Annotated in this window: 58 protein-coding genes and 2 pseudogenes; 24 read left to right on the plus strand and 36 right to left on the minus strand. The window is 60.8% G+C overall.

What is annotated here, in order from left to right; all coding sequences use genetic code 11:
- Positions 1-212: hypothetical protein (locus tag QMA15_RS26585; RefSeq protein WP_290287188.1), on the plus strand; the 212-nt coding region annotated here is incomplete at its 5' end.
- Between the two features lie 246 nt (positions 213-458).
- Positions 459-698, plus strand: a pseudogene (locus QMA15_RS32850) (isochorismatase family protein); the annotation flags it as partial.
- Positions 699-728: 30 nt separating this feature from the next.
- On the opposite strand, the gene QMA15_RS26590 reads toward QMA15_RS32850, so the two are convergent.
- Both QMA15_RS26590 and QMA15_RS26595 read right to left on the minus strand, forming a co-directional pair.
- Complete coding sequence (locus QMA15_RS26590; protein ID WP_290287190.1) at positions 729-1304, minus strand: AAA family ATPase; 576 nt, start codon at positions 1302-1304, stop codon at positions 729-731.
- Positions 1301-1678, minus strand: a complete 378-nt coding sequence (locus QMA15_RS26595) for a hypothetical protein (RefSeq protein ID WP_290287191.1) — start codon at positions 1676-1678, stop codon at positions 1301-1303. Before QMA15_RS26595 ends, QMA15_RS26590 begins: the two co-directional genes overlap by 4 nt.
- Positions 1679-2375: 697 nt before the next feature.
- On the opposite strand from QMA15_RS26595, the gene QMA15_RS26600 reads away from it, so the two are divergent.
- Both QMA15_RS26600 and QMA15_RS26605 read left to right on the plus strand, forming a co-directional pair.
- The gene (locus tag QMA15_RS26600; protein WP_356702439.1) at positions 2376-2792 is read left to right on the plus strand and encodes an SDR family oxidoreductase; all 417 of its coding nucleotides are present in this window, start codon (positions 2376-2378) and stop codon (positions 2790-2792) included.
- Between the two features lie 144 nt (positions 2793-2936).
- On the plus strand, positions 2937-3284 hold the full coding sequence (locus QMA15_RS26605; RefSeq protein ID WP_290287193.1) for a hypothetical protein: 348 nt from the start codon (positions 2937-2939) through the stop codon (positions 3282-3284).
- A 471-nt stretch (positions 3285-3755) separates the two neighbouring features.
- Here QMA15_RS26605 and QMA15_RS26610 read toward each other — a convergent pair whose 3' ends face one another.
- The gene (locus QMA15_RS26610) at positions 3756-5744 is read right to left on the minus strand and encodes a cutinase family protein (protein ID WP_290287195.1); all 1989 of its coding nucleotides are present in this window, start codon (positions 5742-5744) and stop codon (positions 3756-3758) included.
- A 263-nt stretch (positions 5745-6007) separates the two neighbouring features.
- On the opposite strand from QMA15_RS26610, the gene QMA15_RS26615 reads away from it, so the two are divergent.
- On the plus strand, positions 6008-7078 hold the full coding sequence (locus QMA15_RS26615) for a PDDEXK nuclease domain-containing protein (RefSeq protein WP_290287197.1): 1071 nt from the start codon (positions 6008-6010) through the stop codon (positions 7076-7078).
- Between the two features lie 127 nt (positions 7079-7205).
- On the opposite strand, the gene QMA15_RS26620 is transcribed toward QMA15_RS26615, so the two are convergent.
- From QMA15_RS26620 to QMA15_RS26680, 12 genes are all read right to left on the minus strand, one after another.
- Positions 7206-8003 carry a hypothetical protein gene (locus QMA15_RS26620; protein WP_007733683.1) on the minus strand — a complete coding sequence of 266 codons (798 nt, stop codon included), beginning with the start codon at positions 8001-8003 and terminating at the stop codon, positions 7206-7208.
- Positions 8003-9853, minus strand: a complete 1851-nt coding sequence (locus QMA15_RS26625; protein WP_290287200.1) for a hypothetical protein — start codon at positions 9851-9853, stop codon at positions 8003-8005. Before QMA15_RS26625 ends, QMA15_RS26620 begins: the two co-directional genes overlap by 1 nt.
- Before the next feature lie 28 nt (positions 9854-9881).
- Positions 9882-10181 carry a type II toxin-antitoxin system PemK/MazF family toxin gene (locus QMA15_RS26630; RefSeq protein WP_290287202.1) on the minus strand — a complete coding sequence of 100 codons (300 nt, stop codon included), beginning with the start codon at positions 10179-10181 and terminating at the stop codon, positions 9882-9884.
- Positions 10181-10417 (minus strand): YlcI/YnfO family protein, encoded by a 237-nt coding sequence (locus QMA15_RS26635; RefSeq protein ID WP_133729175.1) that lies wholly within the window; start codon positions 10415-10417, stop codon positions 10181-10183. The genes QMA15_RS26630 and QMA15_RS26635 overlap by 1 nt, the downstream gene beginning before the upstream one ends.
- 432 nt (positions 10418-10849) lie before the next feature.
- Positions 10850-11383 (minus strand): TetR/AcrR family transcriptional regulator, encoded by a 534-nt coding sequence (locus QMA15_RS26640; protein ID WP_290287339.1) that lies wholly within the window; start codon positions 11381-11383, stop codon positions 10850-10852.
- A gap of 202 nt (positions 11384-11585) precedes the next feature.
- The gene (locus QMA15_RS26645) at positions 11586-12560 is read right to left on the minus strand and encodes a DUF2637 domain-containing protein (protein ID WP_290287205.1); all 975 of its coding nucleotides are present in this window, start codon (positions 12558-12560) and stop codon (positions 11586-11588) included.
- Between the two features lie 631 nt (positions 12561-13191).
- Positions 13192-13344: a hypothetical protein gene (locus tag QMA15_RS26650; RefSeq protein WP_007733689.1), complete on the minus strand. Its 153-nt coding sequence runs from the start codon at positions 13342-13344 to the stop codon at positions 13192-13194.
- A 158-nt stretch (positions 13345-13502) separates the two neighbouring features.
- Positions 13503-14285 carry a ParA family protein gene (locus QMA15_RS26655; RefSeq protein ID WP_007733691.1) on the minus strand — a complete coding sequence of 261 codons (783 nt, stop codon included), beginning with the start codon at positions 14283-14285 and terminating at the stop codon, positions 13503-13505.
- Between the two features lie 4273 nt (positions 14286-18558).
- Complete coding sequence (locus QMA15_RS26660) at positions 18559-18816, minus strand: hypothetical protein (RefSeq protein ID WP_007733695.1); 258 nt, start codon at positions 18814-18816, stop codon at positions 18559-18561.
- A 773-nt stretch (positions 18817-19589) separates the two neighbouring features.
- Entirely contained in the window at positions 19590-20531 is a 942-nt protein-coding gene (locus tag QMA15_RS26665) for a phospholipase D family protein (protein ID WP_290287214.1), read from the minus strand.
- A 668-nt stretch (positions 20532-21199) separates the two neighbouring features.
- Positions 21200-21382, minus strand: a complete 183-nt coding sequence (locus QMA15_RS26675) for a hypothetical protein (RefSeq protein ID WP_290287215.1) — start codon at positions 21380-21382, stop codon at positions 21200-21202.
- 28 nt (positions 21383-21410) lie between these two features.
- On the minus strand, positions 21411-21893 hold the full coding sequence (locus QMA15_RS26680) for a polyketide cyclase (RefSeq protein ID WP_290287217.1): 483 nt from the start codon (positions 21891-21893) through the stop codon (positions 21411-21413).
- Positions 21894-22725: 832 nt separating this feature from the next.
- Here QMA15_RS26680 and QMA15_RS26685 point away from each other — a divergent pair.
- Positions 22726-22860, plus strand: a complete 135-nt coding sequence (locus QMA15_RS26685) for a hypothetical protein (protein WP_256065141.1) — start codon at positions 22726-22728, stop codon at positions 22858-22860.
- A 503-nt stretch (positions 22861-23363) separates the two neighbouring features.
- On the opposite strand, the gene QMA15_RS26690 is transcribed toward QMA15_RS26685, so the two are convergent.
- Complete coding sequence (locus tag QMA15_RS26690) at positions 23364-23630, minus strand: hypothetical protein (protein ID WP_290287220.1); 267 nt, start codon at positions 23628-23630, stop codon at positions 23364-23366.
- A 1097-nt stretch (positions 23631-24727) separates the two neighbouring features.
- Between QMA15_RS26690 and QMA15_RS26695 the strand changes: the two genes are divergently transcribed.
- Together QMA15_RS26695 and QMA15_RS26700 are read left to right on the plus strand one after the other, a co-directional pair.
- Positions 24728-24910, plus strand: a complete 183-nt coding sequence (locus QMA15_RS26695) for a hypothetical protein (protein ID WP_290287222.1) — start codon at positions 24728-24730, stop codon at positions 24908-24910.
- Between the two features lie 1345 nt (positions 24911-26255).
- Complete coding sequence (locus QMA15_RS26700) at positions 26256-27035, plus strand: hypothetical protein (RefSeq protein ID WP_113683886.1); 780 nt, start codon at positions 26256-26258, stop codon at positions 27033-27035.
- A 532-nt stretch (positions 27036-27567) separates the two neighbouring features.
- On the opposite strand, the gene QMA15_RS32855 is transcribed toward QMA15_RS26700, so the two are convergent.
- Positions 27568-28152, minus strand: a complete 585-nt coding sequence (locus QMA15_RS32855) for a histone-like nucleoid-structuring protein Lsr2 (protein WP_356702451.1) — start codon at positions 28150-28152, stop codon at positions 27568-27570.
- Here QMA15_RS32855 and QMA15_RS26705 point away from each other — a divergent pair.
- A complete protein-coding gene (locus tag QMA15_RS26705; RefSeq protein WP_290287225.1) occupies positions 28113-28343 on the plus strand; it encodes a hypothetical protein in 231 nt (76 codons plus the stop codon). The two genes, QMA15_RS32855 and QMA15_RS26705, sit on opposite strands and share 40 nt — an antisense overlap.
- Positions 28326-28558, plus strand: a pseudogene (locus QMA15_RS32860) (recombinase family protein); the annotation flags it as partial. The gene QMA15_RS26705 and the pseudogene QMA15_RS32860, both read left to right, overlap by 18 nt.
- A 14-nt stretch (positions 28559-28572) precedes the next feature.
- Here QMA15_RS32860 and QMA15_RS26710 read toward each other — a convergent pair.
- From QMA15_RS26710 to QMA15_RS26730, 5 genes are all read right to left on the minus strand, one after another.
- The gene (locus QMA15_RS26710; protein ID WP_290287227.1) at positions 28573-30357 is read right to left on the minus strand and encodes an Hsp70 family protein; all 1785 of its coding nucleotides are present in this window, start codon (positions 30355-30357) and stop codon (positions 28573-28575) included.
- Positions 30358-30424: 67 nt separating this feature from the next.
- Positions 30425-32188 (minus strand): Hsp70 family protein, encoded by a 1764-nt coding sequence (locus QMA15_RS26715; RefSeq protein ID WP_290287229.1) that lies wholly within the window; start codon positions 32186-32188, stop codon positions 30425-30427.
- Positions 32185-33630, minus strand: coding sequence for a GTPase (locus QMA15_RS26720; protein WP_070386658.1), 1446 nt, complete (start codon positions 33628-33630; stop codon positions 32185-32187). Before QMA15_RS26720 ends, QMA15_RS26715 begins: the two co-directional genes overlap by 4 nt.
- A complete protein-coding gene (locus QMA15_RS26725) occupies positions 33627-34109 on the minus strand; it encodes a hypothetical protein (protein ID WP_214923420.1) in 483 nt (160 codons plus the stop codon). The genes QMA15_RS26720 and QMA15_RS26725 overlap by 4 nt, the downstream gene beginning before the upstream one ends.
- A complete protein-coding gene (locus QMA15_RS26730) occupies positions 34106-35980 on the minus strand; it encodes a dynamin family protein (RefSeq protein WP_290287234.1) in 1875 nt (624 codons plus the stop codon). The genes QMA15_RS26725 and QMA15_RS26730 overlap by 4 nt, the downstream gene beginning before the upstream one ends.
- 355 nt (positions 35981-36335) lie before the next feature.
- Between QMA15_RS26730 and QMA15_RS26735 the strand changes: the two genes are divergently transcribed.
- Complete coding sequence (locus tag QMA15_RS26735) at positions 36336-36527, plus strand: hypothetical protein (protein ID WP_290287236.1); 192 nt, start codon at positions 36336-36338, stop codon at positions 36525-36527.
- A gap of 148 nt (positions 36528-36675) precedes the next feature.
- Positions 36676-37935 carry a hypothetical protein gene (locus QMA15_RS26740; protein ID WP_290287238.1) on the plus strand — a complete coding sequence of 420 codons (1260 nt, stop codon included), beginning with the start codon at positions 36676-36678 and terminating at the stop codon, positions 37933-37935.
- A gap of 544 nt (positions 37936-38479) precedes the next feature.
- On the opposite strand, the gene QMA15_RS26745 is transcribed toward QMA15_RS26740, so the two are convergent.
- The 4 genes from QMA15_RS26745 to QMA15_RS26760 form a co-directional block, all read right to left on the minus strand.
- Positions 38480-39004, minus strand: coding sequence for a sigma-70 family RNA polymerase sigma factor (locus QMA15_RS26745; RefSeq protein WP_211922009.1), 525 nt, complete (start codon positions 39002-39004; stop codon positions 38480-38482).
- Positions 39005-39145: 141 nt separating this feature from the next.
- Positions 39146-39490: a hypothetical protein gene (locus QMA15_RS26750; RefSeq protein ID WP_290287242.1), complete on the minus strand. Its 345-nt coding sequence runs from the start codon at positions 39488-39490 to the stop codon at positions 39146-39148.
- A gap of 38 nt (positions 39491-39528) precedes the next feature.
- A complete protein-coding gene (locus QMA15_RS26755; RefSeq protein WP_290287244.1) occupies positions 39529-40467 on the minus strand; it encodes a C39 family peptidase in 939 nt (312 codons plus the stop codon).
- A gap of 80 nt (positions 40468-40547) precedes the next feature.
- The gene (locus QMA15_RS26760; RefSeq protein ID WP_070386665.1) at positions 40548-41183 is read right to left on the minus strand and encodes a hypothetical protein; all 636 of its coding nucleotides are present in this window, start codon (positions 41181-41183) and stop codon (positions 40548-40550) included.
- Positions 41184-41983: 800 nt separating this feature from the next.
- Here QMA15_RS26760 and QMA15_RS26765 point away from each other — a divergent pair.
- Positions 41984-42133, plus strand: a complete 150-nt coding sequence (locus QMA15_RS26765; RefSeq protein ID WP_290287247.1) for a hypothetical protein — start codon at positions 41984-41986, stop codon at positions 42131-42133.
- Positions 42134-42199: 66 nt separating this feature from the next.
- On the opposite strand, the gene QMA15_RS26770 is transcribed toward QMA15_RS26765, so the two are convergent.
- The 7 genes from QMA15_RS26770 to QMA15_RS26800 all read right to left on the minus strand — a co-directional run bounded on the left by QMA15_RS26770 (position 42200) and on the right by QMA15_RS26800 (position 46380).
- Positions 42200-42391 (minus strand): hypothetical protein, encoded by a 192-nt coding sequence (locus QMA15_RS26770; protein ID WP_290287249.1) that lies wholly within the window; start codon positions 42389-42391, stop codon positions 42200-42202.
- Positions 42392-42854: 463 nt separating this feature from the next.
- The gene (locus tag QMA15_RS26775; protein ID WP_290287250.1) at positions 42855-43100 is read right to left on the minus strand and encodes a DUF2283 domain-containing protein; all 246 of its coding nucleotides are present in this window, start codon (positions 43098-43100) and stop codon (positions 42855-42857) included.
- 61 nt (positions 43101-43161) lie between these two features.
- Positions 43162-44214 carry a hypothetical protein gene (locus QMA15_RS26780; protein WP_290287252.1) on the minus strand — a complete coding sequence of 351 codons (1053 nt, stop codon included), beginning with the start codon at positions 44212-44214 and terminating at the stop codon, positions 43162-43164.
- 111 nt (positions 44215-44325) lie between these two features.
- A complete protein-coding gene (locus tag QMA15_RS26785; protein ID WP_290287253.1) occupies positions 44326-44493 on the minus strand; it encodes a hypothetical protein in 168 nt (55 codons plus the stop codon).
- A gap of 24 nt (positions 44494-44517) precedes the next feature.
- Positions 44518-44763 carry a hypothetical protein gene (locus QMA15_RS26790; protein ID WP_290287255.1) on the minus strand — a complete coding sequence of 82 codons (246 nt, stop codon included), beginning with the start codon at positions 44761-44763 and terminating at the stop codon, positions 44518-44520.
- A gap of 281 nt (positions 44764-45044) precedes the next feature.
- On the minus strand, positions 45045-45719 hold the full coding sequence (locus QMA15_RS26795; protein WP_290287257.1) for a hypothetical protein: 675 nt from the start codon (positions 45717-45719) through the stop codon (positions 45045-45047).
- Between the two features lie 67 nt (positions 45720-45786).
- Positions 45787-46380, minus strand: a complete 594-nt coding sequence (locus QMA15_RS26800; RefSeq protein WP_290287259.1) for a hypothetical protein — start codon at positions 46378-46380, stop codon at positions 45787-45789.
- Between the two features lie 232 nt (positions 46381-46612).
- Here QMA15_RS26800 and QMA15_RS26805 point away from each other — a divergent pair, with 232 nt between their 5' ends.
- A complete protein-coding gene (locus tag QMA15_RS26805; RefSeq protein ID WP_047269234.1) occupies positions 46613-46969 on the plus strand; it encodes an Lsr2 family protein in 357 nt (118 codons plus the stop codon).
- A gap of 549 nt (positions 46970-47518) precedes the next feature.
- Here the strand turns inward: QMA15_RS26805 and QMA15_RS26810 are convergent.
- Positions 47519-47833 (minus strand): hypothetical protein, encoded by a 315-nt coding sequence (locus QMA15_RS26810; protein ID WP_290287264.1) that lies wholly within the window; start codon positions 47831-47833, stop codon positions 47519-47521.
- A gap of 103 nt (positions 47834-47936) precedes the next feature.
- The gene (locus QMA15_RS26815) at positions 47937-48332 is read right to left on the minus strand and encodes a DUF6188 family protein (protein ID WP_290287342.1); all 396 of its coding nucleotides are present in this window, start codon (positions 48330-48332) and stop codon (positions 47937-47939) included.
- A gap of 78 nt (positions 48333-48410) precedes the next feature.
- Between QMA15_RS26815 and QMA15_RS26820 the strand changes: the two genes are divergently transcribed.
- The 10 genes from QMA15_RS26820 (at position 48411) to QMA15_RS26865 (ending at position 55701) form a co-directional block, all read left to right on the plus strand.
- Positions 48411-48761, plus strand: coding sequence for a hypothetical protein (locus tag QMA15_RS26820; protein ID WP_290287266.1), 351 nt, complete (start codon positions 48411-48413; stop codon positions 48759-48761).
- A gap of 495 nt (positions 48762-49256) precedes the next feature.
- Positions 49257-49457 carry a hypothetical protein gene (locus QMA15_RS26825; protein ID WP_290287268.1) on the plus strand — a complete coding sequence of 67 codons (201 nt, stop codon included), beginning with the start codon at positions 49257-49259 and terminating at the stop codon, positions 49455-49457.
- Complete coding sequence (locus QMA15_RS26830; protein ID WP_290287269.1) at positions 49454-49789, plus strand: hypothetical protein; 336 nt, start codon at positions 49454-49456, stop codon at positions 49787-49789. The genes QMA15_RS26825 and QMA15_RS26830 overlap by 4 nt, the downstream gene beginning before the upstream one ends.
- A gap of 380 nt (positions 49790-50169) precedes the next feature.
- Positions 50170-50772, plus strand: a complete 603-nt coding sequence (locus tag QMA15_RS26835; RefSeq protein ID WP_356702482.1) for an MspA family porin — start codon at positions 50170-50172, stop codon at positions 50770-50772.
- Positions 50773-50892: 120 nt separating this feature from the next.
- Positions 50893-51297, plus strand: coding sequence for a hypothetical protein (locus tag QMA15_RS26840; RefSeq protein ID WP_069147201.1), 405 nt, complete (start codon positions 50893-50895; stop codon positions 51295-51297).
- A gap of 118 nt (positions 51298-51415) precedes the next feature.
- The gene (locus QMA15_RS26845; RefSeq protein ID WP_290287272.1) at positions 51416-51811 is read left to right on the plus strand and encodes a hypothetical protein; all 396 of its coding nucleotides are present in this window, start codon (positions 51416-51418) and stop codon (positions 51809-51811) included.
- The gene (locus QMA15_RS26850) at positions 51808-54024 is read left to right on the plus strand and encodes a hypothetical protein (RefSeq protein WP_290287274.1); all 2217 of its coding nucleotides are present in this window, start codon (positions 51808-51810) and stop codon (positions 54022-54024) included. The genes QMA15_RS26845 and QMA15_RS26850 overlap by 4 nt, the downstream gene beginning before the upstream one ends.
- Complete coding sequence (locus tag QMA15_RS26855; RefSeq protein ID WP_290287347.1) at positions 54024-54566, plus strand: hypothetical protein; 543 nt, start codon at positions 54024-54026, stop codon at positions 54564-54566. The genes QMA15_RS26850 and QMA15_RS26855 overlap by 1 nt, the downstream gene beginning before the upstream one ends.
- A complete protein-coding gene (locus QMA15_RS26860; RefSeq protein WP_290287344.1) occupies positions 54563-54943 on the plus strand; it encodes a tyrosine-type recombinase/integrase in 381 nt (126 codons plus the stop codon). Before QMA15_RS26855 ends, QMA15_RS26860 begins: the two co-directional genes overlap by 4 nt.
- A gap of 485 nt (positions 54944-55428) precedes the next feature.
- A complete protein-coding gene (locus QMA15_RS26865; protein WP_290287277.1) occupies positions 55429-55701 on the plus strand; it encodes a hypothetical protein in 273 nt (90 codons plus the stop codon).
- A gap of 729 nt (positions 55702-56430) precedes the next feature.
- Here the strand turns inward: QMA15_RS26865 and QMA15_RS26870 are convergent.
- Positions 56431-56817: an excalibur calcium-binding domain-containing protein gene (locus tag QMA15_RS26870; RefSeq protein ID WP_290287278.1), complete on the minus strand. Its 387-nt coding sequence runs from the start codon at positions 56815-56817 to the stop codon at positions 56431-56433.
- Positions 56818-57671: the final 854 nt, after the last annotated feature.

The following is a 57671-nucleotide window of genomic DNA, read 5'->3' on the forward strand; positions in this document are numbered from 1 at the left end:
GCCGGTGGCCGGTGGCCGGTGGCCGGTGGCCGGTGGCCGGTGGCCGGTGGCCGGTGGCCGGTGAGAGTGTCACGTCGAGGTCCTTTGCTGTCGCCAGTGGGCATGAGAGTTCCGGGGAGCGGTTGGGTAAGTTGCCGGTTACTGCGGAGGATCTTCGCGGCCTCGCGGAGGTTGCGGGCTGTGTCCTCGACGTCGGTGACACGTACGGTTAATCCGGCCCGTCATCGGACACCGTGTCCGTAACTGCACCCAAAGAGGTATGCCATGGATACGAGCCGGCGGCAGGTTTCGAGGGACGGATAGAACTCCCACGGATCGGCGAGGGCCGGTGAACGGATCGTGTGGTCGCAGCGGTCGACTGTGGATCGAAGCGACAGACGGCGGCACGTTTGCAGCGCGAACATCACCCCACCGCACGCCAATCGCCCTCCGGAATAGTTCACTGGCACACTCGCATCGTGCCCTCGTTGACAGCTCTTATCGTCATAGACCTGCAGGTAGGAGTGTTGGCTGGATGCTTCGACGCTGCCGCGATCCTCAACCGCACCGCGAACCTCGTCGACCGCACTCAAGCGGAGGGAGTCCCGGTCAGCTGGGTTCAAGCTCACGACAACTTTCTTGACGCCGGCCGACAACGCCAAACAACGAAGCTCTTCATAGAAGGCGAGGCGGCGTGGACGCTAGCACCGCCGCTCACGCAGGAGCTCGACAAGCCCGGGATCGAAAACCTACGTCGGCGCTCTCAGGAACTCGGCCGGAGTCCATGCCGGCCACGTAGTCTCGCCGACCGGATCGCCGTCGACGAACCGGGCAACAATGCGCGTGACATCCGGGGCAGTGTTGTCGTACACGGTCGCGTGGTCGGATCGATCGATCGCGTCGACGACCAACGACCACAGCCGGCCGAATCGCTCGCGAATCTTCACCTCCGGCACCGAATGCCCACCCTCGACAACCCGCTCGGCGACACGAGCCACCGACAACTCGACCGGAACCAGGACCACGTGGAGAACAACAACGAACCCGGCCCGGCGCGCACGGTCGATCAACTCCAATTCCGATGGATGCGAAAACACCGTCTCGGCGATGAATGACTCACCCCGATCGATCAGGACATCGCGCATGGTCGCCGCAATCCGTGCGGCCTCGTAGGAATGCTCCTCGGCCGCATCAGGCCAGCGATTTTTAGCGATCACATCCGCGTTGACAAGCACGCTGCCGGGAAGCAGGGGCGCGAGACGCTGCTCGACGAACGTCGATTTGCCGGCACCGTTCGGCCCGATGACAAGATCGAGACGTCTCACAAGACGATCTGCGAACCGTCAGGCAGATACTTGACGACCCGCCCGTGCTCGTCGAGCGAAATCGTAGCGCGCCCCTGAACTGCGCGATCAGAGACATGGTTACCTGTCGCGATCGATTCTTCAAGGGTCGCCGCGATCTCCGCGTTGAACACCGCGCCCTCCTCCGCGGAGAGCACGCTCAGTGGGGTACGACCGGCGAGGGCGGCCTCGACACGCTGACGTGCGACCTGTCGCTGGTTCGACACCTCACGACCGACCCGGGCCCAGTGCTCGAGCTGCTGGCGTGCCGAGCGATGCTCGCGCTGTCCTTCCGCTGCCGCGGCATCGACGAGCTCTGATGAGAATCTGGTGACCTTGTCGACGACTTCCGTCATGGCTCCTCCTTCGCTACAACACCCAAGTTCATTGTAGCAATTTGCTACAGGAAATATCCATGCGTGACTGCACACCGGACAGTACGAGGAAGGAGATGGCTGACTCTTGGACCCGCAGGACAGTTGGAGAATCCACCTGTCACGTCGACATCGACCGCTCCCGTCCTCGTCGCACGCGCAGCCAGATACCACCACTAACGGCCAGGCGTCCGATCATCCGGCGGAGATCAACGACAGCCCCTCACCGCCCCAACAGGTGCACTAAAAGTGAGCCGCGCCGCGGTCCCTCTCCGTTTCAGCGGCTTGAATCCTTCCGGCCCGCATCCACTCCGAACCGCAACCCTGAACCCTGCCGTGGCTCGTAGAACGAGAGGCCACAGGTATGACACACGACTGAATCGGACGAGTACCGGAATCCGTTGCACCACAACGATCTCGAGAACTTCGATACTAGCAAGCACCGAGCGCAGCGGGAATGGTCCGATGCCATCGCCGCGACGCACGGACGGCGCTTAGCGAAGTCCTGCCAGCGGCATCGGTGTAGCGGCCTGCAACCTGCTCGCGCAGCGCGGAAACCGCATCGTCGTAGCCGCCCTTTGACCCATTCAGAGCCTGTGAGGTTGTCGCGCGATTACCCGAGGGCGGCGACCTCGGGATCAGTGCAGACGCTCGGTCAAACGAATCCGTAAATAACCTGGTGGCAGCGACATTGGGAAGATACGGGAGAATCGACGGAGTGGAAGCATGTGCCGGCGTCGTCGATCCTTCACCGTCTCATTCGGTGACCTACGAGTCCATCGAACGGCTACTCGATATTCACCTGATGGGCACAATCAGGATCGCACAAGCAGCATATCCACACTTGAAAGCTAGTGACAACGGTGCCATCGTGGCAATCTCGTCAATGGGAGTCCACCTAGGCATCCCCGAACGGCTCGGCTACAGCGCAGCCAAAGGCGGCATCGAGGCCGTCGTCAAAACACTTGCTTTTGCCGAACCTTCCGAGATTGCCGACGTGATCGCCTTTCTCTTTTCTCCGGCAGCCGGCTACTTCACCGGACAAGCAATCATCACCGACGGAGGGATGACGATCCAGGACCCCTGGCCGAAATAGATCAGGAAAGTTTCATTCCGGCCTACATGGTGAACGCGTTGGCGGCGTTGATCCCGTATCCGGAATAGAGTTCTGCCAGAACATAACTGAGCGCCCGAACCGTCTGACTATTCCGAATTGGAGCCAACTTAGGGTGGAAGCAATGTGATCAAGGACTTGGAGTGCGTGCGCCAGTGGGTGGGGATCGCAGGCGAAACCGTGTGGCCCGTCTTTGTCGGTACGGCGGTGTGGGGACTGGCGTTCGGAGGCGCCGCCACCCTTCTTCAAACCGCATCAGCCGAGGCTGCAGGTGCTTCGGGCGACGTCGCTCAATCTCGCGTGGTGACATTTTGGAACATCGGCATCGCCGGTGGCGCCATCCTCGGCGGGCTTCTGCTCGATTCCTCCGATGCGGGTTCATTGCCCTGGGCTGCATTCGCTTTGGTCGCCGCCGCACTCGTCGCGACATCAACTTCACGCCGCCAGGGATTCACCAGCCCTCTCCGAAAGTAAAGAAACTATGAATACCATTGCGCAGCAATCGCATATCGTGCAGAACTCCGAACGCACGCTCTGCGTGCGCGGATCGATCCGGAAGTCAGAAGCGGTCTCGACGCGAGGCTCTCCGTGCTCTCCGTCACCGGCCCCGGCGGTTTTCGCAATTTCCCCCTCGATCAGCGCCGAACAATGTATGCAGACAACAACGCGGCCGCATTGGTGGCCGACCCCCTTGACTCGTCCATTTCACACAACGACGAGCTGATTCCCGCCCACCTCTGTGAATCCATCCGTGTCCGAATGTATCGACCCGTACCGCGGACCATCATCACCCGAAAATGACCGACTGCGCTGCGGAATAAGCTCTGTGAGGGCGCGATAATTCGTTTTAGCCCGCCCGAGCATCGCTCCTGGTGAAATAGCCGCGGTGTTGGCAGTGGGCGCGCATACTCCACCGAGAAACCGGGTAGCGGGCGCGGCATCTGGTCATCTTGCACGTGCGATCTGCAGGTTGAGCCAGTCGGAGATCCACTGGATCGCGTTGCGGCCGGCGTTGTCGACGACGAGCGAGTTGTAGTTCTGGTGTGCTCCGGAGGCGAAGAAGGACGCCGCGTCGAGCCCCTCCCCTACCAGCGAGGCAATGGCGTTTGCGCCCGGTGAGTTAGCCATCGTGGTCAACGAACCAGCCAGTGCTGGAAGATCCAGATTCTGCGCCTGAGTGGTGATGGTGGCGGCCGTCGAGGACTGCTTGCCGAGCAATGTCGGATCAGTCTTCGTAGCTTTGCCGGACAGCATGTTGACCGCGACAGCGGCGAGTTCGAGTCCGACCGGGACGAGGCCGGCCATGGCAGCTCCGGCTCCGAGGGGGTCGGGGAGCTGTCCTAGCGGCGGTAACAGCTTCTCGACTGCGGCCCAAGCGATTTCCTGCACCTGCCCAACGAGGGTGGCGAGCCTGATGATGTCGACTCCTCCCAGGATCGACGCGGCGAGCGCGGCGACCTGCGAGTAACCGGACGGATCCGGGATTACCGACAGGACCTGCGAGACCCATTTCAGATCGACACCGGCGGCCATCTTCACCAGCGGGGAGAGCTGGTTGTTCAGATCTCCTGCGACCGTGTGTGCGCCTTGCGCGTCGAGCGCGGCGACCTTCTGCGGGAGAAGGTTCAGGTTCGCCAGGATCGCAGGCATATCCAGGGAGGTGAGCCCGGTGGCGACGCCCAGGACTTGGTTGATGACCGCCGTGGGTTTGAGTAAGGAGAGGATTCTGGAGGCGGAACTGAGGACGTCGCTCGGTGTTGTTGCGAGCGGGGCGATCTGGTTGTCGAGGGTGCCAGCGGCGGTCGATAGGGAGGTCAGGTCCGGAGATGAGGCAGGCAGCGTCGTGGAGCCCTTGCTGGCGAGCGTGCTCGCGGTGTCGGCGATCGCGGTCACTGTCGCGAGCGCGCTGCTGAGATCAGATTCTCCGGCCTTGTCTAGAACGTGGCTGGCATTGTTTTCGGCTGTTCCGGCGGGAGCTGCAGCGAGCTGCCCGTTCGCCGCAGGGTTGGCGGCTCCGGAGCCGAGTAGTTCCGCGAGCGGACTGATGGTGTTCGCCAGAGTTGTCGCGCTGGAGGCGACCTTCTCGAGGTCGACTGTGCCGTCCGTCTTCGAGAGTTCACTGGTCAGATTGCCAGTGGCTGTGGCGAGGCTGGGAAGGTCGGCTTGGGAGAAATCCGACGCTAGCGCGGTGGCCAGGTGTGAATTGTCGCCTACCTGGCCGTCAACTCCAGCACTCGGAGCTTTGGTGAGCACTGAACCCAGCGATCCGAGCAGCGGGCTCGAACCTTTTTGGATCGAGCAGTAGAGGTCTTTCGGATCGCAGATCGACGCGACCCGGCCCGACAGCTTCCCCATGCCCTGCGGCCGCGGATCGGCGATCCCCTTTCCTGACGGCTTCGGGCCGATGACTGCTTCGCCGTTCGTTCCGGAACCGGGATCGGCGAGAAGCCCGACCGCGAGGACTTGCTCTGCCTTGATGGGGCCGGAGCCGTTGCCGATTTCAGAGGCAAGATCACCTGCGATGTCCGCGCCCTGGGAATAGCCGGTGATGGTGAATTTGGTGTCGGAGCATTTCGTTGCGATCTCGGCGATCACGTCCTTCGCCCTCGTCAAACCATCAGATTTGCTGTCTGCGTAGGTTTTTCCGTTGTCGAAGGCTCGGGCCATGTACGGCAGAGTGTGGACCTGTGCCGCGCTACCGTTCGTGTCCGCGATGCTGTGGGCGATCGGTTTGAGCATACCGACCGGGATCGAGGGATCGGCGTCTTCTGCGGTTTCCCAGGTTCCGGGGATGAACAGGTTGAAAGTCTTCGAGCATCCGTTTGATTGGGCGGACGCGATGCCCGGCGACATCAAAGCGATGGAGGCTGCGACGACTGTTGCCGTCATCAGCATGCATACCGGACGGTGGATGGTCGAACCTAGGAACGGCATGAGAACCTTTCTCGACCAGGGAACACGGTGTACCTGTCCGCGCGCGGGCAGGTCTGAAGCGCCCGATTTCAGGTGAGGGCCGCTATAGTGCTGGACGTATTCACTCCGATCAATCCGCCCTGTGAAGAACTGAGCTGTACGAGGGCCGGGTGATCCTGCGTCTAGCGCGCATCCAAGCCCGAGTCGCCGTTCCTGCGGGCTGAGGTGTCCAGTGGGGGCATGTCCGGTGGGCGTTCCCAACAGCGCTGGGTAAAGATGGATGGGTGAATGCTCCAGCCGAACTGCCCGCCGACTATGCCCAGTTTCTCGACCATCTCAAGTCGCAAGTTCGGCAAGCGCGAGTTCGCGCCACCCGAATCGTCAACACCGAACTGCTCAGCCTGTATTGGGACATAGGGCACGCGATCGTGCAGCGTCAAGAGGCCGAGGGCTGGGGTTCAAAGGTGATCGACAGGCTCGCCGTCGATCTTCGATCGGCCTTTCCCGACATGCGTGGGTTGTCGCGGACCAATCTGAAGTACATGCGGCAGATGGCGAGCATCTGGGGGCGCGATGCAATTGGCCAACAACCTGTTGGCCAATTGCCGTGGGGTCATGTGACGGTATTGCTCGACAAGCTGGATAACCAGTCCGACCGCGACTGGTATGCATCAACGGCTGCTGAACACGGGTGGTCGCGCAATGTGCTGCAAAATCAGATCAACAGCGGTTTACGGCGCAGGATCGGTGCGGCACCGTCGAATTTTCAGGACCATCTTCCGGCCGAGGATTCTGATCTCGCTCAGCAATTGGTGCGTGACCCGTACGTCTTCGATTTTCTCGACATCACCGAACGTGTCGCGGAGCGGGAGCTGGAGTCCGCGCTGATGCGTCGGCTGAAGCAGTTCCTCCTCGAGCTGGGACACGGGTTCGCTTTTGTTGGACGCCAGTACCATTTCGAGGTCGGTGATCAGGATTTCTATATCGACTTGCTGTTCTTCAACTGGGTGCAAGCGAGGTTCGTCGTCGTCGAGTTGAAGGTAGGCAGGTTTGAGCCGGAGTATGTCGGGAAGCTCGGCTTCTATGTTTCGTGGATCGACGACAACCTCCGCAACAAGGACATCCACGCCCCGACTGTGGGAATCTTGCTCTGCGCCGGTCGCAACGACAACGTCGTCCGGTATTCACTTGCCGGGACAACTGCACCCCTCGCCGTAGCCGACTACACCTATGAGACTCTCCCCTCCCAGGTTCGCGATCTCGTCCCTACCGACGACGAGATCGCGGCAGCTGTGGAAGCCACCGTCTCCGAACTCGACTCCCAACTGCCCGTCAAACCTAACAACTCCGACTGAGAGGCGCCATTCGATTCCGAACCTGGCCGACATATCCACTGGTGCCGAGATCGCCACCGGTGGTTCGCACGAGGGTCTGCGAACGAGATACCTGGTCCTGCCCGGTGCGTCGAGGGGCAGGGCAGTTCTATGTCCAGTCGATGTGGACGGATTCGATGGAATCGAAGTGAAATCCGAAGGTGTCGCCGTACTGGTCGAATCCCTTGTTTTCAGGGTAATCCATCGTGGCGTGACGTTCGAGGATGGCAACCACCCGGGCATGATCGTCGTTGGCCAAAGCCATGGCGAGTTCGCGTGTTTCGTCGAGACTGAAGGGGCTGTCGGAGTTCGCGAAGTCGAGGGTACGCACTCGGTAGTCGTAGCCTTCTTCGGAACCGTTGCGGACGGACACTCCCCCGCGGACTCGGATGGTGGCCTTTTTGGGTTGCCCGTCGGGTCGTAGGACGCCGGCGCGGTCCATGATGTCGCGAGCTTTGACGTTCTTGAGTTTCTTTTTCGCGTCAGCGCGCAGCTCGTTCGTTTCGCCGGAACGGTAGCGAGAGACCGCTGATCGTGAACGGCCGATTTTCTTTGCGACAGCGTCGATTCCACCGAGGCGTTCGATGGCGGCTCGCCGTTGTGCACGTTCGGTGACGTCGGGGTGCGGGATTCGTCCTTGCTGCGCCCAGCGGCGCAGTGTTCGGTCAGATGGGGGCTTTCTCCCGGCGTCGACAGCTGCTTGCCGTAGGCCTTCTTTACCGATTTCGGTACGGATCTGGCGTACGGAGACTTTGCTGGTGAGTCCGGCTAATCCCCCACTTTTGACCGATTTGGACTTTTCGATACCGCTGGTTGCTGCTGTCGAGACGGATACGTTGAGTCCGTCCAAGCCGACGGTCTTTTGTGCGGGTTTGGTAGATCGTGGTTTCGGAAGATGCAGGGCCACTATATGTTTCCTTCATCTTCGTCGGTGAACGCAGCTTTGAGTGCGAGGTTGATCTCGTGGGTGTCGCGGGCGTCGGTCAGCATGACGGTTATGTTTTCGGTGAGCGGGGCGCTCTTTTCCAGAGTCATTTTCCCGAGTGCGTCACTCTCGTCTGCGATGTCGATGCCCGGGGGCAGGGGGTAGACCCAGGAGTCGGTGACGGTGCGCAGTGGCCAACGCCCGGTTTCGCGTGCGATGCGCATCGCGACGCGGCGGCCTCGCCAGCGGCAGTGTGCGATGATCGCTGCTCGCCAGAGCGGTTGGTGATGGTGTTGCATTTGTTTGGCGGTCCACATGTCGGGGTTGACCATTCGGCCGATGTAACCCTTGTAGCAGGCGCCGATGAACCGTTTCATTGCTGTGTCGCCGGTGTCGACGGCAACTTTGCGGGCCTCTCTCAAGATTTTCGCCCACTTGTCGAGGGCTCGACCCTGTTCGGGGTAGACCCACGCTTCTGCGATGTCGAGGTCGTCGAGTTCTGCGCCGATTCCGCCATCGGCGATGGACGTTTGAAGTGCATCGAGGCTGACGGTGGTGATCCAGGTCTGCACAGGTTGGTCGGCGAGCATGTGTGGGTGAGGCAACGGTAGAGCGGGTGGGAGCGCCAGCATGTCACCCGGTGGGAGGGTTACACGCCAGAGTCCGAACGGGGTTTTCGATTGCCGCGCAGCGTCGAGCGCGTTCTCGCCGCGAAGATGTCGAGGTTTTCCGTAGCCGAATTCGAGCATGCCAGCCGAAGCGAGGTACGCAGCTCGTTGGTCTATCGATACCAGTTGTGTTGCATCGGAAAGTTCTTCGAGGTCCGGGATGCGGGTCCATCCGACTGCAGGTTCGAGATCTCCGCGGGGTTCACCGTCCAGCGGTGGGACCGGTCCACCGACAGTGACGACGATTCCTTTACCGCTGCGGGTGCGGTCGCGTTTGATCTTGTCGACGATGGCGGCGCCGGTGCGTGCTGGGGTGGGGCCGGGTAGCACGCCGAGGTGTTGTGCACACCAGGCGAGTCGGCGTCCCAGTTCCTGCGCAGCGGGGAGGTCGTCGTCGGGGAGGTAGGTTCCGGCGGTGGGTGATCCGAGGATCCCCATGTCCCCCACGCGATTGCCCCATCCGAAGTCTTTGTTCCAGTAGGTCCACACGTAGGGTTCGATGAAAATGTCGACCATGGATGTGAAGTTCCCGGTGGTGCGGGAGAGGTGAACGACGTGGCCGGGTTCTCCGCGGAGTTCCCATCCTGCGGTCAGCATCGGGGTCAGCGTGGCGTGGAGGATCGCGGTGAGTTCTTCGGCAGCGCGGGTGCGGAGGATTTCCATGTCGTCGACGTCGTCTTCGCTGCCTGGGTCGATGATCCATCCGAGCATCTCGCAAGCTTCGATTCCGACTATCCAGATCTGTGCCGGTGCGCCCAGCGGGGTGAGCGTTGCCCATCTGATGAGTTTGTCGAGTTTTTCGATGGAATCGACTGGGCCGGTGAGTGTGTGGCCAGATGGTGTGTAGGTGCCGGCTGCTGTGACAATAACGGCGTGGCCGTCTGCTGCCTCGCTGGCGGGAGGAAGGGCGGCCGGTTCGGTTGCGCCCCGTTCTGACGCCTGGGTGGGTTCCGTTTCCATTCCGTTGGCGCGCTCATCCAGAGGGGCGATGACGTCGTCGGTCCGGGGGTGCTCCGCAACCCCGGAATCCGTTTCGAGACAAGCGGTGTCGTCAACGTCGAACAGAGAAGGCTGATCGGGTTCGGGAACTTCGTCCGAACGAGTAGCGGATTCTGGTGGCTCGAGCTCGAATAGCGTGAACTGCTCCCCTTTCTTCAGCGCCATGTTTCATCCTTTCCGTTCACTGTCGTCATCATTCGAGATCGAAGGCGGCGCGCACGGCTATGGACAGTGATTCCTCTTGCGCTGGAAGAAAATAACCGATGATGTTGCCGAGTGCACTCACGGGAATGGTCGTGATGTGGTCGCAACTGACCACCGCGTCGGCGGATAGTCCGTTAGCGGCGCTGACGGACACCTCGGTGGACAGTCCTCGGATCTCGCCGGTGATGGGCGCTACCGTGACGGTCCCAAGGTGTGGACGGACCATCCCTCGGGTGAGTACGAGGACCGGCCGAACTGTGTCGAGGTTGGCTTCATGAATTGGTCGCATCACGTCAAGCCTGTTGGCTGTCGATTCACGGCGTGGTGAGCGAGGGGGCTCAGATCATGTTCGGATGTTGCGGCCGAGAGGATCTCCGCGTCTCGTGCGGCTATCTGACGGCGACGCTCCCGTTCGAGCGCGCGCAACACTAGTGAGGCTCGCGAGGCGGCGCGATGTTCCCTGACTTCGTCGTCGAGAAATTCCACGATCTCGTCCGGTAGTCGTACCGCGATCTGCGTGCTCATATGCTGATGGTACCGAAGTGGGATTCGTTTTGGTACCACCATCGCGTGCGAGTTCTGGAACCAATCATTTCAACGGGAGGCAAGGGCCGATGAAGTACTCAGCGGCCCCGACGCGGCACACCTTCCCACGCACACGGTTTCCGCTGTCTTCTATCGGTCGATCTCTATCTGGTGTCCTTCAGTCTCAGTGACGGTCCCATCGATGGTGACATCTCCACGTCGGTACGGCTCGGATCGCTGAAATATTCGCTATGAGACAAAGCTCTACGAGGTTCGACTCTCGATGTCAGGCACTTTGTCACTCCCCTCGACGACACGACTGCCTCGCTACCGGCGAGGAATTAGCAGTACACCGTGCACACGGTTGGCGACGTCACCGCGAGGATTGAGTCCGGTTCCTCTCCCCTACTCACGACCTCGCCAGCGCGCGGACTACGCATCTGAAATCAAATACGCGTTCACTAAGTCGTCGATGCGTGAAGTGAAATCTCCAGGGTCGCCCAGTACCTGTATGACTTGAACTGCGCCGATAAATCCCGCGCACAGATTCGCTGCCAGGCGCTGGGCGGCAGAGGCGGGAAGCTGTCCGTCTGCGATCGCAGTATCGACGAGTCGGCTGACGAGTTCCACCCACTCACGGAACGCGGGTGGGGCAATATCGAGACCTGCTTCTGTGGTGAGCCTGAGGCCGGCTCGGGCCAGGGCATCGTCGGCTATAAGCGCCGCTGAACCGTAGAAGAATGCAGCCAACTTCTCGATCGCTGGTATTGCTGATTCGTCGGTTGATTGTCGGATTCCGCCGAGCGCGGTCAACCAGTGGTTGATGAGTTCTCGCGCGATCGTTTCCTTGGAGTCGAAGTGGAAGTACACGGCTCCTTTCGTGGAGGCAGCCTCCGCAACGATGTCGTTCATGGAGGTAGCGGTGTACCCATCGATCGAGAAGGAGCGTGCAGCTGCCTTGAGGATCTTTGCCTACGTCTCGTGCGCTCGCTGTTGTCGGGGTCGCTGGCGCGGTTCGGGCGGAACGATCACGCGGTGTCGGTCGTCTGGGTCGGTCAACGCGGGTTCCTTACCTGCAGTCTGTGGGCACTCTGCTGTCGTCAACCCCTCCATGATGATGCAATTCCTGGCGCTCGGGAACCTTGGCGTTGGCGGGTTGCGGCGCTACTCACGTTGTAGTGACGAGTTGGTCGGTGAACTGGGTGTCGGAGGCTCGCATGTCGATGAGCGGCGGGTTGTCGAAGCCAGCCGCTCGGGCCGCGGTATCGAACTTTTCGTATCGGCGCCACGAAGTCGATGTTGCAACAGGAGGGTTGGACGTCTGGGCGATCATCTCCCAGGTGAGAGTCGGGTCTGCAAGCTTGCGTCGTGCGGTGTCCTTGACAGCGTCGGGCAGGTCCGATGTGGCAATGAACCATTCGAGTTCGGCGTGCGCCACCGCCTCTACGTTCGACGGCTCCGGGTCCACTGAGGACCTCGTTTGTTCGGAGGGGCTCGGGTGCGGAGCGCTTTCCTGCGCGTCATGCGTTTCTGCGACGCCTAAAGAATGCTGGGCTCCTACAGCTGTTTCGTTGCGCATCACGACGCTTTGCGTAACAACCGCACCCACACCTGCAGCAGCATTGTCGATCTCGATCTTGTAGTCGGAATATGCAATACCCGTTGCTTTGATCAGGATTCCCAGACCGTGCGTGAAGGCGAGTACGAGCACCGGCGGAATGACCGCGATCATGGCAGCAACGGCCGGGTCGAGAGGCGTGTAGCCGATACTCTGACCTGCCGCAACGGCCTGTTGCGCAACTGTTGCCGAGTGGAACGCATGGTAGGCGTTCCCGAGGATGCTGATCGCGACCACCGCAACAGCAACAGCAACGTAGAAGTACTTGTCGCGTCGATGCATCTTCAGTTTGCTCAGAATGACGATGGCGACAGTGGATCCGAAGATTGCACTGTCAACGATGACGGGAAAGATCCATGCGAGGTTTTCGGGGATGGTTCCTTGGCGCGCGAGGTCCCGTTGGACCGCGAAGGAGAGGACAAATGCGCCTGCGGTGATCCCGATTGCGATGAAAATCGCGATGAGAAGTGCGGCGATCAGTGCTCCAAGCTGGATCCGCGCTGCGCGCAGACTAAAATCACCCATGATCGGGTTTTCCTTCCTACAAGGGGTGTTCTCGGTCTGGAGTCCCGCTGGTTGCCGCCGGCGGGACTCCTCCTGGTTTCGGAAGACTTCTTCTGGTTGTACTCCTGCGTTTCGTCCGTTTTGCGTGCGGTGAGGGTTGACAGCGATTTCTGGCGGACGCATCCGAGAGTCGACTGATGCTTTTTGCGTCGCACTCAAAGCACGTCAGTGATGTCGTTCCAGCTGCGTGCCTGTTGATCTCAGAGGGACGTGGGGTGGTCTGCAATTTTGCGTGAGAATTGCGTGACTGCAACGGATTGTTCACGCAATTTGCTCCAGGCTTGCGCTGCCAAGGCTTCCAAGTTCTACAGAACGGGCAGTCAGCAGATGAGAGGGACATGGCATTGCGCGCGCACAGCAAGGACTTCCCGCCCCGGCGGTTCACCTCCCGCCCGCACCCGACAGCCGTTCTCACTATCGAGGTCCTTGGAACTGTCCCCCACACATGCCTACTCGGCTGTCGTACCAGGCGCCTCTAATTAGGTCTTCCAGCCGAAACACACGATGCCCTCGCCCGGGGCCGAACTCCACAATCAAGAATCAAGACAACCCATCATGCGTGCACGCAGTGCACGCCATGCACGCGGGCCTCTTATAGTCCTCTGGCCTTCAAGTATTCGTCCAGCGCGGCCTCGGTCATCGATGCCTCGCTGATTTCGCGATCGCCAGTCTCGTACCGCAATTTGTCGACGCCACGCCGGAGGCGATCCTTCGTCGAAGGTTTGATGCGCGTGTTGTGGGTCATCGACAGCTTCTCCTCCTCATCTTTGCGGGCACTGAGATCCGCTGAAGGCGATGGTGGCGTAGCTGCAGGTGCCGCAGGGGTCGCGTCTCCCCTGGGCGGACGTTCCGGGATGAGTTCAGCCGGATGTGTCTTACGAATTGCAGGTTCCCGCTTCACGCTCATGCCGGGGCTCCGATCACGATGGGCAACTCAGCGAGCAAGTCACTGTAGGCAAGTTGCAGCGTCAGTGCTTTCCCACCCTTGAACTGGTGAATCGGAGTGCGATTCGAGTGCGCGTCCTGGCGGGCCGCGAGTTCCGGGATCGATGTCTTGGCGACGAGTGAGCCGTAGGTCTCCCGTAGCTCGCTCTCTCTGAACTCATGTTCGCCGGTGGATCGTTTACGACTGATCACGATCTTGTCGAATTCCAGCTTCGGGTTCGCCCGTTTACGAACGGTGTCGATTGTCTCTTCGAGCTTCTGAACGCCGCCGACACTGTCGATTGTGGGTTCGGTGATGGCGACAACGCCATCTGCTGCAATAAGAACCGCAAACAGCACCTTGCCCATATTGGGAGGGCAGTCGAAAAGCACAGCGTCATAAGGAGAAAGGTCGAGTCCTTCGAACGCAACGTCTAGGCGAAACACCAGGTCATTCGACCCATCCGATTCGATTTTGCCGAGCTCTTCGTCTGCGGGAATGAGGTCGACGCCATCCCATGGGGTGGCAATGATCGCCTCGGCTGCAATGCCTTCCCTGGTCTGGTTCATCAGGTGGTAGGCCGTCATCATGCCCTCTTCGAGAGTGACGCCGAGGCCACCGGTCGTATTGCCCTGTTGGTCCATGTCGACGACAAGTACTTTTCCGCCGACCGCGGTGATGGCGCTGGCAAGCCCGAGAGTGGAGGCCGTCTTGCCTACGCCACCCTTCTGGTTGCCGAGTGCGATTTTGCGTGGCTGCATTGCGGACCTTTCATCGAGGGCGTTGACACTTGCTAGGCGTGCATTGCGTGTAAACCACGCGCTGCACGCAATATGTGCATTGCTTGCTGTGTGCGCAATCCACGCTGTACGTGGGTTGCATGCAGACTGTGCGTTACGAGCAATCCAAGCATTGCATGCTACGTCTGCTCCGCTCGCGAAACACGCACACTGTGCATTACGTGCGCGCGTAGCATAACACGCATGTCATGCGTGACATACAAGCCACGCACTCTGTGCGTGTCATGCACGAATTGCATCAAGTGCAACCCTTGCGTTCAACGCGTGCAATGCTCACCACGCGTTCGCTGCAACCCGTGCATGTCATGCTCGCCACGCTATCCATGCGTCGTCAGCACGCCCCGCGTGCGTTGCACACAATGCATACCTCGCACTCCAAGCACCCATTACATGCAACGCATGGCATGCTTTGCACGCACCGCTCGCAGTGCTCCCTCCGCACGCACGCGGTGCTCTGCATGCGGTTCACACAACGCACGCAAAGCACGCACCGCGCGTGATGCGAAGTATGCACGCATGCCACGCAGAGCTAGCCGAACACGCCTTGCATGCATGCACGTCCTTCACTTCTGCATGCAGTACACGCATTGCGTGAACACGCAAAATAGCAGGTCAATGCTCTCACTGGCATCGAACGAATCGAAACATCACCCGCGCGCGATACACATTGTTGCGAAAGCTCGGCCGACCGGGAGCAGCTTGGCTGCCACGATCACCCGATAGCGCGACGTTTCAGACACCGAATCGAAACGTGTGACAGTCCGTCTCCGTCAGATTTTCGTGGAAGCCGAAGGGACGCTATTGGGCAGCCAACTGACTAAAGGCGGAAATATCGGAATCAGCAATCTCCGCTGTGCGCACAGAACAAATTGCTCAACCGTCGCGAGCGGTCCTGCCCAGCCATCCGCCAATGCACCGCCCTTGCCGCGGATGGAAGGAACGCGCCAACCTTGCGAGGCGGGCAAGACAGCCTGCCACTTCAGAAACTTTCTGATGTTCGCGCCGGGCGCACTTCAATAGAACCCTGTACCCCTTTGAAGGCCAGAACATATTTCATTCCATCGGGGTCCGAACATCCAGGGCAGAAGGAAGGACTCACGTGAACCGCACGGATGGTGAAAAAACTGAGACATGCGTGGGACGAACAACCGCACTGATCGGGGGAGGGGTTCCAATTCTGTTGAGAGATACAGCCGACCGACTGCAGTCGGGGTGCTCATCTAACTCACGAACAACATTGCGGAATCATCTCAGGACACAGCGGGGCCCGCGATGAAACGAAAATTCTGCGCGAAAGGTCGGTCGCGGTGTGAACCCGGACGTGTAAGGGAAGGGACGTGTGGAGATCCGGATCAGTCGAAGTTCGGCCGCGACGGAATCACCGAAGCGAGTCCAAGCAGGCACTAACTTTACGTCACAGTGACGAAATTAGGCTTGGGGACGGGGTGGGAAGAATCAGTTCCGTCAGGCTTGATTTCGCCGCTTTGCGAGCAGAACTTTCGGGGGAGTGGGCACATTTCGAATACAGCGACGCATGAATCGCAACGCCGAAACACACGCACTTCTCGACCGAGTGGGGGAGGGGATGGAGACAGCTTCCCGTCTACAAGTATCCCGTGCACGATGCCGGCGCTGCCGTGCCGACGGCTACGAACGACGCAAGGGGGCCCACCGTTTCACGCAACAGCGCTGCCATACATGCAATGCGTGCGTTGCAAGGCATGCATTGCATGTATGGCATGCGCGACCAGGATGCCTCGCAAAGCATGCGTCACACGCAGTGATCGCACCATGCTTCTCTGCACAAAAAGCCGTTTACCTGCGCAAATAAAGATGCTCAGTCAGGTACATGTCTCGGAGAGATAGATCGATAGACGATCCGAATACCTACGGGCGCGTCTGCATTGGAGGAAACGGCAGTTGTTTCAACCTCCTCTCGGATGTTGAACCCGTACCAGCGCGGCGTTCTTCAAGCGCAGAGAAGCAGACCGCCAGCCCGCCATTGACTGGCTTGGGCGGGGTCAGTTCTCCGAAAATGGCTGTGGAGCTCCGCGTATTAGATCAAAATGTTGTCCTCCGGGTTCTTTGTGTCCCGATCAACGTCGCCATGAGTATTTACACCTGTGGCGATCAGGGTGCTGTGCCACGGATCGCCACACTTCTCGGCAACGCTTGTCGATCAGCGTGAGGCGTGTTTTTCGGACGTGAATTGCTTGGCCGGATTGGGGCCAGTAAAGCCTCAATGCTGCTGCTTGCATGTCAGGTGTGCCCGAATGCTGGCTAGGATCTTGGCGCGGTGCTCCGGGTTCGCTGCCATTTTCGTACGCTGAACATGTGAGCTTTCAAGTAATTCTTGTTCCCTCTTTCGCGCCAGGTCGGCCGATTTACGCTGTTCACTGGGTGATTCTCCGGTCCAGTCGATCCCATCGAGCCTGCGTCTGAGGTATGCCAACGGTGAGATCAGGCTTGATCTTGTTGGCCAGATCCACCCCCGATCTGCTGTGTCTCGGGAAAGCGTCTGTGCAATGTCACGTCCTGTCCATCGCGTCGTATCGATCTTGACATCGCGGAGAAGATCACAGATCGCCCCGATATGTCCGGTCGGTCTGAGAGCCGGCGCATAGTTGACGAGTTCGGCTGCAGTCCTCTGAAGTGCCAGAGGCCGCGGTGTGATCCGAGAAGTGCTTCGTTTTTTTGTTGTGAGCTGGGCTCGCGCGTGCGCGCGTTGGTGAGTTCTTCCTAACGGAAGAACTTCAAAAGATAAAAAACCAACACTAGATAGGGTGTCAGTTCCTATCGGCCCTGGTCGACTGCTGTGGGGCTGATAGACGCGATTGACGTCGGGCCTCAGAGATTTGCGAGCTCTGTGGCGGGTTGCTCTTTCAGAGGCGCGAGACGGTCGCGTCTTGGCGAGTTTGCGCTGAGGTGTCGTTGCCACGATTGTTCGAGGGGATGACAGTGACCATGTCGATGCAGCGCGGTGCTGTTGACCCCCGTGATGGGCTTCAGCAGCCAGAAATTCCAGGGTTTTGAGGTTCCGTCCCCGGACCTGTTCGATGCCCATTCCCAGAGCGATGAGCACTCGCCTGGCGCGATTGACAGAGGATTCGCTGACTTTGGCCCGGGCAGCGATCGTTGATTTCGCTGCGGAGACCCCGCGGCCGGTGTGGGATTCGGCGAAATGTGCGTGAGCTTGTGCCACTGCGTAAGCCTTGTCGGGCTTGATCAGGTTGCGCGCGCACAATGCCTTGCCGGCCGGGCTGGTGGTGTGATGCCGGAATTGGCGGAGCCATTCCCTGCGTGATGTCCACACTGGAACGCGTGCTTGTTCCGTTGGCTCGACAGGTAGGGACCAAGAGCGTCCTCGCTGGTCAGTGGACTCGTTGAGTTGCCGTGTGGCGGATTCGAGGCGCGCGATACGTGAGAGAGCATCGTCGACTGCCGCTTGCCATTCGTCGACTTCTGTCGATTGAGGGACCGCGGATTGGGTGCCGATGTGCGACACGCCGAAGGTTGGTGATATGGAATGAGTTGGGCTGTATTCAGGGTATGCGCTACCCTGAGACGTACCTGCCATAGGTAAGTCCCTTCCAGGGGATGCAGTACGAGCAGAGAAAGCGCTAACTTTCGAAGCTCACCTCTCGAGAATGTTCGAGAACAGATGTCGGAGAACCTGCCAGTTCTCAGTCGACGTCAAGGACCTGCCAGTCCTTATTTCGCCGCGATGCGGTCCGCTCCCAATCACCCCCTTCGGGGGCCTTTGTGCTTTTCAAGAGGTCTGCGCTGTTTAGTTAGGTATCGGGGCACTTCGTTCGTTGTCGGCTAGGGGCGGCCTCCCTGTCTGCGGATCCGCTGTACGCGCGTTGCGGCCGCGGTTGTTCGGGTGGTCTGTTCGATCCGGCGGCCGCACGTCGGTACCGCTATGGGTACGGTGCTGGCTTGCTCGGATGGGACATTCGGGACGCGAAAGTGTGATCCGAGCGCCGCGAAAGCTGAAATGTGATCTGGACGTGCCGAGAATGACACCGCGAATACGTCCGCGAGTATGGCGGAATTGCGTTTCTGCGATATCATCGAGTAAGCACCGCCTCTTCCTTTCGAGGTAGTGGTGGTCACCGCCTCTTCCTTTACGGGGTTAGTGGTGGTCAGGGAGCTGGGAAGCTCTCACAACCGCATAAACGGACAGCCCCCGATGCCGCCAAGCCCTGGGGGTTGTTCGCTGTCTAGGGATAGTTCATGCGCCGACCGCAAGTTGCTCGATGCGGCGCAGTGATCCAGCTGCCTCGACCTCGAGAAGTCTCAGCTGGTCCGGATGCAGTTTGTCGATGATGTAGTCCGGGATGTCCAGTCCGTGGGTGATGGCCAGTATGAGCACGGAGTAATCCCCAGCAGGGATTCCGAGTTCGGCGGCCCGATCCTCGTACACCTTGTGCTGCTTGAGGGGAGCACGAGTCGCGATGTGTCCGCGAGGTCCCTTGTTGTGCTGTGCCATGAGGAAAGACTAGAACCAATCTGTAACTGATACGGGTAGGCGCGCTTGTTCGGTGTGTCGCGTGTGGTTGATGTTGCCATGGAGTTCTGAGGGATTTTGCGGCGGCCGCCTCACAGCCCGCCGCCTGCCCGACCAGGGAGGGGCTTGACGGACCACCTCTGCGGCTTTGCTGAAGGTGGAGTTTGGGTGCGTTGGCGGTCGGCGGTTCGATGATGGGTCTAGCGTCGGAATCGGGTTGGATTCTTCGGGAGCGGATGGAGATGCTTGGCTCTCATGCTGTCAGACGCCGGGGAGGTTCATGTGCGACTGAACGCGGGGGAGCGGTTATGTAACCCGCGTGTTGGACGGCGCTTCCGCAGGCTGCTGCCGTGTGTCGTGGAGATGGATGGAGACGGGGGTCTGTGGACAGTCGATGGTGCGTCTGCGAGCTCGATGGCTCGGGTCACGTGTCGAGAGGAGCACCTGAAAGATCCGGAAAGGCACCTTAACCTGTCAGCTGCCGAACGTAGGTTTCTAACGGGGAGGGTTTGTGCCTTCGTGTTCGCCTGCGAATCGTGAGGGACTTCGGTTGGGGGAGGTCGATCCGCGTATATTGTCACGCGGAATGCTCTTTATCGCAGTTGCGCAGAGGATTTCGTTCACCGGATTCGAACATTAGAGTCGTGCGTCGTTAGACTTCCGTGAGTACATTGCTCGGATCGACGTATTGACGGTGCGCTGTTCGCGCACTCGAAGGAATGCTTCGCATTCCGTCAACATTCGTTTCTCAGGACTCAAAGGTTCCACAACGCCAACAGTTCGGCCCGAAGACTGAGCGAGCGAACGTAGTGGTTGGACCGCAGTTGTGCGCTGGGGTGCCCGACATCGACGAGATACCTCTCGGTGTCTGCCACAGGAAGCGGTAGCAGGTCGTTGCGAACGCGGAGAAAGAACTGAAATTGACTGGGGGAATCCGGTATTCGATCCTGGTTGGATATCACGACGGCGGGTGGCAATAACAATTCGTTGTCCGTGGAGACGCGGAGGACGACGTCCCCACGTGCCATGCTGCTTGGTTTTCCGAGTCTGAGTGTTTCGAGCCGATATCTCACGCTCGGACTGACCGAAAGATGCTTCGTTGAAGTCTGTTTCACAGGTGCGATGCGCACGGAGGTTTCGTGATCGCTGACTTGCCTGATAAATATTCGGTTGGTCGGAGTTAGAGGAAAGTCGTTGTCAAGGTTCTGCATTCGGCCAGTGATGCCGGGTATGGGTACGGCACGCCCGATCGCCCATTCGCGCGCGGCGTTGTCGATGAATATTTGGTCTACAGCAGTGGTTTCGTCGATATTGTTGATGAACGCGCGACTGTCGGCAACCACTTGGGGGTCATCGGAAATGACGACCGCTTCATGGGTGAATGTGGAATTTTCGGAAGCATTCGGCGAGCCGATTACAGCTCGTTGGTTCGTCACGATGACCTTGGCGTGCAGTGTTGACGACGACAGGATGCGAACGCCCTTGCTGAGGTAGTGCGCAAGAACGGCAGGTGAAGTGGCGTGGGCGCGGATCGCCGCGGTAGAAGCATTGACGATCAGAAGGTCTCCACTGCGAAGTGGAAGTAGTTCGGGCGCAAGGTGTCCGAGATAGGGGACAGCGGCATAGCGTGGGCCTCGCGTGCGGATCGCGCGAGTGATGTGTGGCCACGGGTTCGGTCCGTGGAAGCTGGTCCCCATAGCCTAGAACGGTAGCGCGAATCGGGCCCGATTTCTGGCGCCTGCGTGAAAGCTGCCTTTGTTCTGCGTCGTCTCCGGAGCAAAAGAAGCTTCCGGATATCTGTGATCTGTCGTGGAGGTCGAAGAATGTTGTAGCGATCAACCCTGCCGGGTCAGACGGCGTTATACCCCAGTGCGCTGCAGCGCTGTCGATTCGGCGTGCGATTTCGATACGGGACGGTGGCAGTGATGGCGCCGGACGGGTGGGAAGGGTCTGCTGCTTGTTCGAGCAGCGCCCCGCACAGTGCACCGGGAAATTTGCCGCGGTACGCGATCCCGCGGGGGTGTGGGCGGGCGTGGTGGATCGTGCGGGCCCATGCCTGGAGGGGCGTGTAGGCCTGAGATCGTAGGCGCTCGCCGTGTGGATATCGGGTGACTGATGTAGTGTCGCTGGCGGGCCGAGTCGATTCGTGATCAGTGCTCGAAAAGTGAACGTGCAGAAAACTTCTCGGTATTCCAGTGAAGGTCGGGCGGCGTGGTCTTCATGAACTGATGGACCCGTGCCTCGTGACGGGGAGGCCGGGCGTGTTGGGCTGCAGTGGAGGTTCGTCTACTACTCTTTGGCAGCCTCTTGTCGCGAGTTCAGGTGAGGTGGCGGCTGGGATGCGTCAGCGTGGCTTCGGCGCCCATCAGATAACAGGCGGCACGGCCGGCGCGATGGTTGTGAGCGCAACGTAGGATATTGCACTCACTGAAGACGTTGTGGGGAAGAAGATTCCGTTGAGATAGATCCATGAGGTTGCGACGGCACCGGCGATCAGTGCTGCGATTGTCACGGTGGTGGCTGCGCGCTCGCGGAAGAGGAGCATCACGGCCCCGACGCTGGGCTTTCGGGCGGGGTCAGCGCGGATAACCTCTGGCTACGGTGCGTGCAAGGATACCGAGCGTGGCTTTGAGAGATCCTTCGGCGATGACGGGAAAGATTCCTGCTTGCCGCCAGGTGGGGCCGATATCAGACCAGTCGTAGTACGAGGTCACGAGGGAACTGTGGCCGTCGTCGGCCGGCTCGATCCGATATCCGTAGACGTGCCCGATCGGAGGCCGGACAGTTCCGAGGATGGTCCATGCTATTTCGCGTTGGGGAACAAAAGTTTTGATCGTCACTGTGACGTCATACTGTCCCATGGGTAGGTCGCCCAGAGCTTCGCGATCCATGTGGACGACGAATTCGTCGCCGGTCGCGGTCACGAGTTTGCCATCTGCGCCCATCAGCATTCCGGATCCGTCGATGGCGACGTGCCCCTGAGGGTCGCAGAGGACCGCGAAGATCGATGCGGGGTCGGCACGGATGGTGCGCTGTACTTCGATCCGTTCGCTAGTCATGTGGCGAATGCTGCCATACCGCCGATCGGTCGGCGAGGTTTCTCTCGTTCGGTGGGTGCATTCATCGGCTTCGGTCGGCGAGGCGGGGTGATGCGCGGACATGTCGGATGCTGCCGTTCACGCGCCGGATGGTTGAGTAATCCTGAGCGGGGTAGGTGATCCATGGAGTCTTCGCGAATGCTCGTGGAGAGCGTGGGTAATCGACCGTGTGGATACTGGGTGACTGTTGTGGTGCCGCTGGCGGATTGTGTCGACTCGTGAGAGGTGCTCGGCAAACGAACGTGCAGAGAGTTTCGCGATAATTTAGTGGCGGGGGCAGTTCCATTCGCCGAAGAACCTGGCCATGGCACTGGGCGGTGAGGTGGGGGAGCTGTTTGTCGAAATCGAACCACTGTTCGTCGATCCTCGTTTGCCTCTGAACTCGGCACCCGTGGACAATGGAACGCAACGAAAATGGGGATCTCACTTGTGCGCGGTACTGATAGGCGTCGTTGTCGAGCATTTTCTGTGGAACTTAAGTGCTAACGCACCCCTTGTTGAGATGCCGAAACTACGACTTAAGTCGGAACAATTGAGATAAATCACGAAAACTGGCACGAGTTCTAAAACACTGTCTACGGTTACTTCCACATCGTGATCGCTCGGCCCTAGATCCCGTCCTTCGGGTGACGGAAATTCTTACCGGCGACATGCGACTGTCCGTTGCGAAGGAGTGGGAAATGTTAGTTCCGTTCTTGCAGGCGATTCTGAATTTCGCCTACGGGTCAATCGATGCCGGTGGGGTCGTCATCGACGGGCTCACTGGAATCTCGAGCGAATAGGAGGATGGGAGATGAATTCATCTGATCTGGGTTCGGTTTCGGCACTCTTGCCCATGATGCTGACTGCTTTCAAGTCCATCATCACGATGCCTGTTGCGCTCTCTGTGGACTTCGGTCTCGACGTCCCGTTCAATCCGTTCAAATAGTTTAGGAGGGTGAAAATGGGTTCCTTGGAAGATGTTTTCGGTCTTTTCACCGGGTCACTGTCAGCGATCCACGTCAGCTTCTTCGAGATGCTGACTGCATTGTCGAGTGACGGATGGGTGAAGGAATGACCTTCCGATCCGACTACTCGCGGCTTAAGGAGGTGAGTATCTAATGCTTTTTTCCTTCTTGAGTAATGCTCTGGGTTCGCTTCGAGATGTCAGCGGCTTGGCGGTGATGGGAAGCATGATGATTCCCTCGTTCAGCGCGGAATAACCTGATATGCGGGTCGACTCGTCGATAGGTGACGAGCCGGCCCGCATTTTCTGTTGTGATGAAGATTCGGAGCGGCCGAAGACCGTCGATGCTCGAAGCTGTCGGCGGATCGACGAGCAACATGTAGATCTCACGGGCAGTGTGATGTTTGAGGCATCGGTGGATCTTCGGCGGCGATTTCCTTTCCACTGGTCGACGTGCGACGTAGGTGCGCTATCGCATGTCGCTACTAGTGTGGATGATCGCGATCCGCCAGAGCGCATTGTTGGCATGACGATCTCCGCCGCGGTTCGCCGGTGGCGAGTGTGCTTTCCTGCGGACGCCTCGATCGGATAGATCCGCACAGGGCAGCGAACGATGCTTCACTGCGTAGTCTTTCGGGATTGTCGCCTGTGGTGACGAGCAGTGTGGATGCGCTGTTGACGCCGACCGGTGCGGCGAGCAGTGCAGTTGACTCGGCCACGAGATCGGTGAGTTCGCTTCGAAGCCGGTTCATTTCTTCGCCCTGAGTGATCACCCGACGGGGCAGAAACCGTAACGTCGATTTGGCCGCCTCCAGAGGGGCGGTAGGTGCGCCCTATCCGACTCGCACCGTCGAGCAGTGGTGCAACAAGGCTCAGGTTGTCATTGATTCGAACTGATCACGTAGTTCGTGAGGAGCGCTGACGGTGACATTGCGTAGCGAATTAGTTGGTGCCGTAGAGTATCAACGCAATCCAGACAAACTGCTGCGAAGCGGCCAGCTCGTTTCGATTGTCCTGCCGTGTGACTTCGCGAAAGCACTCGCGGTTACAGAAAGTACGGACCTCGCCGTCGCCTCCCAATGGATCGAATCGGTCTTGCCTCGCAAACGGGGTATCTGCCGATTGGGTTGGTTCACTTCGACCACCTCGAAGCCCTGGCTGCGCAGAAGCACGGTCACGGCGACGCCATATGAACCGGTGTCTTCGACTCCGATCCGGGTCACCAAAGCAATCGACGAAAACCAATGCAGCAGAGCCTTGTAACCCGTGACTGTTGTTGCTGCGGTGAAGCGTCCAGCAGTCACCCGAGACGATCGATGACTGCGACGACGTGAAAATCGAGGAGGACCCCGGCTCGACGCACGTTGCCGCGGAAAGCCATGAACGGCCAGCAACGACCACCGACAGATCCAAACAAGGATACGGTTCGGTCAGTTGACCTTCGAGTTAGATGCAGCTCGACGCAATCATCAGGTCTAGTGTCGGCATCTTGATCTGTACAAGGGTTCTTACCCATGTCGGAGTGCAGATCGAGCCTCGCTCAAAGGCATCGATTCATGCCACGACCGTATCCGCCGGAGTTCCGACTCCGGACCGCAACCCTTGTCCGAGCTGGCAAACCGATCACCGCCACCGCATAAGAACTCGGCATCAGCGCCGCCGCGCTCCACACGTGGGTTCGCCAAGATCAAGTCGACCGGGGCGAACGGCCAGGCATCACCAGAACAGAATCTGCGCAGCTGACAAAAGCGAATAAGCGCATCCGACTACTCGAAATCGAAGTCGAAATCCTCCGCACTGCCGCGGCGCTGTTCGGGGAGAACTGCTCGACCCCAGAAGAATTCACCCGATGTTCGACATGCTCGTCGACGCCGGGACCCGTGAAGGGCTGTTGCCGGCTTTTGGTGTCAGCAACCTGGGTTACTGCGTCTACAAGATCCAGCCGATGTCATCCGCCACGGATACGCTGGCAGTGGCTCACGGGCGGATCGGAGAACTCCACACAGCCTCGCGACAGCCCTACGGGTCTTGATCTGTGCATGCGGAGCTCACGCGCGGTAGGGACATCGTGGTCAGTGAAAACCTCGTCGGCGAACTCATGAGACTCGGCGTCGCCGGCCTGCCTGGTCCGGCGAAGACCAACGGTTGAAGGGCGTCGCGACGGCGGAGGATCTCGTGCACCAGCAGTTTCATCATATCGCGCCAAATGAGTTGTGGGTTAAGGGAATTACCGAGCATCTTACCCGGAAAAAATTGTACTGCGGCGCGGTAGTTGACATGTTCAGCCGGAAGGCCGCTGGCCCTCGATCGATAACTGCCAAGGCTCGACACTGGTATTGAGTGCCTTGGAATGTGGCGATCAAGAATCGGAAACCGCCTCCCCGGGGGATTGTGCACGCCGATCGTGGTGTTCAGTTCACGTCCTGCGTATTCACTAGTAGAATTCGTTCCGCGGACTTGGCCCCCTCATTCGGTACCACCAGCGACGGGTGGTCACACGGTCCACCTTGGGGACCGCGTCGCCAGAGTGATCAATCCACTGACCTGTCGGGATGAAGTGCTCGTTGTGCAGGGAATGAGGTCGAGCCGCTGTTCTGGCGCGGTCCCAGTAATGCGGGTCGGCACGCGCGAAGGCGACGTATCGCAGGTTCAACGGTTAACCTCCCGGTCGGTCCCCCTGCGGTTGGTAGTCAATTCGTGCCACGTCCGAATCCCCGTGTGGCTTGGATTGCTTGTGGCAGAAGAGTATCCGATTTCGGTCATTTCGGGCGAAATTCGTAAACTATCGCCCAAAAGTACTAAGGGATGGCCGGGGTGGCCAGGTTGAGTTCGCGCGATCCCGTGAATGGTCACGTGGCAACACGAGCGCGGAGTGAATCGATCTCCCGTGGCGCCAATTCAGTTACGTGTCTGCCGATTCTGTTCGACTGCTCGACCGGTTCTCCGACTTCCAGTGGAGGCGAAGGGCCCTTGTGCTGCGTCTAAAGTATGAACTTTTCGCCTTTCCTTGACTTTGTCGGTAAAGTGAGAAAACTGGTACCTGTTCTAGGGATTCGGGATGCGAGAATTCTCGCCGGCACTGGACGCAGGATGCGATTCTTCTGCATCGCTGCGAAGGCTTACCCCTACATCGATCTTCTACCGCCGACCATGTGTGGACTCACTGAGCTGAAATCTACTCTCGGGCTGTCCTGCAACGGTATTCGAACCTGCCTTGCTCCGGGAAGCGACTCCCGGAATGGCGCTGTACCGAGTTCGTTCTGTCTACGAATAGGGAGGAGGAGTTTTTCTTTGCGATGATGCCGCGATTCGAAATCTGTTGCGACATTTCATCTTGTTGAACGTCAATCGTTTCTCAACGAAAGAAAAGGTTCACAATGACTGTATCTCTCGCTCGGCGTGCCGGAACGACTGCTGCGATCTCTGCGGCAGCATTAGGTTTGGTGTTTGCGGCCACGATGCCAGCGTCGGCCCACAACGTGACGACGAATTACAACAACGCCTGCATGGGTGACCCCAATTCACTCATTGCCGGCAATGTTCACCAGCCGCTTCAGGCTCACTCCATGTCGGTTGCGCACTCGTCGTCGACACCGGGCACCTACACGATTCAGCCAGGCTCGCAAACTGTTCCGACCAGTGGTGGCGGTGCCACCGTCGTCAATCTGAATCGATTGAACCTCGTATTCAAGATCGATCCGGCAACCTTCACCTCAGCGTCTATCGTCTCCGGGACGGGCAGTGGATTCAGTGGCACTCCGGTGGTCACTCGAGTGAACGCAAGTGGTGCTGCCGACGCTACAGGGTCTTACCTTTCCCTCAATGGCGGAGTCGGAACAACGATTGCGGGTGCGAGTCCGGGCGGCTCGAATACCTCTGATGCCGGTTTGACCGCGCTTGCCGGCGCCACCTTCACGCTGCCTTCGGTCCAAGTTGTCACGACCTCCTCCAACCCGGCGGTTTACATCAACACCGACGGTGATGCCGGGAAGTACGCAAACCCGAAGAATTACATGACGTTCTTGTCGAAGGCGACATTGTTCGGAACTCAGTACGCCCCGACGATGTGCTCGGCAACGGATGTCAACCCGCGAACCGACGCGAATATCGGTTCCGTTCTGACGCCGAACGGCGGAGCGGCCAACCTGCACCCATGATTGTCGGCACTGGTGCCGCGCGCCGAGTCGATGTGACCTCCAGCGTGCGCTGAACATGCAACGTCGCAGTTCTCGGTGAGAAGTTGCCCCACGCCTGTTCGGGCGTGGGGCAGCCTTCGTTCTTTCGGCGACTTCAGTATTGAAGTGCGGTCTTGTGCCCGTCGATTCTCTTTGACGGGCGTGTTACCGGGGCCGGTGACCCTTCAGTTACTAAGTCGAGGCGCTCCCTCGATCTCGGTCCCGCGCTCGGCGCCACTTACATCGTGGACCTCGGGCACATCAAAGTCTCCGGAGCCGACGGTGCGACTGAGCGTCAGGCCAGGTAAGGGTGGGTTTAATCGGTCCCGCCGGATGGATGTGAGAGAGCCTGAACGCAAACCAAAATTCAGTGACAGTGCGCCGTTCAAGTGTTTGCAGATTGCGCAGTATCTTTCGTTGACCGTTCCCCGATATGCGCTCTTCGATGAAACCGAGCAAGATGGCAGTGGCGCCCGGACAATGCTGTTGACCTGCATCGGAGATGAGGCCGCGCCTACCTGGGTGCCTGTGTTGCTCCACTTACGATTCTATCGTCGAACGAAGATCGTCGGCGCGCGGCATTGAACGCCTGAATGATCTGCTTCGTGATCCCTCCAGACGGGGACACTGCATAGTTATGTATCTTTGCCCAGCTGAGTACGGCCTGCAGTTGCTGCTCGGTATGTCCGAAATCGAGGGGCTTTTCGACACCTCGGGATTCTGCATCGACAGCCCTGGTGTCGATTCGTTGTGCACAAGCGATGTATTGCCGGAGAACAGCTTTCAACTTTTCCGCATTGGCTGGCCTCAGGTCGATCACGTAATCCGTTCCGCGGAAGGAGAATTCAATTCTCTCGTTGACCTCATCGGCGACAGGCCTCCCGTCGAGATCGTCGACACACTGTAGAATCAGTCTCTCCACCAAGACGCAATCCCCCGAGTTTTCTATTTGATCCTCAGCATATTCGTCAACTTTAGCGTGGACGCCCACTGGGTCTAGGACTTCACGGCAAGTGTCTCCTAGTCGTATTTCAGAAGTCAGGTGCGCGGAGCCAGCGGGTGATCGTCGCGGTGCAGACTGTGACGGTCGCACCGTCACGATCGAAGCTGGACTGGTCGACGTGCTCGGCGAGTTCCTCGCGTGACGGGGCGATCCGTGGGTCGGTGCTTTTCGTCGACGGGCGAGGGAGAGAACTTCGAGAAGTGAACGCGGGCAGTGTTATCGGAATGTTCCTCGGCGCTGCCACGGACGTCCTGTGTGATTCCTCTTCCATGGCCGCGCTCGCCTAAATGGAACGCCGCATGATCGTCGAACGAACCCGTGCCGGCCTCGAAGCCGCACGCCGGCAGGGTCGGACGGCGGCCGGTCGACTTTCACGACACCGGAACGCACAGAGTTTGCGCGTGCATTGCGCGAGCAAGGCAATAGCCTCGATACCATGGCTTCAATACTCGGTGTCGGACGCTCATCAGTCAGTCGTGCACTCGTGACGGCCGCCCAATAGATCGATCCTCACGATTACAGAAGTCCTGTCGTTCGGAAGAAGGTGGTGACGGCATCGGCGTCGGTCATGCCGTAGACATCGACTGTGAGGCCGGTTTCCATGTTGACGTAGCTTCCTGACACCTGCCCTGAGGAGCCGTCGCTGATGTTGACTCCTGCTGTGCGGGAGTCGTTTTCGACGAGGGTGTAGTTCCCGTAGTCGTATTCGCGGTATCCGAGTAGGGTTTTCTTCGCTTGTTTCAGGTCGAGGCTGGCTGTGAAGCGATTGCCGTATTCGGAGAAGCTTTTGGCGAGTTGGTTGGATTTTTTGATATCGCAGCTGATCACGAGGGCGCCGTCGGTGGTGAAGGTGGATTGCCTGCAGTTTTCGGAGGCACTGCTCAAGGCTGTGGGGAGGGCGGCTTTGACGGTGTCGGCGTCGGTTACCGGTCCGGCAGTGGTGGTCGTTGCGGATGTGCTGCCGGCGGCGGCTGGGTTGTCCACGTTCGGGTTGCCGGGTGACGGGCGCAGAACGATCACGGCTGCCACGATTGCTCCGATGACGACGAGAGCGCCGGCGGCTGCAAGGTATTTGAGTTTCTTGGAGTTGGACGGGTTCGAGGTGTGAGGGCTTTGAGCGGTGGCGTTCGGAGTGAAGGCGGGTTGCATCTGCCCAGGGGTGGGGTGGGCGTTCGGGCTTGCCACGCTGCCAGGAGTGGCGATCCGCGGGTTGGCGTATTCACGTTGAACCCCGGCACCGATGAGTGCGCCTTGGGCGACAACTGTTTTCGGGTCGTCGAGTGTCGCGATCGGCCCGAGGGCCGCGAGTCGTTGATGGACCAGCGGGATCCGCGACGAACCACCAGTCAGGTACAGGGCCGAGAGCTGACTCGGATTAGTGATGCCCGCATCGGTGAGTGTTTGTCGCGTCAGCGCGACTGCACGGTCGACGGCTGCGGCGATGAGGGATTCGAATTCCGGGCGGGTGATGGACAGTGTTTCCTGATGTCCGTTTCCGTTGACCGTGATCGTTGCTGACGGGCTCGAGGAGAGCAGTTCCTTGGCTCGTTGGATGGAGTCGTCGAGACTTCGGGTGACGTGCAAGGGCGCGGAGGTGCGGATGAAGTGCAGCAGGTCGGGATTGCGGTCATTGAGCATGTGATCGACCCACCCTCGTAGTACCGCGTCGAGGTTCTTTCCGCCGAGGCTGTTGTCGCCGCGGGCGGCGATGATGTCGAACGAATTGGCATCTGTTGCAGTGAGGACGGCGATGTCGAGGGTGCCGCCGCCGAAGTCGAACACTGCGATCTTCGTGCCTGCGGGCATGGTTTCGGTGCGTGAGTAGTAGTGCGCGGCGGCCCGGGGTTCGGAGACGGTACTGACGTGTCCGGATCCGTAGCCGACCCTGGCTGCAGCGTCGAGCAGCACTCCGACTTCGCGTGGTGACCAACCCTCGGGATGGGTCAGGACCAGATGGGAGGGCGCTTGGTCGCGGTGGGCGGCGGTGGCGCGCCCGATCACGGTGTGCAGGACAGCAGCGACTGGCAACGAGGCGGGGATGTCGTAGCCGTTGACGTGGACCATGCCTTGTCCGACGACGCGTTTGGGGGAGGGGATGAATGCCGCTGGGTTCGTTTCGGCCCGGTTCAGGGCGACGTCGCCGACATCGATGGTCGCTGGTGATTCCACGAATACGGCCGAACTCATCAGGTTGCCTTGGTGGGTCAGAGAGAGGGTTTCCACTGCTCCGGTGACAACACCGGTGTGCGCGGCGGCGGTATTCGATGTTCCGAAGTCGACGCTCAGCATCCAACCCGACATGATGTGTCTCTTTCCTGTGATTTCTTCTGTGCCGCGCTGCGGTCAGTCTTGGCTTGTGGTGTGGGCGTTATTGGTCGGTGACGGAACAGAACATCCACTGGCCGTCTTCGCGGACGTATTCGACCAGGACAACGCCTTCGTCGGTGGTGCCATTTTTTTCTGTGATGATCCGCAGACGGACGGAGGCGTTGTCGCCGACGACGTTCGAGGAGATGAATTCCTTGACCGTGATCGTCACAGTGCCCGTTGCGGGGGTGTCGTCGGGGGTCGTTGTCACGGTGACGTAGCCGGCGCAACGCATGGATTCGACTTTGGCTTTGTCCCCGGCACTGACGGCGGTGAGGTATTCGGTGGTCCGGTCCTGGACCGCTGTGATGTCGTCAGCGGTGCCGGGCGCGGTGTTCACCGTGCGGATGGGCGAGGCGTTGTGCGTGGTGGTGTCGTTGTTCGACGAGGTCGACAGCCATACCGCTGCTCCGACAGCGCAGAGTGCGACGAGTACTCCGGCACCGATGAGGACACCGCGTGAGCGGGACTTCGGCGACTGCGACGCGGGGGTTACCGCGGGCTCGAATGGCGAGGTCTGCGAGCTGTGCGGATTGTGAGTGGGAACGCTGCCGGTACGGGCGGATTCCCGGAACAACGGCGCTCGTGTGGGCGACTGCTCACCTGCACCGGCGGAAGTGGTCGATGGGAAAGGGCCGGTCGGTGCAGCAGACGATCGTGTGGTGGCGATTAGTGCACCTTGAACAACCACTGTTTTCGGATCGTCGAGAGTTGCGATCGGACCGAGTGCAGCGATCCGGCTCTGCACCAGTGGGATCCGGGATGATCCGCCGGTCAGGTACAGCGCCGTCAACCCTTGTGGTCCGGTCAACCCTGCGTCCACCAGAGCGGCATGGGTCAAGGCGGCTGCGCGCTCGATTTCCGGAGCGATGATCGATTCGAACTCGGCGCGGGTCAGGGTGAGGGTTTCGCGGCGGTCGTGCCGGCTGTCCACTACGGAGATCGTCGCGGACTCGGTGGAGGAGAGGAGTTCTTTGGCGCGGCGGATGGAGTCGTCGAGGGTCCGCAGGATGTGTGCCGGTGCGGCGGTCCGCAGAAAGTGCAGCAGCTCGGGGTTCTCGTCCTGCAGTTGAATATCGACCCAACGGCGCACGAGCGCATCGAGATTCTTTCCGCCGAGGCTGTTGTCACCGCGCGCAGCAATGACCTCGAACGTGTCGGCGCTGGTGGCGGTGAGGACGGCGACATCCAGGGTTCCACCGCCGAAGTCGAAGACCGCGATCTTCGCGCCTGGCGCGAGGTGTTCGGTGCGGGTGTAGAAGTGGGCGGCCGCACGCGGCTCGGGCACCGTTGCCACCGAGTCGTTCTGGTATCCCAGGGCTGCGGCCGCCTCGCGGAGAACCTCGATTTCGCGCGGCGCCCATCCTTCTGGGTGAGTCAAGACCAGCCTGGCCGGTGGTTGGCCGCGGTGTACTCCGGTCGCTCGATCGAGGGCGAACCGCAGCACTGCCGCGACGGGCAACGAGGCGGGGATGTCGTAGCCGTTGACGTGCACCGTGCCTTGTCCGACGACGCGTTTGGGGGAGGGGATGAACGCTGCTGGGTTCGTTTCGGCCCGGTTCAGGGCGACGTCGCCGACGTCGATTGCGGTCGGCGATTCCACGAATACGGCCGAGCTCATCAGGTTGCCCTGGTGCGTCAGGGGCAGAGTTTCCGGTGCTCCGGAGCGGATTCCGGTGTGCGCGGCAGCAGTATTGGAGGTTCCGAAGTCGACTGCCAGAACCCACCCTGGCGCCGGGGGTGGGTTGTCGTGTGGTGTGTTCATGCCTGCCTCCGCATGCTCGTGTACGTGCGAACCAGTTCCGCCAAAGCTGCGTCCTCTGCGGCGGTGCGCGTGGAAATCGCCTGCCGCTGAACGTGAACCAATCGTTCCCCGGCGTAGTGGGCAAGCTGCCCGGGGCTGGTCTCGGGGTGCACACCGAGCCGTTCGGCGTCGGTCCGGCCGGAGAGTAGTCGCGTCAGTTCGTTGACGACGGGCGCGTGCGGGTCAGCGAGCAGCATCCCGCGCAGTGCTCGATACAGCAGCACAGGGTGCATCGCCGGATCGTTGCGCACCCAGTCGCTGATGGTGCGGATGTGCTCGCGGGCAGGGTGATTGACGGCGAGGAGGTCGAGTTCGGTGAGGATCCGATCGGCGCGGTGCAGCGCCGCGAAATCCTGTAGTGCACTCTCGAGTAGGTACTTCACTTGCGTGATCCCGGAATGTTCGGTGAGCCATTGATTCACCGCGTGCGCGCCCTGCCCCGCGACGGTGCGGGCGCCGAGGACGCCGTATTCGCCGAGGAGATCGAGTAGGCGATCGCGCATCACTGGCCCGAGCCGTTCGGGGGTTTCCGATTCGAGGAGGTCCATCAACTCCAAGGTGTTCATCGATGCGAGGGTGTACAGGGCGATTGCGTCGGCTTCGGTGACCTGCCCGGTGTGGCTGCTCTCTGCCAGAAGACCCGCGACCGGCACCACGGTGGCCACCGACTGCGCCAGGCGCTGCGCGAGCTTCTGAGCGTGAGCGTGTGCGTGTTCGATCGGGTTACGTTGCCCCAGTGCGCCTTCGCCGAAACTGTCTGCGCGGGAGAGCACGCCGAGGGTGTTGAGTGGGGTGAATCCGAGTTGGCGCAGGAATTCGATCTCGTCGGCTCGCGGGGCGCTGTCGAAGAGGAACACGGCACCGTCTGCGTCGACGGACGCGGCGCGGGTTTGGGCGAACCCGTCGATCAACGCGGCCCTGGTGCGGTTTTCGTTCTCCACGGTCAGTGTCGCGAGCCCGGGAGTATCGACGAGGGTCAGGTTGGCCAGTGCCTGTGTGGGCAGGTGCCGGTGCACGTAGGCGATGTCCGCAGCATCGGCATCGAGGCTTACGGAGGTACCGGCTGTGAGTGGGATCGGGCGGCGCTCACCGTCGAGGTCGACGAGTTCGGCACGTGAGGGTGCCCCCGCTTGGTAGACGGTAACGACGTTGGTTGCTTCCAGTGCTGCGGTTTCAGCAACCGGCGCCCCGATCAGGGCGTTGACCAGTGTTGATTTACCTGCCTTGAGGCGGCCGACGATCACCACCCGCGGCGGCGACCACAAGATCGCACCGATGCGGTTGGCGTGATCGACGAGATCCCCACCGAGTCCGGCGAGGGAGTGCAGGCCGCGGTCGAGAGCAGTGCGGACCGCTTGTTGCCGGTCGAACTGCGCGGGATTCGGCGGGTACGACGTACTCATACGGGCATCGGGTCCGTCGGCGCGATGTAGACAGCGACTTCGGCGAACCGGATGATCCCAGCGGGGCCGACCCAGCCGGGCCGGACCAGGGCAGCGACGGTGCCGACCTGCTCCGGGGTGGCCGCGACCGCGCCGGAGACTGCCTTGTGGTGCGCAGAGTCGAAGAGGGCACCAGGGGCGGCGTCGAGCATGTGGACGTCTACCTGCGCGAGGTCTTCGCGGATCCGTTCACGGGCGGAGATGCCGCCGTCGAGGTCGTGGATACCGATCAGAGAGTTGACCAGGCGCCGATCCGCATCTATCGACATCCCGTGTGGGACCGCAGCAGGTGCGGGCGCGGTGACAACAAGTGGGCCATACCCGGCGCCGTTGTCATGGTCGGCGGTGGCGGGTGTTCGGGCGGTGCGCAGCATCCAGCCGGCGGCGACGCCTCCGGCACCCACCAGCACAATCAAGACGAATGCGAGCGTTGAGTTCATGAAATCGTCGCCTTCTCCGAGTTGGACACCGCTGTGGCCGGTGCGGATGCTGATGTGGGCGTGGACAGTCGGGTGATGAGGTTCTCCACTTCCGAGGATCGCGCCGTCACCACTCGCAAGTTGTTGTTGAGGCGCTTGAGCGTCGCATCACGCGTCGCGCCGTCCAGACGCGCAGCTTCCTTCGCGTCGGTCATCTGTTGCTGCACCTCGTCGATGCTGGTGCGCAGGTGCTCGCGGTAGCGGATCACAATTTCTGGCCGCGAGAGCGCCAACGCCCCCTCAAGCATCCGCGAAGTACTGACTTTCGCGGTCGCCACGGTCTCTCGCAGCCATGTCAGCAGGTTCGTCTTTCCTGCTCGCATCGCTTTGTAACCGAGGTTCACCCCGACCCACACGACGCCGGCGATCGCCCCGACTCCGATCAGAGCGCCGAGCATCGAGGTACCGATCATGCCCATTGTCAGCACACTCGGGTCGAGTAGGCCTTGCTTCTTGCTACCGACCTGACCGGTCGTGAGGGGGTCGGATTGCATGGAGGCGATGACATCGACTTCGATGCTCTGCCATACGGTTTCGGAATCGAAGAGCGGCATCACGATGCCCCGCAGCTGATCGAGGAACACCTGCACCGCCGCGGTCATCGCGGCAAGGAGATCCGCTTCGATCTCACTGGTGAACACCTGCGGATTCTTGCGCAGTACTTCCATGCCGGAGGAGTTGATCCGGTCTGTCCACTTCGATTTCACGCCGTCGAGTTGTTCCTCGAGGCTCGTCAAGGCAGCTTGGCGGGCGAAGACGAGGTCTCGGCCGAGGTACTGCTCCCACTGCGTCGTCTGCGCTTTCAGCTCGGTGAGCCGGTCCCGCTGCGCCTCCAATTCCGGTAGCGCGCCGGCGCCTTCTTCGGTGACGGTGATGTCCGCGGTGATCTTCGCGTGCACTTTCCGCAACCCTTCGAGCGCGGTCCGCAGGCCGTCGACCTGGGCGCGGTGGTCCGAATTTAGTGAGCTCTGGATGAGGGTGCGGAGAGCGGTGATCCCGGAGGCCTCCTCGGCGGCGCTTCGGCGTATCGGATCTGCAATGTCGGCGGCCGCGAGAGCGCGCACACTCGAGACCCCGACCACGGGGATGGTGCGGCGCAGATGAGTACGAAGCAGGCGGCGGTTTTCTTCCACGATCGGTTTCCACCGGCGCAGATTCTTGTCCGTTTTCGTCACCACCACGATCACCGCTTCCACGGTCGCAGTGCAGGTTCGAATGAACTCCATCTCCGGTGCGGTCAGCGGGGAGGTGGCATCGCAGACGACCACGATGACACCGGCCTGCTGCGCCGACTGCACCGACAGCTGCGCACGGACTGCATCGAGTCCACCGGATCCGGGGGTGTCGACTACGACGAGACCTTGCAGATGAGGGGAGGAAACGGGCACGATCGCCCGGGTCGGGAGCACCTCGCCCTGTGTGCCGGCGACATGGCGGCCCGCGGCGCTGACCCAGTCCGCGACCTCGTCGAATCCGATGCGGCGCACCGCGCCGGGGAACACCAGATCCGCCGAACCTGGCGGATATTCAGCACCAGCGGGCACCAGCGAGATCGTTGCAGACGTAGTGACGTCGACATCGACCGGCGAGACGCCCCGAACTCCGACGAGAGCGTTCACCAGGGAACTCTTACCTCGATTGACCTCGCCGACCACCACCACGGTCCGCTGATCGTGCCCGCCGGAAGTTTTCGCAGCCGCGGCATCGGCTGTCGCCGTGAAGCCGTAGGTGCGCAGGATTTTCGTCGCACCGGCCAAGGTGGATTCTGTCTGGCTGCTTATGTCGCTGCCCGTGTCCGCTGCGACAACGGCAGATTCGCCGGGCTCCGCCACCTTCTGCCCCCTCCATTGCTCTTCCCACCTGGTGCACGACGTGTCGTCGCCCCACCGCCCACTCGGGGAAGCGAGCCGTCCGCCTCGCGGACAAAACCTTATCCGAGGTGAGCGCACAGTTTGTGCGGTGCATTCACAAAGTCAGATGCGCACAGCGCGCGGAAAGTTCCCACGAAACGCGAACGAAATTTAGCAGCCACGTCCAAGGCGAGTGATCGAACACCCGATGAACGCGGTTCACACTAGCCGCGCCGCGGATCCTCACCTTCGATTTCAAAAGACGCTGAGAAGGCCTATTTTCGAATGCATCCTCCGCGACGGCGCCGATGGGAGATCCCTGCTGCATACTGCCCGTATGACTGATCGCGTCGATGAAGAGCTGACGATGTTGGCTGACATCCGAGCGTATATCCGCACCGCAGAAGGCCCGGATTTCCCCATCTCGACATCTGTGATCGACCGAGTGCTCGACGAACGCAACAACGCCCGCCTCGGACGATCCGCGGAAGCCGATATCGGCCTGCCAGTCGACGAGCAGCAAGGATGAGCACTCTCCACGGGAGACATCATCGAAGCAGATGAACAAATTTCGGGGCAGTGGGAACAAAACCCGCCGCTGTCCCATCTGATTGTCGAGGTTCCTTACCTGGTCGGTTCGACCGGTCCAGGTCGATCACGCGGAAATGAGTGGGGACATGACAGTTCTGAGAGAGGGAAATATGCGCGCGAAAACCTTTGCGCCCTTGGCAGCCACCGTAGCGGCAATCGTGTTGGTGACCGGATGCTCGAGCACCAGAGAAGGCCAGGCGAACGCCGAAAGTGAGAGCGGGGGCAGCGCGACCGTCGCCGCCCAGGGCGCCGCACCTGGGGAGATGGATCCCGGAACGTACCGCACCACTCCGCAAGCTGGCTTCGGGACCGTGACCAGCGTCAACTCCGGCCGCTACGTCGAAGGGCAGCGGATGGCCGAATTCGTCGTCCTCCCCACCGAACTCGACCCGCTGCTGACGGGCGCTGTGGGGATGTCGACATATGTCATCAAATCCGGCACCGCACTGAGCGTTCTTCTGACAGGGAAGTCGCCGGACATCGCCGAACGCGAAGGCATGTTGACAGGGTTCTCCACTTCCCGCTCCTATGAGGACAAGAAAGCGGACAAGTCCATCGTGCACGCTGTATTCCGGTTCCCGGACGCAGAATCAGCGCAACGGGCAGCGGTAGATATGTCCGCCGATGACGCGCTTCCCAGCGAGTATTTGCCTGGAGGGGTACCTACGAGCATCGACATCCTGCCTGACACACTGACCACCACTCGCGAGAGCTCCGACGGTACCTTCAGCTCGAATTCGTTCACCCCGCACGGGCAGTACATCATCTACACCTGGGCCAGCGCTCCGATCGCAGAGAAGGACTGGACGGCGCAGATCACCGCGAAAGCCCTCGAACAACAGGGCCCGATGATCGATAAGTTCCCTGCGACCGCAGCCGATAAGTTCGCCGAGTTGCCGATGGACATCGACAACGTGTTGGTGCTGACGATCCCGGAGGACGACGGTAACCGCACTACCAGCTCCGACGCCGTCTACGGGCCGCGTGGGTCGGCGCACTTCTCGACCAATCCGACACTGACGCTGGACTTCATGGACAAATCCGACACGACGTTGATGGCACGTTCGGGAAGCAATGTCTATCGGTCCGAAAGCGATGACGGCGCAGCGACACTGTTCGATTTGTTCAAAGGAGACATCGTCGACTCCGAAGGATTCACTCCATCCGCCAACCCACCCGGTGTCCCGAACGCGGCCTGCTTCACCAAGGACAGTCCGCAAGGAACGTACAACTACTGCATCGTCCACCAAGGACGGTACCTCGGTGAAATCAGTGCTCTCGACGACGAGACGAAGGTCCACCAGATGACCACCGCGCAGTACAAGATCCTCGAATCCGCGAAATAGTAGCTACAGCAACAATATCCGGCGTACCCCTTGGGAGGTGTACGCCGGATATTGGTTTCGAGGTGACGGGGGCACAGACTCACTGGGGGTGAAGAATGCGAGCCGACCTCCGCCACGACACAGCTTCAACTATTCGGGGTGTTTGCGTTGCCGCCGGGCACCATGGGTGCCGAGAACAATCTACACAGTCACAGCTGCTCCGGATGAGCCGTGATGCTGCCTCAGGGACACGGTGATGCAGGCGGGGGTGTCAGCAAAAGAACTTATCGTCCTTCACATTTCGCGGCAGCAGCGATGCGGTGGTGTGCCGAAAGTGCAATGGCTTCGCGTTCAACGGTTGATCAGTGAACGAAGATAGAGGGGAACCTCATTAGTCATCGATGCCGTCGACCCATTTGTTCTTCCTGGCCAGAACACCCGAACGGCCCGGACACAGATCGGCATGACGATCGTCGCGGTGCCGTTCACTCCGAGCTAGTCGGGTACATCCGACCCGGGCGCGAGGATTCTTCGGGCAGGGACAGCCCCCTTGGCGAAATGGCGGTCAGCGGGTGGGCGCGAGCGCGGTGACGAGTTGTTTCCGGGCGCGGTTGATGCGGCTTTTCACTGTCTGGACGCCGACACCTTGATGTTCGGCGATGTCCGCATAGGAAAGTTCAGCGAATTCGCGGAGCACGATCGCGACCCTGAAATCTTCCGGAAGCTCAGCAAGGGCTGTACGGACCGCGTCGACGTCGGCGACGCGGTCTGCAGTCAGCGAGGCGGGGTCGTGCAGTTCGACGAGATCGTCCGGTGCAGTCGGGTCTGGGGTGCGCCGTCGAATTGTTGCCAAGGCGGCGTTCGCGGCGATGCGGTGCAGCCAGGTGCTGAATCTGGCGTCTCCGCGGAAGCGGTGCAGGTTCTGCCATGCCGCGGTGATGGCGTCCTGGAATGCGTCCTCCGCGTCGTGATGGTTCCCGGTGATCTGCAGGCATACAGCCCACGCGTGGGTGCGATGTCTGCCGACCAATTCACCGAAGGCGCGGCTGTCGCCTTCGCGGCACAGCTGTAGTAGCGCAGTGTCGTCCATCGGTCCCCTCGGTTAGTCAGCGGTCAGAATATATGCCACAGGTTGCCGAGGCACGACACGGCCGATCGCCTGTCCTTTTTGTGAGGATTCAGTCGGCGCGAGAGACGTCCTGGGTGGCTGACGCCGCGGGCGGCGCTGATGTCACACGCCGTCTCCGAGATCGATGTCATCGTCGATGTCCTCGTCGTCGCTGTCGTCGGGGACATCAAAGTCTCCGAAGTGCTCGAGGTCCGGGTGAGCATCGCCGCTGTCGCTGCTCTCGGTGTCGTCGTCGAACGTCCCGATGTAGTCAACATCGTTTCCGGGGCGCACGGTGTCGTCCATCGGAGGGGCGAGTGTGTCGTCGGTAGGGGCGCTGTCGGGGTCGAGCGCATGCACGAGAGCCGCGGACCACACGTCTTCGGGCGGTTCCGGCAGCAACGACTCGCGTGGAATGCCGAGTTCGTCGAACAGACTGCCTTCGTCACCGGACATTGCGGATCTCACTTTCTCTGATCATTCGGCCGCGGCGTGCGTGCGGTGAGTCATCGATGCGTCAGGGTAATGATCGCCCACGGCCTCGGAGCCAACGCAGCGACGGTCGGATCTACGGTGGAATCGGCGAGGTCAGCATCCGGAGCATCGGCAACGAGCATCTCGTGCCCGGAGTCGGACCACGCATCCTCGAACCTGTCGATGGGCACCTCGAGTTGGTTGCCGTCGGGATGGCCAGGGTCGGAGAGGATGACCACGCCACGTTCGGTGTCGATGCCGGCGACCACGAGAGCATGATCCGGGGTGTCGTCTTCGACGGTTTCCTCACCGGGATACCAGATCTCACCGGAATCGACCATCGTGACCACCCCGTACCCGTCGGACAGTTTCTCTTCCAGATCGCTGATCGAACTGCTTTCGAGATGGCACGGCACCCCTTGGTCCTCCATGAGGATTTCCATGCTCTTCGACGTCATCCCTTGCGACGGATCACCGTTCGGGAACAAACCGAGCTCGAGTGCACGATCGACGAGCTGCTGCGGGTCGCTGATGTCGAGGCCCGTGTATTCGGAAACGATCTGAGCAACAGAGGACGGGCCGCAGTATCCGTCGACCTCCTGGTAAAACCAATCCGCCGTCCATGCGGTGGGCGTTCCGTATGTTCCGTCGTCAGGGGCTGGGGTTTCGTCGGTCTCTGGCGCCGGTGCCTCGGACGGGTCGGGAAGTGAGGCATCGTCACGAGGCGGGGTCGGAGCGGGCGGCTCGGGCGACGGTTCGATGTCTATGTCAAATTCGGGGACAGTCATCGTAGGCATGGCTGGCATCGCATTCGGACTTGGTACCGCGTCCGGATCGTCGTCCCACATGGTCGGCATCGCAGGCATGTCGATCCCTGCACTGTCCCCGAGGAAATCGGCCCCGTCATCCGTCGGCGTCGGGTCGCCGGCGTAATCGGTGTCGGCTAGGTCGGTGCCGAAATTCTCGTCCATGTCTTTCCCATCAGATGTCGGCACCGAAGTGCGAATAACGAATTGCCCTGCAGAACAGCGAAACCGAAATCAGACTTCAGTCAGAGATCTATCGCGTCGGGAGCTGGTGGCGCCGTGTCAGGGGTCTCGGCGGGATCAGTGAAATCGGGGACCGGATTCCACTCACCGGTCTGCCCTGGATCAGTGACGAACTCGTCGGCATAGCCGTCGCCGTCCACGTCGATGCCCGCGAAGTCGAGAATTCCGTCACCGTTGGTGTCCACGATGACGGTGTCTACTCGGCCGTCGCCATCGGAATCGAAGTCCGCTTCGTCTGCGAGACCGTCGAAGTTGGTATCGAGGACGACCCCGTCGATGCGGCCGTCGTTGTCGACGTCGATCTGGGTGATGTCGGCGTAACCGTCGCCGTTGCTGTCGATATCGATCACATCGAAACGTCCATCACCCGCTGTGGATGTTTCCACCACATCCGCCACACCATCACCGTCGAGATCGTGCGTGATCTGATCGACGTCACCGTCACCGTCAAGATCGATCTCGATGGTGTCGACGATGCCGTCGCCGTCGAGGTCGCGTGCCGAATCGTAGCCGTTTTCGGCGCCGGAACCTGATGTCGGAACAGAGGATGGGGTGGCCGTCTCGGTGCCGGTGAACTGGGCATCTTCAGGGTTGCCGTTGACCTGAGGGTTGATGGAGATGTCGTTCGGAGTAGCCATCGCAGAAGTCCCTTTCGCTGTGGTGACGCAGCGACCGTTCGCTGGTGTCGACAATCAGATGCACCACAGCCACAGAATGTTCCCGACGAGATGAAACTGGTTGATCCTGCCGAGTGACTGACCTTGAAACGTGCAGCTTTGAACATCGGGCGGGGGATGTGCTCGCGCGATCAGCGTCATTGGACTCGTGCCGCTTTGCGCGACCAAGTGACCAACCTGACGGCGGTCGTGGCACTGGAGTCGGTGCAGTGCAGCTGAGGAAACCGATGGGCGTCGATGGTTTCGGCGCCCCGGACGATGAGTTGCCGTGGGACGGAAGACCGCCGCGATGCGGTTCTTCACGGTGGAGGCCCGGGTGTGCAGAATCCGGGGCGCAGGGGCCGGAGTGCAGGAGGTTCTCGTATTCGAAATGGGGTGCAAGCGGTGTCGACGAACGTCGGCATCGGGGCGCTGGTATCGGCTTCACAGGGGTGTCGAGATTCGATGGTGGTCGCCCAGCGCGGGGGTGGTCAACCCGACTGAACGAATTCGACGAGGTTGGCGCCTGGGGCTCCGTCCGTGAAAGAGCAGTGCGAATGCAAACATGCGCGTCCGCGCCACACCTAAGCGTTCGTATGACCCTCGCTGCTTGTCGAGGTCGATCGGGCGTTGCTATGTCGATTCGCGCTATCCACCTCACCCCGGGCACCCCGCGGGTAGACCTGTCCCGTCGGATCAATTTCTTGGACAGGTGCTTCGAGCGTCATCCTGACTTCATCCTGCGAAGAATATTCCATGGTGTACCCAAGCCGGTGCCCAAAGTGCGTGACCCTTTCCTCGACCACAGCAAGATCCCCGACAAGCAGATCGGCAAAGGGTATGGCGAGGACCCCCAGAAGGCTCTACGCGCGATCATCAACGCGGATCGCTCTGTACAACAGAACATTTCCGCCGCACCCCTGGCAGACTAGACCTCTCGCCGAATCGTCAACAACAACACCACTTGTCTGCATCCGCAGGGGCAACGCGGCCATCCGTCACCCTGCGGTCACGGCAGACAGAAGATGGGCCGAGGGCAACGATTTCCCCGTCGAGGACGTCTTCTCGATGATCGAGCACTGAACGAAGCCCGTCGACGGCTCGGGGAACGTGGCGCTGAAGTTGTTGCCGTTGCGCGACCGCAGTGCCGGCGGTTTGGCACCCGGTGGTGGCGATGGCTCTGACTCCATTGACTCGAATCCCCAGCACTCCCCGGTTGGGGGAGGCCCGAGCTGGCGAGCATCGACGCACTGGCTTTCCGATGGCGGCACTCATGGCTCTACTGTGCGCGGTTTCGACCGTTTTTCGGAGGTTGAGGCGATGGTCAAATGAGTGAGCCTGCAGAACCGGATGAGACTTGAGGGTGGAGTCCGGCCCCGGCCATGGGGCCAGGCCGGAACGGTGATGATGAAGGATGGTCAGTGCGCGTACTGGTACAACGATGGCGCGGAGTTGATCATGACGAGGATGTCGGAGCGCCCGGCAGCGACGTAGCCGGCAGCAGTTCACCAGATCAGGTCGCCACACGATCAATCTGCAAGGTTCTTGCAGGTCAAGACCTTGGCTCTCGCTGTGGTCTGGTCAGTGTGGCGACCTGATTCTCGTCGCATGGCAGAGAGTAGTACGTGGGCCCGACATCTGCGATGCAGAGATCTAGGGGCCGGTCTCCGGTTGCTCGATCGGGGAGAGCGCGGACGCGTGCAGGAGGGACGAGGCTCCGAGTAGTTCGATACCGAGGAGCCGTCCGTCTCTGTCGTAGTCGAGGATGATCTGACCGTCAGAGCCGTCGCAGTGCACGTGCTGCTGGCGGACCGCGTCTCCGTTTGCCCGGTCGGAGGCCACATAGATGTATGAAGCGTCGGCATCAGCGTCGTATGTTGCCGCGAATGTCAGATGCATGTCGAGAGGATAGTTCTGGGCGGAGCGTGGGGCGACTTGACGCTGTGGCCATGCCTGTACTTCAACACGTGAAGTGCCGGCACATATCCTCGTCGAGCGCGGGTTCATCCAAATCAGTTGGGACCGTTGAAGAATCCTCGGTGAGGATGTCCCCGTCTTTGAGTCCACTGTCTCTCAGCTTCTTTTTCATCTTCAAAGATGAATGCACGTAGGGCAGGGCGGATCGCGGATCGGTGTCGTAGTCCTCTTCGTTCCCGCCCAAGAACACGAAGACGCGCGGCGTGATGCATTGTCCGACATCCAGGCTGGATAAACCGGCCCGTTGCAGCCAGAAGGCAAATTGGTCCAGTGCGCAGCCGTTCAAGATGGTTCCATCTGCGATTCTCAGCAGAAGAAGCCCGTACGGTAGCAGTTCCTCTGCGATGCCTCGGGCGGGATCGTAAATGTAGACCATTGTTTCAGGTTTGTTCTGAGTCAGCTTGTCGAGGATGAAGAACTGGATGCCACGCCAGTCCTGGGCGAAGCAGTACATACGAGGGTGGTCGAAGTGATGGGATAGCAGGTCAGAAAGCCGATCCGAGATCGACTCGTCGTAGACCTGGAACGCCCCACTTCCCAAGGAGAGAGACGTTTTTCCGCTGGGAGTGCCACCGGTACCCGTGGATGAGTCCTCACTGTTGCGGTTCTGTAGGGGCATTTCTTCGGCCTGTGGGGCGCTTGGAAACGCTGGGCCCTGCACCAGAGCTATCCACTTACAGGCCGAACACCACAGCTCATAGCTGATGTCTCCGTCCGCAGTGGAAAGGGGTTCGTCGAAGGGAATCCACTCGACCGTCAAATCTCGTTGATTGCAGTTCGGGCACCGAATTCTTTCGAAGGATCCTTCCCGGATTCTGGCTGCGACGAAGTCCGGCACCGGCACTGGCGTCGTACGGGCCTCATGGCTCGGAGGCGCAGTGGGAAGTTGCGTATCGCCCACATGCGATCGATCGAGAGGTGGCGTGGGCGGGAGGTCGGGCCACCGATCAGGTATCGAGGGGCGATACATGTCGCGGGAGCCTTTGCGGACGAGGTAGATGAGCAGAGCCACCGTCCCCGCGATGATGATCAGCACGGCTGTTTCTCCGTTCGCTGGGGGACCGGGGGAGGACTCGCTATCACGGAGTCGTCGGTTTCGAGGCTGTTAGTCACAGACGGCACGTTGTTGGGCGCTCGCGCGTAGTGGTCAGATCAGTAAGCCGAGCGTCAGAAGCGTGAACGCGAGCACTGCGGTACTGGTGGCGGCGCCGGTGAGCGTCCGGCGTCCCGTGAAAGCCAGCGACGTCACCTGCAGCGCCAAAGAGACTAATCCGGTGCCGGCGGCGGTAAGCAGGACAAGTTGGGGCACGGCCACGGCAGAGTCCAATCATGTTCATTGTCAACGGAACAACGATCCGATGACACCGCCGACGACGTCGGCGACGAAGTCCACGACTGTTTCGGCGATGCGTTCTGCGAAGCGGCGCAGTCGACCGGGATGTGAGGTGGCCATGTCGTCGGTGCCTGTGAGGGATTCAGAGGACGCGGGGGAGGGTGATGGAGGCGCAGCGCTGCCGGGCTCCGCTACGGCGACTCGATCCGATTGTCGTTCCGCCGGCTGCTGTTTCGCGGACATGGGGTTCACGCGGCATGTGCGGGCTCCTTCTGTCGGCGATCGCCCCGGTGCAGCCGGTTGAGGGGCCGCGGGGTTTCGTTACCGACAGTCAACGCTCATTTGTGAATATTCAGCAATCATTTTGTGAAGTTCGAGAGTGAAATCACACAAGACTGAAAGCGTTCTTGTTCTTCGAGAATTTTGCAGCACGCGACAACCAGCGTAGGTCGTCGAGGTCAGGTGAGCACCGTCAGGGTTATGTCATGGTTACCCGTCGGGCGCCCCCAGATTTGGCGGGGAGTTGTGTGGTTTCATGCGCCGAGTCCGACGTTGGTCCAGATGTCGAGGTAGGTGGAGTAGTCAACGAAGTACGGGGGCTCGTCTGACGACCACACCCCTCTGACGTTCTCCCCGTCGATGTGCAGGCAGAGGTATCCGCCGCCGCCGGAGCGGAAGGTGGCGACGCAGCGCGAGGAGTCGGGGTACTCGTCGGGGGAGAGACCGTCCAGGATTCCCCATTCGAAGGCGTCGGTGCGAAACATCTCGCGCAGTGGCAGAGGCCCGACGGTTTTCCCAGCGATGTAGTACCAGCCGTTGTGAAGGTGGGTGTAGAACTGTGTGAGGCTTGCCGGAAAGTGGTGCCACAGTGCCGGGACGTCGTCGTTCTCGGTGACCGGCCGCCCACCGAGGTAGTACATGTCGTCGCCGTCGGCGGCTGTTATCCGGTACAGGAGAAACCACTCACCCCGCGATTTGAGCAAGGCGACGTCGGCGAGACTGGCAGTGATCGTCGTGTAGGTGTCGGACATGATCGGTCGGCCGAAGTGGTTCCACCGCTTCAAGACTTCTGATACGCGCCATGCACGGTCCCCGGCGAGTGCGTGCAGCCAGTGCTCCGGTAGCTGTCGGCGGTCCGGCATTGTGAGGTCGTCGAGTGCAATCAACTCGGGTGCGGCGACAAATCTCGCAACATGCTCCAGATCCACTTTCCTCCATCTGCGACGTCGAGTTACCTGTCGCTGTTCGGCATTGACCGGAACGCTTCTCGGCCACTCATTGCTGACGTGGCCGCCTGTTGGGTTGGTGGTCCTTGTCCCAGGTGTAGTGGAGGAAGGGCCGCACGTGGGCAAAGGTGGTGATGACTTGGTGGACTATTCGCTCGATCGCGGCCGCGCCGTGCAGCGGGGAACCCTCCGAACTGCCCAGTTCCCCTTCGCAGATCACGCCGGCGGCAGATTGGATCTCCAGCACTGCGCTGTCCGCGACTTTCAGTCCGTAGCCCCTGGCAGTCTCCATCTCGGTGGTGGGGTCTCGATGCACGTAGGTGCTTGTCAGTCGTCCAGGTGTGGGGAGAAGCACGATGCCATCCTCGACTGCTTGTGCGATCACCACCTCGGCAAGCTCAACAGATGGAGCAAACGGAATATACGGGATCTCGCCGCGTACGTACGCGGCTTCCAGTTCCTCTGGCGAGGCGTCTACAAGGCCGGCTGGGAGCCAGGTACGCGCCCACTGCGACACATCGCTCACAATCAGGAAGGGCCATGTGCGGGAATTGAACTCGGCTTCCGCCTGTAACCACGCTACGGCTTGACGCTCGTAGAACTGTGTGAGCGCGGTGGGAACCTCAGGCGTCTCGACATGCACCTGCCCCGACCCCTGTGGTTCTACCGGCCGCTGTCTCCGTTGAAACCATCTCCGCACCGACGAGCCCATCAGTCGAGTAAAGCACCATTGCCTCCCGGCCTGGCCAGGCGGTGCTGTCGGGGCGGGGCAGGGGTAACTCTCGGTGTCTCGAGGTCGTCTCGGTGCCGACACAAGGGTTGCTAGGGTTACCCGGTCATTGGAGAGATTCCTATCGTATTGGAGACGATGTTGCATGGCTGAGAGAGTGATTCGCCAACTTATCGACGATCTCGACGGTAAGCCGATCGACGACGGATTCGGCGAACGCATCCAATTCTCGTATCAGGGGTCGGACTACCTGATCGATCTGCGGCCGACGAACGTCGACAAGTTCAACGCCGCTCTCGAGCCTTTCGTGAAGGTCGCCGAGAAAGTCGGAAAAGCACGCCGCGGCAGTAAAGCTGATGTGACGGCGAAGGATACCGGTTCAGGTCGCTCGAAAGAGCAGTTGCAGGCAGTGCGGGACTGGGCAGTCAAGAACGGCTACGACGTGGCACCGCGGGGACGGGTCAAAGCGGAGATCCTCGACGCCTTCGACGCCGCGCACTGAATTCGATCCGTTTGAGACGACACGACATTCAACACTGATACGAAAGCGGGTGTGAGGGGAAGCGTTTCCCGCACACCCGTATCTTCCTAACCCGGCGTGGATTCCGCCACCGGCCGTCAGCTGTTGCGAACTGCGGGTTCTTCCAACAGAAAACACCCACGCATTACTCATTTTCTGCGGTCGAAGGACGTCGAAACGCATCGCCGTCTGCGCTCGGCCGCCGACTGCCACTGCGAACAGCAGAGATTAGACGCAGTCATCTCCGGGTACAGTTCCGCAAGCAGCCTGCGGAGTGCGCGCATACACAATCCAGTCGGTCCACCGTCGACGTCTTGCGCTCATTCTGCAGGCTGCACCCGCAACTGTCAGTGCAGATCATTCCCCGAGTTCCCTTGCCGGCGAGTAGGCCCGGCAACGGAAGCATCGTCGACGGCAGTCCATAGGTCACTCCTCGTTGAGCCAGACACCGTCTGTGGCTTGAATCTTGCGGATCATCTAGGGACCTGCGGTCTATCGAACCTGCTGATCGCCAGCAGTATCGGCGACGGCTCAGGTGGAATGCAGCGACTGGAATGTGGTCACGAACGCATCGATGGTTTCGCACACTTCGGCCTCGTCTTGCGGTGCGCGGCTCGGGTCATCGTGTCGTAGAGCGTTCATGATTTCGATCTGCCCCCATGCCCAGCGTAGGTCTTCGTGGCGATCGTGTTGTTCGTGCTCGTACTTGTCGAGGATCGATTCGTAGACGGTTACCAAGGCGTGCAGGGAAGTTCGGCCGTGATCGTAGTCGTCGGCTACCTCGAGGATCAGAGTGTGAAGATCTGGTGATTCGGGTGAAGGATCGTGCGGGTTGACCGAAGTCATGAGTATTGTCCTCGCGATTGACGGTCAGGAAGTTTCCGGCGGGGATGAAGTGTGCGACAAATTTGTGGTCTCAGGAGTAGTGCTCGGGCGTCGGTCCCGGTATTCATGGATAGCCATGTCCGTTGGTGCTGGGCCAGTTCCACGCTGCGATCGTGCCGCCAGGTGTCGAGACGACGAGCACGTTCCCGGGTGCGGAGACGTTCCAACTTTCGAAATCCGGCGACGGTGGCACCGACAGTACGGTCCCGGTGTCGAACAGTACGACGAGTGATCCGTCTGCGGTGCAGGTGCTGAGTTCGATTGTCGCGCCGGTCAGTTCCGCTGCGATGTCTGTTCCGGATGCAGGTGCCGGAAGGCTGATGGTGACTTCGGTGTCGTCGGGAAGGGTGAGGACGGGGTTCTCCTCGACGAAGTATCGAACGTGCGCGTCAGTTTCGAACTGTAGGGCGTGACCGACCTCGGTGCGGACAACCCGCTGTCCGGTACCTGGAAGATTCATCGCGTTCACGTCAGAAGGATATGACGGCACTCTCGGCAACACCGCCCCGACGGTCAGCGGCAGGCATACTTAGGCGCCATGAGCTATAACCTGGCGTTCTGGGCCGGAGGCGATGATCTCGACCCCGGCAGCGTCTACACGCGTCTGAACGACGAGCAACACGTCGACAGCGTCGACATGGTGGACCGCGACCGTGTCTTGCGGTTGTTTGCGGAGGATCTCCCAGGCTGGACGTGGGACGGGCAGTTCCTGCCCCCGCCGGGGTCTGACCCCGAAGGAACGCCGGCCTACGACGTATCCATCGGTGAGCAGTTGGTCGAGTTCATCGGCTACAAATTCCGAGGAGAGCATGCAAACGAGATCATCGGCGCGATGCACTCACTCGGCTACCGCCTCTACGACCCGCAGATCCTCGAACGATTCGCCTGAGTCCCGACGGGAGAGATTGAAGTTCAGCCTTCGCAGGTCGCCGTGTTGTTGTGGCACGCGGCCGCATGAGCGGCGAAATAACAGCTCGCTTGGGGGACTGCGAGCGTCAGGGCACACCGACTACACCAGGCTCTCTTGGCGGCGGCCGATGTTCTGGAGGCGACTACAATGGCGATCTCACCTTCGTACGGAGATGGCGCCGACAAGGGCGCCTGACCCTCAACCCGGATGTCTACGTCAGCTGCATGGACACTCGTGAAGCGTGGAGCCTGCATTTCTGTCACGAAAATTGCGGACGAGCTAGACGGAGAAGATCCGGAAGTACACCGGAAAATTGGGGGAGCGAAACCTCCAGCCCTCCTTGTGGATCCGGGGTAACGCGACGAGGCGAGAAATGAGCATCGAATACGGCGAGGAGCGATGCTGATCAGCGTTCGGTGCCGCCGTGATCATCGACCTGCGAGGTTTCTGGTGTTTCTCCCATAGGGTGCGGATATGACGCCTGTGGATGAGGAGAAGGTCTTGGTGACCGTGGGGCAGATGGCGAGTGGGAGTGTTTTCCGCGCTCGTCTGAATGAACTTTTCGCCGATGCGGGCCCGAATCTCACCAACGCCGCAGTTGTGCGCGGCCTTCTCGACCACGGTTGCCGGATCTTGAAGCCGTACCTCCCCAGCTACGTCACGGGCACCGCGTGAGCCCGTCCGACGAGGTCGTGACTGCGCTCGCGGCATTCTTCGGCGTCTCGCGTGGCTACTTTTTCACCGACTCTGTCGCGGGCGGTGATGTTCACGTCGAGGATGCCGAGATTGTCGAGCGCCTCGACGACACGGTGCACAAAGCTCTGCTGCCGGCAGCGAACGGTCACTCCGCGCCGTCGCTGGAACTGCTTTTGGATATGGCTACCAAGCTCCGCCTCTCCGAGGGCCGCCTGGGGGTGCCTGCGGATTCACCGTTCTATGTACGGTTGGTAGAAGCGGCCCTTCGGTCTCGCCATTCCGCGTCGCAGCCGCAGATCAGGCACTCGTGAGCCTTTTCCGCGGACCGGTTGCCGGAATGTCACTGAATTCGTTTGAGTCGTCACCAATTCGTGATCGTGAGTCCCGTCACGCAGCGCAAGCGAACAAACCGCCTGGTCCGAGTGTTCCGGAAATGTTGCTGTAACGCCGGGTACGACTTTTGGTGCGCTGAGTCGGATATCGGGGGCTGGTCGGGCATCCGTGTCGTGTTGTAGCGTCCCGGTCAGACGTTCAGCTAAGTTTCGGCAATCGATCGGGTTGCTGGACTTTTTACTCACCCACAGGGAGACCGACCATGGCCACCACGACCGTCGAGACCGCTCAGGCCCGAGTAGGAAAGCACCGTATCGGTAAGGCTGTGGGTTCCTATGCTGCGGTGTCGGCCGTGCTGATGGCGGGTTCTCTCGCGTTCGCCGGCGGCGCGTCGGCGACCCCGACGGCGCTGCCGGACAAGTTTGCTAGCACGGTCACCGACGACGGGTGGACGCTCGATCTGGCGGCTACCAAACTTTCGGCGAACCCGGTCCCGAACCTGGCGACGACGGCGTTCACGCGTGAGGGGTTCGTGTCGGCGAAGGTCACCGGCACCATCTCTGGAGCAGGTGATTCTGCGGCGAAGACGGGCTATGTCGAGCAGGGGTTGCAGATCGGTTGCCAAATCGATGTGTCCTCCGGACTCGGCGTGGGACTTGGTTTTTCCCTCGGCCCGTCCGTCGGGGTCAGCATTTCGGGGGTTCCGTCGGCGAACGTCGGCGTGAACGCCTCGGTGAACCCGAGCATCCAGACCACCATCGCACCGGGCACGATCACCACGATCCCGCTCGGGAAGAAGGACCTCGAGGCTGCGAAAGCCTCGATCACGGCGGAGAACGTGCACGTCAAGGTCGATGCGTGCATGGGTCCGGTCACGATCCGTTCGTACGCGCAGTTCGCGGTGTCGACGGCGACGGCCGATAACAGTGTGTTCGTGTACTCCGATCCCACCTGGCTCTGACGCAGGGACTGTCGTCAGCGGTATTCCGCGCCCGCAATCGCATATCTCGGTTGCCGTGCTGGTCCGCCGTTGGCGCTGTTACCCAACACTTTCCACTTTTCCATCCATCAAAGGAGCATCATGTCTTTGACTCGCACGAAGAAAATCGCAGCCACGACCGCGGCTGCATCACTCGCTGTCGGCGGGATTCTGCTCGCTACCGCCCCGGCCGCAATGGCTGCTCCCGTGATGTTCGAGGGGCCGGTTCCGGCGCAGTACGGTGCACCGGTGGTGCAGGTTCCCCTGGGCCACGCCTTGACCGTGGCGGCCCGCGACAGTGGAATCGTGACGGCACTCTCGAACGCGAACGTCATGATTCCCGTTCCCGGGTGGGAGACCGTGATCGACGTGTCGGCTGATGTCCTGGCGCGCCGGACGGCAATTGCTGCCCAGTATCCGAACGGGTGCGCCTCATTCCAGTTCTATCTCCCGCCGGCAGGTGGGTGGCTCGCCGGAGCTACCTCGTACGTCAACTGCCCCTGGTAGAGCGCACCCTCTTCCTGTCCACTGCTGCATCTCCTCCCGGTGACCGCCCGTTCCTAGGGCGGTGTCGGGTATCTCGAGTCCCGCGTTTTTAGTTGGCGGGGAAAGGCATTCACCTCCGATGACCACCTCACCGAACGCCCCGATGACCTCACCCACCCGCCGCGACATCACGGCAGAGAACGCGCTGCCCTACATCCCGCCTGGATCGGGGCGGGATTCGTCCACCGAACCCGTCCGCTCTCGCACCGAATCCTCGAAACAGGAATGGGATCGTGACAGTGAACTGAGTCAGACCTCGAAGGCTGTGATCGCGACTGTCTTCGGGCTCGCGTTGTTGATCGCGGCGTTTGCGGTGATCGGACGCCTCGGTGGATGGGCCGCCGATTACGGGACGATTCTGGTGTATCTGGCATTCTTTCTGTGGATGTCGATCGCAGGACGGGTGTTCTGGTTGGGCGCAGACACACTCATCGCCGAATTTCGGAAGAAGTCGAACACGGGTGATCGCCAGTGAAGCCCACACAGACACCCGCTGCCACACTGAGGCTGCGCAGGTCGCTGGCGGGGGTGCTTGCTGCCGGCGCACTACTGACCGGGACAGCTGGTGTGATCGGTGCGGGTATCGCATTGACCGCAGGGACTGCGGCTGCGGGGCCGGCGGAGGATTGCGCTGCGGTACGGGCACGTGATCATCAGATCTACCTGAATCTGATCGCGTCGCTGCCACCTGGTGCACCGATTCCGCCGGAGTACATCAACCCGTGTCTGACGGCACCGTCCACGACGTCGACCGTCGCCCCGACGACCACAGTCGGACTACCGGGTGCGCAAGCTCCGGGCGGCGGGCCGAACGTCGGGGCCAATGCCCCGACGAATTTCCCCACCTACAACGGCACCCCTATCGTCCCGGTTCCTACGATCGAGGTTCCGCCCATTGCTTCCGAGTCCCCGACCTCGGAAACCGGTGCCGGCGCACCCCCTGATGCGTCGCCGCCGCAGGTTCCCTCACCCACATCCGCACTCAACCCCATCCCGGGTGAGGGAACCACCCCCGACCGCAGCCCCGGACCCTTCCCTGCAGCGTCACCGAATACTGTTCCCGGACAGCCGGAATCGACTCCGACGGTGGCGACCTCGGGGCTCGACGAAGGCGACGGACGTGACCGTTACCTCGAACTTGTGTTGGTCGGCGCCGCAGGTTTCACTGCCGCCGGTATCGGAGTGCGGGGGAGGCCCGGACCGTTCAGTGCGCGTGAGAGCGGGAAGGTCACTCCGCTACCGCAGACGTCGATGAGCGGTCTCGGATCGGGTGGGATCTTCCGTCCGGGGTACGAGGAATTGACGGTGGTGTGGCCTGGCGGTGCGGAGCAGACGTTCGATCTTCTCAACGGGCCGGAATCACCTCGTGAGTACTACTTCCCGAAGAAGGTTCCGCCAGGTGGTCATATGAGTGTCAACGCAGACGGCTCCGCTGACATCCTCGACGTGAACGGCGCTGTGGTCTCGCATGAGGCTCCGCCGTGGGCGTACGACGCTCTGGGCCGTCCGGTGCCGACATGGTACGAGGTCGCCGACGACGGAACCACCCTGATTCAGCACATCGAACCCGGACCGGATGTGCTGTATCCGATCTTCGCGGACGGCCTCGACGGCGGCACCAACGAGGCCACCGGGCATCAGATCTCTGCCGTCGAACTGCCGAACGGGCAGGAAGCGATCACGGGACAGCCCGGCGGTATCGCGGTGGTGGGCACCCCGGATGACGGGCACTCGGCGTACGTGCCGAACCCGGAGACGATGAAGCCGGATGTCCCGATGACTGTCGATCAAGGTGACGGCACCACCAACAAGTACACCAAACCTGGTGATTCGGCCGGTGCAGGGTTGGAGGTCACGAACGTGCCCACCACGCAGGCGCTGGACACGATGGCCGCTGAGCAGGAGCACGCGAACCAGGAGGCCGCGGCCGCGGCCGAGCAGGCGGCCATCGACCGCGAAATACTCGAAGTCGAACGCGAGACAAGTGAACAGGAGGACGAACCGGGTCTGGCGCGGCGGGTATGGGACAACGTCTGGGATTTCGGCGACGAAGCCCTCGATGTCACCGGCGACGCTGCCGGGGCCTTCGCGCAGGCGATGCTCGACAATCCGGCCGCCGCCGCATCGATTGTCGGTGGAATGATCCTGGCCGGTCTGGGCGGCACGGTGGAGGGCGGGGGCGTCTTGCTCGATGCGACCGGTATCGGACTACCGGCCGGGTTGGCGCTCAACGCTGTTGGTGCCGCGGCGATCGCAGGCGGCGCCGCCTTCGCGGGTGCTGGGATGGCCGAGGTCGCCCCCGACATCGCAACCAACTTCGAGGCCCGCCGCTCCGGGAATGGGACTTCCGGTAATTCGGGCAGTACCCCGAAACCGAGTCCTAGCGCGCAAACCGCACCCAATGGGGAGATGCTAGGCCAGAGCGGAACACAACTACCCGGCAGCAGAACCATGACCGACAAGATTCCACCGAACGGCCCGTACTATCGGATCGATATCGAAAACCCTGCCCCAGGCGTGCGGGCTGGACAGATGCACTTGCAGGATGATCGCGGTGGGAAGTACTACTACAACTTCAACACCCAAGAATTCGAAGGCGCACCCCAGTCTTTGATCAAGAAGATCCAGGGCGACAACGCCTACCAGAACGCGTTGAACAAAGGCGCACGCTTCCTAGGAGTGAACTGATGTTGGTCGAAAGCAAGCCCTGGCCGAGTATGCCTGCCCTCGACCTGGAAGTTCACGCGCCTCGGCTGGTCACGGGGCAGGAGATTCGTGTCATTGGAGTTTCCTTCGGCTCAGAAGGTGATTCCCTTGTCATCGATGCCCTTCTATGTGGTGCGCCCAGAATCTTGTTCAACGTGGCGTCGATGCCGTTGGCAGTGGTGTCCAAGGAATCGGATGGGCATCCGATCGTCTATGGCGTCGACGGAATGCTCCCCGACGGCGGTATCGACGAAATCCCCCCATTGCCGGGGCTTCCCGACGGGCCGATGTCCTTGTACCGCGCTGGGCTTGTGTTGGGCGGCGACTTCCGCGTCCAAGCCCAGACCCACCGTGTGGTGGACGGGATCGTGTACTTCTCGCTGCACTGCCGCATCGAGAACGGGGCGCTGGTGAACTACGACGTCGCCTCCGTCGCGGTCGATCTCATCCGCCGCCGTCCCGACGATGCACTCGACATCAACGTCGTCGACACCACCGACGCCGGAGACACCCACGCGCAATAGTCCCAGATTGGCCCCCGAAAACTGTTGCGACGGAGCATTTTCGATCTGATTCCACACCGTGGACCCGTTTCCGTGCGACCGATCCCCTGTTCGTCGGCCCGGACGGTGACCGCGTGTCGAGATCACTGGTGCAGTACCGAACCAAACGGGCGTACACCCGGGCAGGTATTGAGGACCAGAAGGTTCGCGGAGCGCTTGTGCACCAGTTGCGGCACACCTTCGCCACTGGCCTTGCCGACCAGGGTGTCTCGGTTTACGAATTGCGTCAGATGCTCGGGCATTCGTCGATTCAAACGACGTCTCGCTACACCGCGGCGGCCGGACAGGAGACCCGCACAGCCGCAGCCGCAAACCCCGTCTACAGAATGCTCGAGTAGCCCGCCGACAGCCACCTCGCGCTGGGTTCGAATATCGCGGACCTGGAGGGACGCCGGCAAAGACTAAGACGGGCAGCCCTTCCGTGCAGATCAGTCAGATTCGACAAGAGTCGTTCGCGATCGCATGCGCCGTACAACATTTAGCCTCAGCCCATTTGGAATCTTCCCGTACCGGTCCAACGGCGACAAGCTGGGCACAATGAGCAAGCAGGCGCAGCATAAGTCGAAGACCGACACCAAGACAGACCGCAAACTGCAGACAGCAGGTCCTCGCAGAGCATCGCCACCGACATGAAGGAGTCCGAGTTGCGCGCACAATGCACTCAGAACTCCGTGGAATATGCACCGGACCGACTGCAGCGATGATCTGCCACGGAGCCATCGAGGCGGCTCGTGGGGCTACAGTAACCCGGCCACCAGGGAGCGCCGTGGATAAGCGGTCGCCCGGCCGCGGCTTGAAGGACTGAACATTGCAGGGAGAACTAATGACCGACGCTGCCGAAGAGAACACAAGCAAAATCCTTGAGGTTGCCGACATGCTCGACGCGTACGGCGAGGGTGGCCACTCGAACGCTGAGGACGCACGAGAGACCGCCATGGGTTTGCGCTTTTACGCAGACGACCCGGATGCGAACAGTTCCGCGCTCCGAGAGCTGTTAACCAAGGCGGTGGATACGTTCAAGTTGGCGGACGGTAGCACCCGGTGGGTCCCGGAGTTCATTCGGAGCGCCACGTCCGCCAGACAAGCGTTGGGGTAGGTGTCAGGGGGTAGGCGGCAACGTCGTTTCGGGGAGTTGTCTCACCGTCCGGTGCCTCAGAAATGATCGAATGATGGACGAGCCGATTCGGTAGGAACACCCGATCAATCCCCGGATGTCAATTTCACGCAGAAGGCCTGCGGCCATCACTGCATGAACCCAAGGGTGGGCGATCGTCAAACAGGACGTCATAGGGTGTGTCAGTGATCGTCGCAGTCGAAGGCCCTAGCGCCGCAGGGAAGACCACATGGTGCCGAGCAACGGGTGGACGGTTCGTTGCCGAATGCGCCCCGAATGGGCAGGAGCCGAATGGATCCGATCGGGTAGAGAAGGCGAACTATTGGGCGCATGTGAATGCACGGCGGTGGACGCAGGCACTGGCGCTCGAGGAATCCACCGGTGTGGCGATATGCGACAGCGACCCGCTGAAATTGCACTACAGCTGGTGTCTGGCCGCAGTGGGGGCGTCGCCGGTCAGCAGATTCGAACAGGAGCTCGCCGCAGTCCGGCGGATGTTCGCAGAGCGTCGACCTACGTTGTCGACATTCAGGCCGCTGCCGCAGCGACCCCTTCAACGTCACTGTCACGGCGCCGGAAGGCGTGCCCTGCGCGGCTGGACTGGCCCACTTGGAATCGCCGCAGCACGTCCTCGGCTCCCCGCGTGTATTCAACCCAAACCCGCTGCAGGACAAAGCCTCCGGCCAGGTCGGGGTTCTGTGCTGCGTGCAGCTACTTCTCGCAAGCAACGCCGTCTTCGTCGCGGTCGAGGCTTGTAGAGTATCCAGGATCGCCCTTGTAGAGAGGTGCAGCTCCAGCTTTCTTCACGTCGGCGCATGAGCTGTACTTGACAGTGGGCACTTTCGGCGCTGCCGGGGGAGCGGTGACTTTGGGTGCGGGTGCAGCGGGAGGGGCAGGCACTTCGGAAGTTGTGACAATGGGTGCGGCGGTCGTCGTCACGGGGACTGTGGAGGAGGGCGCCTTGACTGTGATTGTCGGTGCGTCCACCAGTTTTTGGATCGTGGTCGTCGTGGGCGCCGGCTTCGCGTCCTCGCTGCCACTGCAGGAGGTGAGGAGCAATGCGACGGGGATGGCGAGGGCGGCAATGATTCGTTTCACCGAGGAATCAAACCAGACAGACCGGTCGTAACATATATTTCGGCTTGCGGGGCGGAGTTGGTCTGACCCTCCCGGCCGCGGAGGGGGGAGCTGTCACAGTTGGTGCTGCTCGCCGCGGTCTTGGGATATCGCATCGGCGGGGCGCGATCGAATAGTGCCCGTACGACCATTGGATCTCAGCTGCACCCGGAGTTGAACGGCTTTGTCTTGATGGGGCAGGGCTGGAGTGTATCTCCTGGGCTGGGCTGGGCTCGGCAACCGGGCAAGGCAGATCGAGCCACCGGCCAATCAAGCATCCAGCGTGATCGTGGGTGGTCGACCCATGCAACGCCGGATACACGGACAGAATCCTATTGTGGAGCTTCGAATGAATGAAAAATCAAGAGGGAAAAGAGATTCCGCACTTTCTTCACGGAGACGGCGACGTGATCACGACGGAGGCCTCCACGAGTTGTAGCCCGATCCCGAACTCCCGAAGATGATCCGAACCAATGGGTATGGACCTGTACGGTTTGCACTCCCGGCCTCAGGTGCCGCGGGGAACACATACGACCGTTCGCCGCTGATCCTGCCGGAAATGTACTGGGAGACTTGGCTCGACCCGAACCTCACCGACACAGCGAAAGTTCAAGCCATGATCAATTCTGTGCCGGATCCGCATCTGAGCATTACGAAGTCTCGACTGCCGTCAACCGTGCCGGGAACGACAACCACAGCTTGCTTGAGCCGGTCGCCGGGTGGGCGTAAACTCAGCCACTTTTCGGCCACTGCGTGTGGCTCTACCACCGGTTTCCCTCTCGTTCCCCGATGTTGCCTGACTGGCGAGACAATGAGAGCCTATACGTACTTGGGGG

Source organism: Rhodococcus sp. APC 3903 (assembly GCF_030407755.1).
GTDB lineage: Bacteria > Actinomycetota > Actinomycetes > Mycobacteriales > Mycobacteriaceae > Rhodococcus_F > Rhodococcus_F erythropolis.

Coding starts and splice junctions, on each gene's coding strand:
- QMA15_RS26845 (WP_290287272.1), top strand. CDS start 51,416: ATGACCACCTCACCGAACGCCCCGATGACCTCACCCACCCGCCGCGAC.
- QMA15_RS26770 (WP_290287249.1), bottom strand. CDS start 42,391: ATGGAGTCAGAGCCATCGCCACCACCGGGTGCCAAACCGCCGGCACTG.
- QMA15_RS26760 (WP_070386665.1), bottom strand. CDS start 41,183: ATGGCTACTCCGAACGACATCTCCATCAACCCTCAGGTCAACGGCAAC.
- QMA15_RS26650 (WP_007733689.1), bottom strand. CDS start 13,344: ATGACCCACAACACGCGCATCAAACCTTCGACGAAGGATCGCCTCCGG.
- QMA15_RS26855 (WP_290287347.1), top strand. CDS start 54,024: ATGTTGGTCGAAAGCAAGCCCTGGCCGAGTATGCCTGCCCTCGACCTG.
- QMA15_RS26840 (WP_069147201.1), top strand. CDS start 50,893: ATGTCTTTGACTCGCACGAAGAAAATCGCAGCCACGACCGCGGCTGCA.
- QMA15_RS26835 (WP_356702482.1), top strand. CDS start 50,170: ATGGCGGGTTCTCTCGCGTTCGCCGGCGGCGCGTCGGCGACCCCGACG.
- QMA15_RS26645 (WP_290287205.1), bottom strand. CDS start 12,560: ATGGGTGATTTTAGTCTGCGCGCAGCGCGGATCCAGCTTGGAGCACTG.
- QMA15_RS26695 (WP_290287222.1), top strand. CDS start 24,728: ATGTTCGACATGCTCGTCGACGCCGGGACCCGTGAAGGGCTGTTGCCG.
- QMA15_RS26820 (WP_290287266.1), top strand. CDS start 48,411: ATGAGCTATAACCTGGCGTTCTGGGCCGGAGGCGATGATCTCGACCCC.
- QMA15_RS26865 (WP_290287277.1), top strand. CDS start 55,429: ATGACCGACGCTGCCGAAGAGAACACAAGCAAAATCCTTGAGGTTGCC.
- QMA15_RS26735 (WP_290287236.1), top strand. CDS start 36,336: ATGACTGATCGCGTCGATGAAGAGCTGACGATGTTGGCTGACATCCGA.
- QMA15_RS26715 (WP_290287229.1), bottom strand. CDS start 32,188: ATGAACACACCACACGACAACCCACCCCCGGCGCCAGGGTGGGTTCTG.
- QMA15_RS26725 (WP_214923420.1), bottom strand. CDS start 34,109: ATGAACTCAACGCTCGCATTCGTCTTGATTGTGCTGGTGGGTGCCGGA.
- QMA15_RS26595 (WP_290287191.1), bottom strand. CDS start 1,678: ATGACGGAAGTCGTCGACAAGGTCACCAGATTCTCATCAGAGCTCGTC.
- QMA15_RS26690 (WP_290287220.1), bottom strand. CDS start 23,630: ATGAACCGGCTTCGAAGCGAACTCACCGATCTCGTGGCCGAGTCAACT.
- QMA15_RS26805 (WP_047269234.1), top strand. CDS start 46,613: ATGGCTGAGAGAGTGATTCGCCAACTTATCGACGATCTCGACGGTAAG.
- QMA15_RS26825 (WP_290287268.1), top strand. CDS start 49,257: ATGACGCCTGTGGATGAGGAGAAGGTCTTGGTGACCGTGGGGCAGATG.
- QMA15_RS26720 (WP_070386658.1), bottom strand. CDS start 33,630: ATGAGTACGTCGTACCCGCCGAATCCCGCGCAGTTCGACCGGCAACAA.
- QMA15_RS26710 (WP_290287227.1), bottom strand. CDS start 30,357: ATGTCGGGTTGGATGCTGAGCGTCGACTTCGGAACATCGAATACCGCC.
- QMA15_RS26660 (WP_007733695.1), bottom strand. CDS start 18,816: ATGGCACAGCACAACAAGGGACCTCGCGGACACATCGCGACTCGTGCT.
- QMA15_RS26755 (WP_290287244.1), bottom strand. CDS start 40,467: ATGGACGAGAATTTCGGCACCGACCTAGCCGACACCGATTACGCCGGC.
- QMA15_RS26655 (WP_007733691.1), bottom strand. CDS start 14,285: ATGCAGCCACGCAAAATCGCACTCGGCAACCAGAAGGGTGGCGTAGGC.
- QMA15_RS26665 (WP_290287214.1), bottom strand. CDS start 20,531: ATGGGGACCAGCTTCCACGGACCGAACCCGTGGCCACACATCACTCGC.
- QMA15_RS26810 (WP_290287264.1), bottom strand. CDS start 47,833: ATGACTTCGGTCAACCCGCACGATCCTTCACCCGAATCACCAGATCTT.
- QMA15_RS26630 (WP_290287202.1), bottom strand. CDS start 10,181: ATGCGACCAATTCATGAAGCCAACCTCGACACAGTTCGGCCGGTCCTC.
- QMA15_RS26700 (WP_113683886.1), top strand. CDS start 26,256: ATGACTGTATCTCTCGCTCGGCGTGCCGGAACGACTGCTGCGATCTCT.
- QMA15_RS26740 (WP_290287238.1), top strand. CDS start 36,676: ATGACAGTTCTGAGAGAGGGAAATATGCGCGCGAAAACCTTTGCGCCC.
- QMA15_RS26815 (WP_290287342.1), bottom strand. CDS start 48,332: ATGAATCTTCCAGGTACCGGACAGCGGGTTGTCCGCACCGAGGTCGGT.
- QMA15_RS26775 (WP_290287250.1), bottom strand. CDS start 43,100: ATGCATCTGACATTCGCGGCAACATACGACGCTGATGCCGACGCTTCA.
- QMA15_RS26625 (WP_290287200.1), bottom strand. CDS start 9,853: ATGGCGCTGAAGAAAGGGGAGCAGTTCACGCTATTCGAGCTCGAGCCA.
- QMA15_RS26745 (WP_211922009.1), bottom strand. CDS start 39,004: ATGGACGACACTGCGCTACTACAGCTGTGCCGCGAAGGCGACAGCCGC.
- QMA15_RS26635 (WP_133729175.1), bottom strand. CDS start 10,417: ATGAGCACGCAGATCGCGGTACGACTACCGGACGAGATCGTGGAATTT.
- QMA15_RS26610 (WP_290287195.1), bottom strand. CDS start 5,744: ATGCCGTTCCTAGGTTCGACCATCCACCGTCCGGTATGCATGCTGATG.
- QMA15_RS26685 (WP_256065141.1), top strand. CDS start 22,726: ATGAATTCATCTGATCTGGGTTCGGTTTCGGCACTCTTGCCCATGATG.
- QMA15_RS26680 (WP_290287217.1), bottom strand. CDS start 21,893: ATGACTAGCGAACGGATCGAAGTACAGCGCACCATCCGTGCCGACCCC.